The sequence below is a fragment of the Novosphingobium sp. GW835-FHT14H07 genome (genome assembly GCF_058793515.1).
This window is the reverse complement of record NZ_JBXAFX010000007.1, coordinates 1-56153: the sequence shown is the minus strand read 5'-3', so window position 1 is coordinate 56153 and position 56153 is coordinate 1. Positions and strand designations below refer to the sequence as shown.

51 protein-coding genes are annotated in these 56153 nt (G+C 64.5%); 29 read left to right on the top strand and 22 right to left on the bottom strand.

All coding sequences use genetic code 11. The features are described 5' to 3' along the window. Positions 1 to 158: 158 nt before the first annotated feature. Positions 159 to 377 (bottom strand): DUF1192 family protein, encoded by a 219-nt coding sequence (locus AC1Q5P_RS08465; RefSeq protein ID WP_039333298.1) that lies wholly within the window; start codon positions 375 to 377, stop codon positions 159 to 161. Positions 378 to 469: 92 nt separating this feature from the next. On the opposite strand from AC1Q5P_RS08465, the gene AC1Q5P_RS08460 reads away from it, so the two are divergent. Next, complete coding sequence (locus AC1Q5P_RS08460) at positions 470 to 1468, top strand: NAD(P)H-quinone oxidoreductase (protein WP_492477104.1); 999 nt, start codon at positions 470 to 472, stop codon at positions 1466 to 1468. A gap of 189 nt (positions 1469 to 1657) precedes the next feature. Here the strand turns inward: AC1Q5P_RS08460 and AC1Q5P_RS08455 are convergent, their stop codons facing one another. From AC1Q5P_RS08455 to AC1Q5P_RS08445, 3 genes are all read right to left on the bottom strand, one after another. Then, positions 1658 to 2362, bottom strand: a complete 705-nt coding sequence (locus AC1Q5P_RS08455; protein WP_039337814.1) for a DUF1013 domain-containing protein — start codon at positions 2360 to 2362, stop codon at positions 1658 to 1660. 129 nt (positions 2363 to 2491) lie between these two features. Continuing rightward, positions 2492 to 2842: a bactofilin family protein gene (locus tag AC1Q5P_RS08450; protein WP_193827356.1), complete on the bottom strand. Its 351-nt coding sequence runs from the start codon at positions 2840 to 2842 to the stop codon at positions 2492 to 2494. 7 nt (positions 2843 to 2849) lie between these two features. After that, the gene (locus AC1Q5P_RS08445; protein WP_492477102.1) at positions 2850 to 3995 is read right to left on the bottom strand and encodes a M23 family metallopeptidase; all 1146 of its coding nucleotides are present in this window, start codon (positions 3993 to 3995) and stop codon (positions 2850 to 2852) included. 292 nt (positions 3996 to 4287) lie between these two features. Between AC1Q5P_RS08445 and AC1Q5P_RS08440 the strand changes: the two genes are divergently transcribed. The 9 genes from AC1Q5P_RS08440 to AC1Q5P_RS08400 all read left to right on the top strand — a co-directional run bounded on the left by AC1Q5P_RS08440 (position 4288) and on the right by AC1Q5P_RS08400 (position 11701). Next, entirely contained in the window at positions 4288 to 5565 is a 1278-nt protein-coding gene (locus AC1Q5P_RS08440; RefSeq protein ID WP_492477101.1) for a glutamate-5-semialdehyde dehydrogenase, read from the top strand. Continuing rightward, positions 5529 to 6233, top strand: a complete 705-nt coding sequence (locus AC1Q5P_RS08435) for a nicotinate-nucleotide adenylyltransferase (RefSeq protein WP_082013508.1) — start codon at positions 5529 to 5531, stop codon at positions 6231 to 6233. The genes AC1Q5P_RS08440 and AC1Q5P_RS08435 overlap by 37 nt, the downstream gene beginning before the upstream one ends. A gap of 109 nt (positions 6234 to 6342) precedes the next feature. Next, positions 6343 to 6735, top strand: coding sequence for a ribosome silencing factor (gene rsfS, locus AC1Q5P_RS08430; protein ID WP_039337819.1), 393 nt, complete (start codon positions 6343 to 6345; stop codon positions 6733 to 6735). A gap of 174 nt (positions 6736 to 6909) precedes the next feature. Beyond that, positions 6910 to 7335 (top strand): 23S rRNA (pseudouridine(1915)-N(3))-methyltransferase RlmH, encoded by a 426-nt coding sequence (locus AC1Q5P_RS08425; protein WP_492518701.1) that lies wholly within the window; start codon positions 6910 to 6912, stop codon positions 7333 to 7335. Positions 7336 to 7342: 7 nt separating this feature from the next. Further along, positions 7343 to 8557 (top strand): murein hydrolase activator EnvC family protein, encoded by a 1215-nt coding sequence (locus tag AC1Q5P_RS08420; protein WP_492518700.1) that lies wholly within the window; start codon positions 7343 to 7345, stop codon positions 8555 to 8557. 136 nt (positions 8558 to 8693) lie between these two features. Continuing rightward, positions 8694 to 10037, top strand: a complete 1344-nt coding sequence (locus AC1Q5P_RS08415; protein ID WP_427463572.1) for a S41 family peptidase — start codon at positions 8694 to 8696, stop codon at positions 10035 to 10037. A 13-nt stretch (positions 10038 to 10050) separates the two neighbouring features. Continuing rightward, positions 10051 to 10533: a disulfide bond formation protein B gene (locus AC1Q5P_RS08410; RefSeq protein ID WP_492518699.1), complete on the top strand. Its 483-nt coding sequence runs from the start codon at positions 10051 to 10053 to the stop codon at positions 10531 to 10533. Between the two features lies 1 nt (position 10534). Then, positions 10535 to 11044: a demethoxyubiquinone hydroxylase family protein gene (locus tag AC1Q5P_RS08405; RefSeq protein WP_039337828.1), complete on the top strand. Its 510-nt coding sequence runs from the start codon at positions 10535 to 10537 to the stop codon at positions 11042 to 11044. An 84-nt stretch (positions 11045 to 11128) separates the two neighbouring features. Continuing rightward, positions 11129 to 11701 (top strand): hypothetical protein, encoded by a 573-nt coding sequence (locus tag AC1Q5P_RS08400; protein WP_492518698.1) that lies wholly within the window; start codon positions 11129 to 11131, stop codon positions 11699 to 11701. Positions 11702 to 11848: 147 nt separating this feature from the next. Here the strand turns inward: AC1Q5P_RS08400 and fabI are convergent, their stop codons facing one another. Genes fabI through AC1Q5P_RS08385 form a run of 3 tightly spaced genes read right to left on the bottom strand, consistent with a single transcriptional unit; the run spans position 11849 to position 14655 of the window. Then, positions 11849 to 12652 (bottom strand): enoyl-ACP reductase FabI, encoded by an 804-nt coding sequence (gene fabI, locus AC1Q5P_RS08395; RefSeq protein WP_039337829.1) that lies wholly within the window; start codon positions 12650 to 12652, stop codon positions 11849 to 11851. After that, entirely contained in the window at positions 12649 to 13647 is a 999-nt protein-coding gene (locus AC1Q5P_RS08390; protein WP_492518758.1) for a YihY/virulence factor BrkB family protein, read from the bottom strand. Before AC1Q5P_RS08390 ends, fabI begins: the two co-directional genes overlap by 4 nt. A gap of 48 nt (positions 13648 to 13695) precedes the next feature. Continuing rightward, positions 13696 to 14655: a DnaJ C-terminal domain-containing protein gene (locus AC1Q5P_RS08385; protein ID WP_492518697.1), complete on the bottom strand. Its 960-nt coding sequence runs from the start codon at positions 14653 to 14655 to the stop codon at positions 13696 to 13698. Positions 14656 to 14877: 222 nt separating this feature from the next. Between AC1Q5P_RS08385 and pdxH the strand changes: the two genes are divergently transcribed. Genes pdxH through AC1Q5P_RS08370 form a run of 3 tightly spaced genes read left to right on the top strand, consistent with a single transcriptional unit; the run spans position 14878 to position 17303 of the window. Further along, positions 14878 to 15489, top strand: a complete 612-nt coding sequence (pdxH, locus tag AC1Q5P_RS08380; RefSeq protein ID WP_062343477.1) for a pyridoxamine 5'-phosphate oxidase — start codon at positions 14878 to 14880, stop codon at positions 15487 to 15489. A 10-nt stretch (positions 15490 to 15499) separates the two neighbouring features. Next, positions 15500 to 16477: a cation diffusion facilitator family transporter gene (locus AC1Q5P_RS08375; RefSeq protein ID WP_492518696.1), complete on the top strand. Its 978-nt coding sequence runs from the start codon at positions 15500 to 15502 to the stop codon at positions 16475 to 16477. 10 nt (positions 16478 to 16487) lie between these two features. Then, entirely contained in the window at positions 16488 to 17303 is an 816-nt protein-coding gene (locus tag AC1Q5P_RS08370) for a PhzF family phenazine biosynthesis protein (RefSeq protein WP_039337859.1), read from the top strand. A gap of 4 nt (positions 17304 to 17307) precedes the next feature. Here AC1Q5P_RS08370 and AC1Q5P_RS08365 read toward each other — a convergent pair whose 3' ends face one another. Further along, positions 17308 to 18432: a serine hydrolase domain-containing protein gene (locus AC1Q5P_RS08365; RefSeq protein ID WP_492518695.1), complete on the bottom strand. Its 1125-nt coding sequence runs from the start codon at positions 18430 to 18432 to the stop codon at positions 17308 to 17310. A 71-nt stretch (positions 18433 to 18503) separates the two neighbouring features. Between AC1Q5P_RS08365 and AC1Q5P_RS08360 the strand changes: the two genes are divergently transcribed. Beyond that, entirely contained in the window at positions 18504 to 18836 is a 333-nt protein-coding gene (locus tag AC1Q5P_RS08360; protein ID WP_322788206.1) for a hypothetical protein, read from the top strand. Between the two features lie 18 nt (positions 18837 to 18854). On the opposite strand, the gene mnmA is transcribed toward AC1Q5P_RS08360, so the two are convergent. Further along, the gene (gene mnmA, locus AC1Q5P_RS08355; RefSeq protein WP_039337862.1) at positions 18855 to 19994 is read right to left on the bottom strand and encodes a tRNA 2-thiouridine(34) synthase MnmA; all 1140 of its coding nucleotides are present in this window, start codon (positions 19992 to 19994) and stop codon (positions 18855 to 18857) included. 148 nt (positions 19995 to 20142) lie between these two features. On the opposite strand from mnmA, the gene AC1Q5P_RS08350 reads away from it, so the two are divergent. The 6 genes from AC1Q5P_RS08350 (at position 20143) to AC1Q5P_RS08325 (ending at position 27333) form a co-directional block, all read left to right on the top strand. Then, complete coding sequence (locus tag AC1Q5P_RS08350) at positions 20143 to 20475, top strand: hypothetical protein (protein WP_492518694.1); 333 nt, start codon at positions 20143 to 20145, stop codon at positions 20473 to 20475. A gap of 1 nt (position 20476) precedes the next feature. After that, complete coding sequence (gene sciP / locus AC1Q5P_RS08345) at positions 20477 to 20776, top strand: CtrA inhibitor SciP (protein ID WP_039337836.1); 300 nt, start codon at positions 20477 to 20479, stop codon at positions 20774 to 20776. Between the two features lie 331 nt (positions 20777 to 21107). After that, the gene (locus AC1Q5P_RS08340; protein WP_039337837.1) at positions 21108 to 22280 is read left to right on the top strand and encodes an efflux RND transporter periplasmic adaptor subunit; all 1173 of its coding nucleotides are present in this window, start codon (positions 21108 to 21110) and stop codon (positions 22278 to 22280) included. Positions 22281 to 22289: 9 nt separating this feature from the next. Beyond that, a complete protein-coding gene (locus AC1Q5P_RS08335; protein WP_039337838.1) occupies positions 22290 to 25487 on the top strand; it encodes an efflux RND transporter permease subunit in 3198 nt (1065 codons plus the stop codon). 107 nt (positions 25488 to 25594) lie between these two features. Continuing rightward, on the top strand, positions 25595 to 26800 hold the full coding sequence (locus tag AC1Q5P_RS08330) for a DUF445 domain-containing protein (protein WP_062343481.1): 1206 nt from the start codon (positions 25595 to 25597) through the stop codon (positions 26798 to 26800). Beyond that, positions 26797 to 27333 (top strand): GNAT family N-acetyltransferase, encoded by a 537-nt coding sequence (locus AC1Q5P_RS08325; RefSeq protein WP_492518693.1) that lies wholly within the window; start codon positions 26797 to 26799, stop codon positions 27331 to 27333. The genes AC1Q5P_RS08330 and AC1Q5P_RS08325 overlap by 4 nt, the downstream gene beginning before the upstream one ends. Here AC1Q5P_RS08325 and AC1Q5P_RS08320 read toward each other — a convergent pair. From AC1Q5P_RS08320 to AC1Q5P_RS08305, 4 genes are all read right to left on the bottom strand, one after another. Next, a complete protein-coding gene (locus tag AC1Q5P_RS08320; protein WP_492518692.1) occupies positions 27320 to 29011 on the bottom strand; it encodes an ATP-binding protein in 1692 nt (563 codons plus the stop codon). The genes AC1Q5P_RS08325 and AC1Q5P_RS08320 overlap by 14 nt on opposite strands. 165 nt (positions 29012 to 29176) lie before the next feature. After that, a complete protein-coding gene (groL, locus tag AC1Q5P_RS08315) occupies positions 29177 to 30820 on the bottom strand; it encodes a chaperonin GroEL (protein ID WP_492477088.1) in 1644 nt (547 codons plus the stop codon). Positions 30821 to 30872: 52 nt separating this feature from the next. Continuing rightward, complete coding sequence (gene groES / locus AC1Q5P_RS08310; protein WP_039337841.1) at positions 30873 to 31160, bottom strand: co-chaperone GroES; 288 nt, start codon at positions 31158 to 31160, stop codon at positions 30873 to 30875. 151 nt (positions 31161 to 31311) lie between these two features. Continuing rightward, positions 31312 to 32688, bottom strand: a complete 1377-nt coding sequence (locus AC1Q5P_RS08305) for an MATE family efflux transporter (RefSeq protein WP_039337843.1) — start codon at positions 32686 to 32688, stop codon at positions 31312 to 31314. Positions 32689 to 32882: 194 nt separating this feature from the next. On the opposite strand from AC1Q5P_RS08305, the gene AC1Q5P_RS08300 reads away from it, so the two are divergent. Beyond that, entirely contained in the window at positions 32883 to 34331 is a 1449-nt protein-coding gene (locus AC1Q5P_RS08300; protein WP_236727216.1) for an ATP-binding protein, read from the top strand. 70 nt (positions 34332 to 34401) lie between these two features. Here AC1Q5P_RS08300 and rplL read toward each other — a convergent pair whose 3' ends face one another. From rplL to AC1Q5P_RS08270, 6 genes are all read right to left on the bottom strand, one after another. After that, positions 34402 to 34776, bottom strand: a complete 375-nt coding sequence (gene rplL / locus AC1Q5P_RS08295) for a 50S ribosomal protein L7/L12 (RefSeq protein WP_039337844.1) — start codon at positions 34774 to 34776, stop codon at positions 34402 to 34404. Between the two features lie 72 nt (positions 34777 to 34848). After that, positions 34849 to 35361 carry a 50S ribosomal protein L10 gene (rplJ, locus tag AC1Q5P_RS08290; RefSeq protein ID WP_039337847.1) on the bottom strand — a complete coding sequence of 171 codons (513 nt, stop codon included), beginning with the start codon at positions 35359 to 35361 and terminating at the stop codon, positions 34849 to 34851. Positions 35362 to 35649: 288 nt separating this feature from the next. Next, positions 35650 to 35877, bottom strand: a complete 228-nt coding sequence (locus tag AC1Q5P_RS08285; RefSeq protein ID WP_039337848.1) for a helix-turn-helix domain-containing protein — start codon at positions 35875 to 35877, stop codon at positions 35650 to 35652. Further along, the gene (locus AC1Q5P_RS08280) at positions 35877 to 36407 is read right to left on the bottom strand and encodes a DUF2975 domain-containing protein (RefSeq protein ID WP_039337849.1); all 531 of its coding nucleotides are present in this window, start codon (positions 36405 to 36407) and stop codon (positions 35877 to 35879) included. The genes AC1Q5P_RS08285 and AC1Q5P_RS08280 overlap by 1 nt, the downstream gene beginning before the upstream one ends. A gap of 26 nt (positions 36408 to 36433) precedes the next feature. Further along, positions 36434 to 36586 (bottom strand): hypothetical protein, encoded by a 153-nt coding sequence (locus AC1Q5P_RS08275; RefSeq protein ID WP_492518691.1) that lies wholly within the window; start codon positions 36584 to 36586, stop codon positions 36434 to 36436. Between the two features lie 180 nt (positions 36587 to 36766). Continuing rightward, positions 36767 to 37642 (bottom strand): hypothetical protein, encoded by an 876-nt coding sequence (locus tag AC1Q5P_RS08270; RefSeq protein ID WP_492518690.1) that lies wholly within the window; start codon positions 37640 to 37642, stop codon positions 36767 to 36769. 440 nt (positions 37643 to 38082) lie between these two features. Here AC1Q5P_RS08270 and rpoB point away from each other — a divergent pair, with 440 nt between their 5' ends. The 3 genes from rpoB (at position 38083) to AC1Q5P_RS08255 (ending at position 48599) form a co-directional block, all read left to right on the top strand. Further along, complete coding sequence (gene rpoB / locus AC1Q5P_RS08265; protein ID WP_492477083.1) at positions 38083 to 42243, top strand: DNA-directed RNA polymerase subunit beta; 4161 nt, start codon at positions 38083 to 38085, stop codon at positions 42241 to 42243. Between the two features lie 90 nt (positions 42244 to 42333). After that, positions 42334 to 46617, top strand: coding sequence for a DNA-directed RNA polymerase subunit beta' (gene rpoC / locus AC1Q5P_RS08260; RefSeq protein ID WP_492518689.1), 4284 nt, complete (start codon positions 42334 to 42336; stop codon positions 46615 to 46617). Positions 46618 to 46769: 152 nt separating this feature from the next. After that, entirely contained in the window at positions 46770 to 48599 is a 1830-nt protein-coding gene (locus AC1Q5P_RS08255) for a methyl-accepting chemotaxis protein (RefSeq protein ID WP_492518688.1), read from the top strand. Between the two features lie 60 nt (positions 48600 to 48659). On the opposite strand, the gene glpX is transcribed toward AC1Q5P_RS08255, so the two are convergent. Further along, a complete protein-coding gene (gene glpX, locus AC1Q5P_RS08250; protein ID WP_156135909.1) occupies positions 48660 to 49643 on the bottom strand; it encodes a class II fructose-bisphosphatase in 984 nt (327 codons plus the stop codon). Between the two features lie 408 nt (positions 49644 to 50051). On the opposite strand from glpX, the gene AC1Q5P_RS08245 reads away from it, so the two are divergent. After that, entirely contained in the window at positions 50052 to 50330 is a 279-nt protein-coding gene (locus AC1Q5P_RS08245) for a hypothetical protein (RefSeq protein ID WP_156135907.1), read from the top strand. Positions 50331 to 50342: 12 nt separating this feature from the next. On the opposite strand, the gene AC1Q5P_RS08240 is transcribed toward AC1Q5P_RS08245, so the two are convergent. Beyond that, the gene (locus tag AC1Q5P_RS08240) at positions 50343 to 51650 is read right to left on the bottom strand and encodes a homoserine dehydrogenase (protein ID WP_062343491.1); all 1308 of its coding nucleotides are present in this window, start codon (positions 51648 to 51650) and stop codon (positions 50343 to 50345) included. A 110-nt stretch (positions 51651 to 51760) separates the two neighbouring features. Then, positions 51761 to 52606 carry a hypothetical protein gene (locus AC1Q5P_RS08235; RefSeq protein WP_492518687.1) on the bottom strand — a complete coding sequence of 282 codons (846 nt, stop codon included), beginning with the start codon at positions 52604 to 52606 and terminating at the stop codon, positions 51761 to 51763. 381 nt (positions 52607 to 52987) lie between these two features. Here AC1Q5P_RS08235 and AC1Q5P_RS08230 point away from each other — a divergent pair, with 381 nt between their 5' ends. From AC1Q5P_RS08230 to AC1Q5P_RS08215, 4 genes are all read left to right on the top strand, one after another. Further along, positions 52988 to 53650 (top strand): energy transducer TonB, encoded by a 663-nt coding sequence (locus AC1Q5P_RS08230; protein WP_039333390.1) that lies wholly within the window; start codon positions 52988 to 52990, stop codon positions 53648 to 53650. Between the two features lie 81 nt (positions 53651 to 53731). Beyond that, the gene (locus tag AC1Q5P_RS08225; protein WP_039333391.1) at positions 53732 to 54487 is read left to right on the top strand and encodes a MotA/TolQ/ExbB proton channel family protein; all 756 of its coding nucleotides are present in this window, start codon (positions 53732 to 53734) and stop codon (positions 54485 to 54487) included. A gap of 120 nt (positions 54488 to 54607) precedes the next feature. Further along, positions 54608 to 55135: an ExbD/TolR family protein gene (locus AC1Q5P_RS08220; RefSeq protein WP_082013322.1), complete on the top strand. Its 528-nt coding sequence runs from the start codon at positions 54608 to 54610 to the stop codon at positions 55133 to 55135. A 45-nt stretch (positions 55136 to 55180) separates the two neighbouring features. Then, a complete protein-coding gene (locus tag AC1Q5P_RS08215) occupies positions 55181 to 55621 on the top strand; it encodes an ExbD/TolR family protein (RefSeq protein WP_039333396.1) in 441 nt (146 codons plus the stop codon). Positions 55622 to 56153: the final 532 nt, after the last annotated feature.

Below are 56153 nucleotides of genomic sequence, written 5' to 3'. Positions count from 1 at the left end.
CTTTCTGGCTTGCGCCGGTGGGTTCTCCGACATGGAGAGTGCACACGCGTTATTAACCCGGGCTAAACCACGTGTGAGGGTGAGAACAGATGTCTGAAAGACACCCGTATATCGCGAGATATGGTAACGCCCTTCGGCAAAGGGAAGGGCGCGCGAATTCATCCTGCTTCGCCTGAGCCGGGCGGCGTTCGAAACAGCGCTTCTGCCGCAGCGCGATGGGCGCTCGCCTTGTCGCGATGGGCGACGGTGCGCATGATCTCGAGTTCGAGCAGGCGAATGCGCTCGTTCAGTTCATCGTGCGAATAGGGGTCGAGCACTTCGGTTGCCAGCTGGCTGGCCAGGTCCCCTTTCGGGCGAGGGCGCTCATCATGGTCCATTCCGGGCAGTTTGGGCATTGCAATGCCTTGCTGTCAACGCCTTGCATGGCTAGCCAGAGGCAAATTGGTATTCACAGGGGCAACAGCGGCGGATGAGCGGCATTCCTGCAACAATGACGGCAATTGGCTGGGACGCGCCCGGCGGGCCTGAAGTCCTGCGACCGGAAAGCGTCCCGGTTCCGGTGCCGGGACCGGGGCAGGTGCTGGTCAAGGTGGCCTTTGCGGGCGTGAATCGCCCCGATGTCATCCAGCGTCAGGGCTTCTATCCCCCGCCCCCCGACGCCTCGCCCCTGCCGGGCCTCGAAGTGTCGGGGCAGGTCGTTGCGATGGGCGAAGGGGTGACCTGGCCTTTCACCGGCACGATGGTCTGCGCCCTCGTGGCAGGCGGCGGCTACGCAGAGTACTGCATCGCCGAGGCTGCGCAGTGCCTCCAGGTGCCGACCGGCCTTTCCATGGCAGAGGCTGCCGCGATCCCGGAAACCCTGTTCACCGTCTGGCACAACGTGTTCGAACGCGGCATGGCGGCACCGGGCGAGACAATCCTCGTTCACGGCGGCACCAGTGGCATCGGTTCGATGGCGGTCCTGCTCGGCAAGCTGTTCGACGTAACGGTAATCGTCACTGCGGGCGGCCCAGAGAAGTGCCACCAGGCGCTCGAGATCGGCGCGGCCCATGCGATCGACTACAAGGCCAGCGACTTCGTGGAAGAGGTCAAGCGCATCACGGAAGGCCGCGGGGTCGACATGGTGCTCGATATGGTTGCGGGTGATTACGTGGCGCGCAATCTCAAGTGCCTGGCCGATGATGGCCGCCATGTGACAATAGCGGTGCAGGGCGGGGTGAAGGCGGAACTCAACATGGCCGAAGTCATGCGCCGCCGGCTCACGCTTACGGGCTCGACGCTGCGCCCGCGTTCAAAGGCCTTCAAGGCGGCGCTTGCGTCCGAAATCCGCGAGACGGTCTGGCCGCTCGTCGCCACCGGCGAACTGCGCCCGATCATGGACCGGACCTTTCCCCTGGCCGAGGCTTCGGCCGCCCACGCCCGCATGGAACAGGGCAGCCACATCGGCAAGATCGTGCTGGCGGTCTGAGCGCGCGGGAAATCGCACTGCGTGCGATGCCCACCCCCAACCCCTCCCGCCGGCGGGAGGGGGGATAAAGCACAGCCCTGACTCCCCTCCCGCCGGCGGGAGGGGCTGGGGGTGGGCATTGGCGACAGCCAACAAAAAGGCCGCCCCTTCGCAAGGGCGGCCCCTTTTCGTGTCGGCTCCAGCCGGACCTCAGCTGTCGGAAATGCCCTCGGCGCGGCGCGCGGCAAGCCATGCTGCCGCTTCGGCTTCCTGCGCGGCTTCCGATGCGGCCTTGGCCGAGGCCTGACGCTCGGCGCGCAGTTCCTCGATCAGCGCTTCACGGTCGGTGCCAAGGCGCAGCGCGGCTTCGCCGTTGTCCTCGATGCCAGCCTTCTTCGCGGCCTTGGCGACCAGCGAATCGAGTTCGCGCTGCGAACACAGGCCCAGCGTGACCGGGTCCTTCGGGTTGATGTTGCCGATGTTCCAGTGGCTGCGATCGCGGATCGCGGCGATTGTCGTGCGCGTCGTGCCGATCAGCTTGCCGATCTGCGCGTCGGAAACTTCGGGATGGTTGCGCAGGATCCAGGCGATGCCATCGGGCTTGTCCTGACGCTTCGAAACCGGGGTATAGCGCGGGCCCTTGGTGCGGCTGACGGCCAGCGGGGCACGCTGCATCTTCAGCTTGTATTCGGGATTGGCCTGGCCCTTGTCGATCTCGGCCTGGTTCAATTCGCCCGAATGGATCGGATCGCGCCCGGTGTACTTCTGCCCGGCCAGGTCGTCGGCCATGGCCTGCACTTCAAGGATGTGAAGGCCGCAGAACTCGGCGATCTGCTCGAAGGTCAGCGCGGTGTTGTCGACGAGCCAGGACGCAGTGGCGTGCGGCATCAGCGGATACGTGGGCTGGTTGCTCACGGACAATCTCCCGAAAAAAAGCGGTCCCGCAAAACGCGGATACAATAAGGGCCGCCCCTCGCGGAGCGGCCTTGAACCTCGCCGATGTAAGCCGGGAATGGCGAATCGGCAAGTTTTTGTTTGGGAACCTTAGCTGACGAGCGTCAGAGACGGCTCCTCCCCAGCGTGAACCCGATGGGCGAACCTGCCGTCGACCTGCGCGCCCTGTTCGATCGTCAGCGCATCATAGCTGACATCGCCGTGGATGCGGGCGGTCTTGAGGATCACCAGTTCTCCCGCTTCGATCGAGCCATGGACCGTGCCCGAAAGCCGCGCCGACCGCGCCTTGATCGCGCCGGTGACAGTGCTCTTCTCGCCCTGCACGAGCGCGGCGCAAGTGATGTCACCTTCTACGCTGCCGTCGATGTGCAGGTCAGCAGTCGCCGAAAGATCACCCTTCACAGCGAGATCGGCACCAAGCACGGAGAATGTAGCGGCCATGGTCGTGTTACTCCCCGATGTTGTGCGCGGCGCTTCCGGCGCGGATTTCCTGAACATGCCTGTTTGCCTCAAGGAAGGGGCGCGGGTTGACCGGACGGTCGTTGATCCGCACTTCGAAGTGGAGATGGGGGCCGGTCGAGCGCCCGGTGTTGCCGATCTTGCCGATTTCCGCACCAGCGTCGACCTTCTGGCCAATGCGCGCGACCGTGCGCGACATGTGGGCGTAGCGGGTCATCAGCCCGTTGCCGTGGCTGACCTCGACGACGTTGCCATAGCCCTGCTTCTGCCCGACGAAGCTGACCGTGCCCGCCGCCGCCGCATAGATCGGCGCGCCCACGGGCCCGCGGAAATCCAGCCCGGCATGAAACGCCGCGCCGCCGGTGAACGGGTCGGAGCGATAGCCGAACCCGCTCGAGATGAACTCGAGGCTGGCCGGCAGCGTGTTGGGGATGCGCCGTAGCCCCTTTTCCAGTGCGGCCATGCGTTCGAGGCTGGCGCCAAGGCGGGCAAAGCGCGGGTCGACCGACTGGTCGTTTTCGGTGAAAAGACGGATCAGCGGGCCGCCCTGCCCTTCGCGCGAGGCAGCGCGCAGCATCGCCGGGTTCAGCCCGACACGGCGGATCGCGGTTTCAGCCTGCGCCGAACGCGCATCGGCATAACGCGTCAGTCGCTCGATGAAGGCCAGCTGGCGCGCTTCGATTTCGGCGAGGCGCTTTGCCTCGGGCAATTCCATCGAGATCTTGCGCACGGTCTTCTGCGCTTCGCCGCTGCTGTCGGACACCGTGCCTTGCGGCAGGTCCCTGGGCAGTTCGCCGATCGTGCCTTCGATTGCCTTCTCGATGAAGTCCTGACGGCGATCGAGGTCGTCCGCCACACCTTCCAGCCCGCCGCGATACTTCGCCACCCGGCTTTCTGCCGATGCCACCGCCGCTTCGCGTTCCAGCAGCGCGGCATGATCGCGCGCGGCGGTGAACTGCGAGAACAACGTCACCGCCATGACCACCAGCCACAGCAATACGGCCGCAGCGATGCCACCGGCTATTGTCATCTGCAGGCGCGAGGAGATGCGGATGAAGCGGACCTGACCCTGCGAGCGCATGAAGAACTCGCGCTCGGGAAACCAGCTGCGAACGCGTGCAACCGCATTGGCCACAGCTGGCGCAGCCGCAAAGCGGGCAGGCTTTATCGATGGCACAGGCAGGCGACCCCCGTCGTTTTTCTGCTTGGTTTGGTTAATTCAGATCCCGTCGCGGCGCGGACTAGCCATCGGGTTCCCGGCTGGCGAATCCGAATCGGGCCAGACGCGCCGAGTCGTGTGAGTCCCCCGATGAATCGTTTGCAGTGGTGTAAGCAGGCGCACAATTCGCGCCTTGAAAGGCTTCGACTCGCCCTTCTCGCTTCCATCCGGATGACACGCGGCAATCCCGGTGCTAGTGCGCTGCCCCATGTCCAGCCAGCCCGCACAGCAGCCCGAATCCGTGACCGATCTGGTCGAAGGCCTCGCCCGCACCGCCCGCACGGCGCAGCGCCTGTTGGCACGCATGGATTCGCCAGCCAAGGAGCGTGCGCTCAAGCTTGCCGCCTCTGCCTTGCGCGCCGCCGAGACTGAAATCCTCGCCGCCAACGAGCAGGACATGGCCAACGGCGCAGCGAATGGCCTCACCAGCGCGATGCTCGATCGCCTGAAGCTCACGCCCGAACGTCTTGCTGGCATCGCCGATGCGGTGGAACAGGTAGCAAGCCTCGCCGATCCTGTCGGCGAAGTCATTTCAGAAGCCGCGCGCCCCAACGGCATGGTGCTGCAACGTGTGCGCATTCCCGTCGGCGTGATCGGCATTATCTATGAAAGCCGCCCGAACGTGACCGCCGACGCCGCCGCGCTCTGCGTCCGCTCCGGCAACGCCACGATCCTGCGTGGCGGATCGGAAGCGGTCCACTCCAACCGCGCGATCCACAAGGCGCTGGTCGCCGGGCTGGTCGAAGGCGGCGTGCCCGCCGATGCTGTCCAGCTCATGCCCACGCAGGACCGTGCCGCCGTCGGTGCGATGCTTGCCGCCGCTGGCCTGATCGACATGATCGTGCCGCGCGGTGGCAAGAGCCTCGTTGCCCGTGTGCAGGCCGATGCCCGCGTGCCGGTCCTTGCCCACCTTGATGGCATCAACCACACGTTTGTTCATGCCGCTGCCGATCCGGCGATGGCCAAGGCTATCGTGCTCAACGCCAAGATGCGCCGCACCGGCATCTGCGGGGCGATGGAAACCCTGCTGATCGATGCGACCTATCCCGATCCGCACGGCCTTGTCGAACCGCTGCTCGACGCCGGATGCGAGCTGCGCGGCGATGCCCGCGCCCGCGCCATTGATCCGCGCATCGTGCCCGTCGCCGCCAACGACTGGGATACCGAATATCTCGATGCGATCCTGTCGGTGGCCGTGGTCGACGGCCTCGACGAAGCGCTGGCACATGTCGCTGCCCACGCCTCGGGCCATACCGATGCCATCGTCACCGAGGATCAGGCCGTGGCCGACCGCTTCCTGACCGAAGTCGACAGCGCCATCGTGATGCACAATGCCTCCAGCCAGTTTGCCGATGGTGGCGAATTCGGCCTCGGCGCAGAAATCGGCATCGCCACCGGCCGCCTCCATGCACGCGGCCCGGTCGCGCTCGAAGGCCTCACCACCTACAAGTGGCTGGTCCGTGGCTCGGGACAAGTGAGACCCTGAGGAATCCCGCTGCGCCCCTGACCGGCCTGTTCGGCGGCAGCTTCAACCCCGCCCACGGCGGCCACCGCCGCGTCACGCTCTTTGCGGTTCAGGCGCTGGGGCTTGACGAGGTGTGGTGGCTGGTCTCTCCCGGCAATGTGCTCAAGCCGGCCCACGGCATGGCTCCGCTCGAAGCGCGGCTGGCCTCGGCCCGCCGGCAGAGCCGGAATGCCCCGATCCGCGCCACCGCGATCGAGCGGGAACTCGGCACCCGTTTCACCGTCGACACCCTGCGTGCCATCAAGCGCCGCTATCCCAGACGCCGTTTCGTGTGGCTGATGGGAGCGGACAATCTCGCGCAGTTTCATAAGTGGAAGCACTGGCGGCAGATCGCGCGCGAGATGCCGATTGCGGTGATTGCGCGTCCGGGTTATGATTCGGCTGCCTTGGCAAGTCCTGCCATGGCCTGGCTGCGCCGCTGGCGCCAGCGGCCCGGACAGTTCGTCTCCGGCGCAATGCGGAGCGCTCCGGCGCTGACCATTCTTCGCTTCGATCCTGACCATCGGTCTGCCAGCGCGATTCGCGCCCACGATCCGGATTGGTCCCGCCGCTACGCACCAGCGGCCATGCGCGATGCCGTAACGCATCGCCCGGTCTCTCCGGGCCTTATCAAGCGAGGAAAATCCTGACCGCGCAACACCTTGATCCATGTTCCGCCATGGTGCGGGACATAGAAACTCTTGCGCGTTCCAACCGTTATCCCTTGACTCTTGAGCCACGGAGGCCATTTCGCGCATCATGACCAGCGTACAACCGCTGTCGGCCAATGCCGGCACCGCTCCGAAGACACCCTACACCCCCGCCGCGCTGCACGATCTCGTGCTGCAGTCGCTTGACGACGATCAGGCGCAGGAGGTGGTTTCCATCCCGCTCGAGGGCAAGAGCTCCGTTGCCGATTATATGGTGATCGCTTCGGGCCGCTCGACCCGTCAGGTCGCGGCGATGGCGCAGAAGCTGGCCGAGCGGATCAAGCACGGAGGTTTCGGCCACGTGCGGATCGAGGGTCTTCCGGCGGCGGACTGGGTGCTGATCGATGCGGGCGACGTGGTCGTCCACCTCTTCCGCCCGGAGGTGCGCACGTTCTACAACCTCGAACGCATGTGGGCCTTCGGAGACGCCGGCGCGGCGTGATTCGTGACGTGCGCCCTTGGCATCCGCCAAGGGCTTGCGGCACCAGCCCACTCCCCCGGCCCGACCACTCAGAGCCTACCTGGTAAGATGATCGGGCCGGGGAAGCGGTCTGGTGCCGCTCTTGTTTTGGTTCTGGGGATTCTCACGCAGCCCATTCCCGGCTAGACCGGTCCCATGCTGCTCCACGTCATCGCCCGCGGAAAGATCGGTCGTTCGCCCGAGGCTGAGCTCGTCGAGCGTTATGCCAAGCGGATCTCGTGGGGCTGGAAGGTCACCGAACTGCCCGACCGGGGCGGCACTGTCCCTTCGCCATCGCAGACGCCATCACGCACGGTCGCGCTCGATGAACGGGGCAGGCAGCTGACCTCGAGCGAGTTCGCCGCGATCCTTGGCCGCTGGCGTGATGACGGCGTGCGCGAAACGCGGTTCCTGATCGGCGCGGCTGACGGTCACGACGACCCCTTGCGCGATTCCGCCGACCTGCTGATCGCGTTCGGCAAGGCCACCTGGCCGCACATGATGGCCCGCGCCATGCTGGCAGAACAGCTCTGGCGCGCCACCAGCATTCTCGCTGGCCATCCTTACCACCGCGAAGGATAGTGGCGCCATGACGTCACGCCTTGCCTTTGTTTTTGCTTGCTTACTCCTCATTGGGGCCCTCGGCTGGCAGGTAACGGCACAGCAGGCCACGCCCTATGCCGATGCCGGTGAGGCGGGAGATGTGCTGCGTCGCGCCGGGCAGGCACTGGCGCAATCGCGCAGCCGCGCCGAACAGCTCGAACAGGCCGCACAAAAGGCGACCGCCGAGGCAGACCGCACTGCGCGCGAAGCCGCCGCTGTCGCTGCGCGCATCCAGCAGTCCGAGGCAGAGATCCAGCTGGCGCAGGCGAAGATCGTGCTGATTGACCGTCAGCGCGAAACCTTGCGCAGTCGCATGGCCGAGCGGCAGGAACCGGTCGTGCGGCTGACAGCGGCACTGCAGATGATGGCCCGCCGCCCGCTTGCCTTCAGTCTCGTCCGCGCCGATTCGGTGCGTGACACCATCCACCTGCGCGCGGTGATGGAGACCATGCTCCCCGAAGTGCAGAGACGCACCGCTTCGCTGCGTGCCGAAATCGTGCGCGGTCGCAAGCTGCAGGACGAAGCGCGCCTTGCTGCGCAGCAGTTGCGCGAAGGCGAAAAGTCCCTCGGCGCCCGCCGCACCGAACTTGCCGCCCTCGAAAGTCGCCAGCGGCTCGCATCGCGCGCGGCGCAGGGCGTTGCCGCGCAGGAATCCGATCGCGCGCTGGCCTTGGCCGAACAGACACGCGACCTGTCCGGCCTGATGGGCAGGCTCGAGGCCGACGGTGCCTTGCGCCAGCAGCTTGCCGCTCTGCCCGGCCCGGTGCTGCCGCCAGCGCGTCCGGGCGAGGTGCTCAAGGTTCTGGACGCGCCCCCGCCGCTGCTGGCCACCTCCACGCCGAAGCTCGCCTGGATCATGCCGGTCTCGGGCCGTCTGGTCTCGGGCTTCGGCGCGCAATCGCCCACGGGCCTGACCACCGGGGTCGCGCTCGCGCCTGCTGGCGGTGCGCAAGTCATTTCCCCTGCCGATGGCCGCGTTGCCTTTGCCGGGCCCTATCGCGGCTATGGCACCATCGTCATCGTCGAACATTCCGGCGGCTGGACCACGCTCGTCACCAATCTCGGCCGCGTGGCCGCGCGCGTCGGCGACAAGGTCGTGCAAGGCTCGCCTCTGGGAGTCGCCGGGCCGGGGCGTCCGGTCCTCACGGTGGAACTCCGCCGCGATGGCACGCCGGTCAATCCGCTCGATCTGCGCAGCTGACGACGCTGGTCGGATTGAATCCGCCGTTTGTCGACGAACCGGGCTCGCCCTGTCCCAAAACCTCATCTGGTGTTAATTCAGCGGGGGTTATAGAACCTCCACAATGTCTGCCTCTTCGCGAAAGGCCTTTGGGCACATGAAGTTCGCCCCCCTGCTGCGCGCCACTGCGCTCGTAACCGCCGTGGCGCTGATCCCGGTGGCGACCACCGGCCTTGCCGCTGTCGACGCCAAGTCCGGGCCCGAATTCGGCAAGCTGATGGCCGTCTACGAACGGATCAAGTCGAGCTATGTCGAGCCGGTCGATGACGACAAGCTGCTCAAGGGCGCGATCGACGGCATGCTTGCCACGCTCGATCCGCACAGCGCCTACCTCGATGCCCGCGACTTCGAGAACCTGCGCACGCAGACCGAAGGCTCCTACGGTGGGCTCGGCCTGTCGGTGACGATGGATGATGGCGCGGTCAAGGTCATCGCGCCGACCAAGGGCAGCCCGGCAGACCTTGCCGGCATCAAGGCGGGCGATTTCATCACCCATCTCGATGGCAAGCTGATCTACGGCGGCTCGCTCGACGAAGCGGTCGATCAGATGCGCGGGGTGCCGGGCACGCAGATCAAGCTCAGCGTCTTCCGCCCCGGTCGCGACGAACCATTTGACGTCACGATCACGCGCAAGATCATCGAACTCAAGCCAGTCGAACTCGCGATGAAGGGCAGTGTCGCCGTCATTTCGGTGTCCAGCTTCAGCGCCGATGTCGGCGCCTCGGTGCAGCGCGCCTGGAACGAAGCCAAGGTGAAGACCGGCGGCAAGGTCACCGGCCTGGTGCTCGACTTGCGCGGCAATCCCGGCGGCTTGCTGGATGAGGCCGTCGCCCTGTCGGACCTGTTCCTCGACAAGGGCACGATTGTCTCGCAGCGTGGCCGCTACGCCCGCGATACCGAGGTCTATCCGGCGGAGATCGACACCAAGGGCGATATCGCCAAGGGCGTTCCGATGATCGTGCTGATCGACGAAGGCTCGGCTTCGGCATCGGAAATCGTTGCAGGGGCCCTGCAGGACCAGCACCGCGCCGTGGTGATGGGCCAGCGCAGCTTCGGCAAGGGCAGCGTGCAGACGCTGATCCCGCTCACGCGCGATACTGCGGTCAAGCTCACCACTGCGCGCTATTACACGCCTTCGGGCCGCAGCGTGCAGGAAGGCGGCATCGATCCGGACATTACCGTGCCGCAGATCTCCGACCCCGACCTGCGCAAGCGCCAGCTGCGCTCCTACCGCGAGAGCGACCTGCGCGGCCACCTGATCAACGAGATCAAGCTTGAGGACAAGGACCTCGAGAAGGACAAGATCGAGGACCCGCGCTTCAAGATGACGCCCGAGGAACTGAAGGCAAAGGACATCAAGGATTTCCAGCTGTACTACGCCGTGCAGACCCTCAATCGGACCCAGCCGAGCGCGGCGCTTGCAGCAAAGATGAAGCGCTAATAGAGCGCGCGGCATGACCTCGCAGCCGTCCCGCAACGCCGCCTACGCGCTTGCCCTGATCGTGCCCGCCGCGCTGATGGGCGGGGCGCTGATCTCGCAATACGTGTTCGGGCTCTACCCGTGCCAGATGTGCTGGTGGCAGCGCTACCCGCACATCGCCGCCATCGTGCTGGCGCTCCTGGCGCTGACGATGAAGGGGAAGGGCTCCGGCGATCTTGCGGTGACGCTCGCCGCCACGGCCATCGGCATTTCCGGCCTGATCGGCGGATTCCATGCCGGTGTCGAATACGGCTGGTGGGAAGGCGTCACCGCCTGTTCCACCGTCGCGGGCGGCGGCAATCCTCTGGATGCGATCATGAATGCCCCGGTCGTGCGCTGTGACGTGGCACCTTGGTCCATGTTCGGAATCAGCCTCGCCGGGTTCAACTTCCTGATCTCGGCCGCAGGCGCGATCCTTGTCTTCGCGCTGCTCGGCAAAAGCCGCAAGGGAGCGTGAGATGACCAAATTCGCCGAAATGCTGCGCGTCGATCAGGCCGGCGAATTCGGCGCAACGCGGATCTACGCAGGCCAGCTTGCCGTCATGGGCAACCGCGCCCCGCATTCGGCGGAAATCGCCGCTATGGCCGAGCAGGAAGCCGGGCACCGCGCGAAGTTCGATGCCCTGATCGCCCAGCGCGGCGTGCGACCGACTGCGCTCCAGCCGGTATGGTCGGCAGCAGGCTTTGCTCTCGGCGCCGCAACCGCCCTGATCGGCCCCGAAGCCGCCATGGCCTGCACCGCCGCGATCGAGACCGAGATTGACCGGCACTACACCGAACAGCTCGAGGAACTGGGCGACGAGGACCCGGAACTCGCCGCGATGATCCGCGAATTCCGCGATGACGAGCGCGAGCATCGCGATGCAGCGCTGGCGGCTGGCGCAGAAAAGGCGCCTGCCTATCCCGTGCTGTTCCACGCCATCCGCCTCGGCTGCCGCGCCGCCATCGCGCTTTCCAAGCGGATTTGATCCAGCGCAGGGAACTGCGCGCCTTCATCTACCATTCACAGGCAGCGCGCCCTATATCGGGGCAAGCCTGACCGGAGACCCATGATGAAGCGCCTGATTCCTGCCGCCCTGCTGCTGTCCAGCGCCTTTGCCGCTCCGGCGCTTGCCCAGGCGGACCAGCCGCTGGTCGATCCCTCGGGCGAGAAGGTGAACCAGCTGATCGTCTATGGCGACGATCCGTGCCCCAATTCCGAAGGCAGCACGATCACCGTCTGCGCGCGCAAGGAAGAGGAAGAACGCTTCCGCATTCCCAAGGCGCTGCGCGACAACCCCAATGCCACGGTCAACCAGGCGTGGAGCCAGAAGGTCCGCGCCTATGAGACTGTCGGCAACTTCGGCACCAACTCGTGTTCGGCCGTGGGCGCTGGCGGCGCCACCGGCTGCCTTGCCCGCCTGATCGACCGCGCCTATGCCGAGAAGAAGAACAGCTCCGACGTCCAGTTCGGCAAGCTGATCGAGGAAGAGCGTGCCAAGCGGCTCGAGACCATCGACGCCGATGCCGCCGCCGAACAGGCCCGCGTCGAGCAGATCGAAAAGGAATACGAAGCAAGGCTGAAGCGCGAACGGGAGCAAGCCGGCGAGCAGGCTCCGGCCACTTCCGCACCCGCGCAGCCGTAACAGCCCACCCAGCTGCAACTAACGCCAGCTGCGCTGACGTAAGTCTCGCGGCCCTCCCGCTTGCGGGAGGGCGTGTTATCGTGCTGCGTTGTTCTCACCTCCCGCAGGCGGGGGGGTAGGGGGTGGGCACCGGCGACAGCCGGTACATCAACCCAAAGCAATATCCGGCGCGTCTTCCTGCTTCATGCCGACGGTGTGATAACCGGCATCAACGTGATGCGTCTCGCCAGTCACGCCCGATGACAGGTCGGACAGCAGGTAGAGACCCGCACCGCCCACGTCCTCGATGGTCACGTTGCGGCGCAGCGGGCTGTTCAGCTCGTTCCACTTGAGGATGTAGCGGAAATCGCCGATGCCGCTGGCGGCCAGCGTCTTGATCGGGCCTGCCGAAATCGCATTCACGCGCACGCCCGAAGGCCCGCAGTCGTTGGCGAGGTACTTCACGCTGGTTTCCAGCGCCGCCTTGGCCACGCCCATCACGTTGTAGTGCGGCACGACCTTTTCCGCGCCGTAATAGGTCAGCGTCAGGATCGACCCGCCGTTCGGCATCATCTCCATGGCCCGCTTGGTCACCGCCACGAGGCTGTAGGCCGAGATGTTCATGGTCATCAGGAAGTTGTCGAGCGTGGTGTCGTAAAACTTTCCACGCAGCTGGTTCTTGTCGGAATAGCCGATGGCGTGGACGATGAAGTCGATCGTCGGCCACTTCGCCTTCAGTGTTTCGAACGTCTGGTCGAGCGCGGCCATGTCGGACACGTCGCATTCGATCAGGAAATCGCTGCCAAGGCTCGCGGCCAGCGGGCGCACGCGCTTCTCCAGCGCTTCGCCCTGGTAGGAAAAGGCCAGTTCCGCGCCGTGTTCGTGAAGCTGCTTGGCAATGCCCCAGGCGAGCGACTTGTCATTGGCGAGGCCCATGATCAGGCCGCGCTTGCCTTGCATAAGTCCAGTCATGCGTCAGTGTTCTCGCTTCTTGTCTCGTTCCCGGCGCTCGTGCGCGATGCGCGTGCGCGATTGTCAGCCTGGCCCAGCATGTCGCGCTCTTCCGGTGTTTCGGCAAGTGCGGCGTTGAGTTCGGCCCCCACCACCATCCCTAAGCCCACCAGCCAGAAAAAGAAAAGGGCGATCATCACCCCGGCGAGACTTCCGTAGGTGAGATCGTACGAAAAGAACGTCCGCAAGGCGGTGGGCAGCAGCGTCGTCACTACAATCCACCAGATCGTCACGAACAGCGCCCCCGGCCATTTCGGATAGCCGCGCCCGCGATAGGCGCCGGGGGTCAGCGAAATGAACAGCAGCCACAGCGCGCCATAAAGAACCACGGCGGGAATGAAGCGCGAAAGGGCCAGGCTGCCGAGGATATCCGCGAATTGCGGCAACCATGCCTCGATGACTTCCTGCGCAGCGCCGATCACGACCTGTGCGAAAATGGCGAAGAGAATGAGGACGACCGACGCCAGCGTGATTCCGGTCGATGCCAGCCGGTATCGCCAGAAGGCATGTTCCCAGCGCGTGCCATAGGCGCGGCGCAGGATGTCCCGGATCGTCTCGACCAGACTGCCCACTGTCCACAGGCCGAAGAGTCCGCCGATCCACAGGAGCCAGCCGGTACGCGCTTCGATCACGCTGCGGGCAACCGGTTCGATGGTCGTCGCAACGACCGGAGGCAGGGCGATGAGCACCGTATCGATTGCGGCCGCGCGCTGGCTCGCCTCGCCGATAAACGAGAACAGCGCGGCCCCGGTAATGAAGAACGGGAACAGCGCGATGACGATCATGTAGGCAAGATTGCCGGCATGGATCGACCCGTCATTGAAGACGCCGGTCCACACGCGCTTGATCACTTCCCAGGCCCTGCTCCCTGGGCCTAGCCTTTCGCGCGCCTCGGCAAGTCCGGAGCGCCAGCGCAGCGCTTCGCGCCGCCGTGCTTCGGGCGAAAGATCCGGCATGTCGACAAGCGGGCGGGGCCCCGGCGGGGTCTGGCCGGGAGCGTTCACTCAGACACCAAGCTTGTCACGAAGGTTGCGCATGTCCGCCCAACCCTCGAGACGTGCTTTCAGGTCCCCGTCATCGGCAGGAATGTCGATCTGCAGCGTCACCAGCTGGTCGCCGCGGGTGCCATCCTTGCGGGTGAAGCCCTTGCCCTTGAGGCGCAGCGTCTTGCCGCTCGAACTGCCCGGAGCCACGGTCAGCATGACGGCGCCATCGACTGTCGGCACCTTGACCTTTGCTCCGTTCAGCGCCTCGGCAAGGCTGATCGGCAGGTCGAGCCGGATGTTGTCGCCGTCGCGCTCGTAGAAGGGGTGGCTGCCGATCTCGATAGTGACGATGGCGTCGCCGTTGCCGCCGGGGCCGGGTTCGCCCTTGCCACCCAGCCGCATCTGCTGGCCGCTCTCGAGCCCTGCAGGCAGCTTCAGGTCGATGGTCTTGCCGTCCGACAGGGTGATGCGCTGGCTGGCGCGCGTCGCTGCATCGACGAACGAGACCTGCAGGCGGTAGTTCACATTGGCGCCCTTGGGCGGAGGACCGCGGCGCGCCCCACCACCCATTCCACCCATTCCACCCATGCCGCCCATTCCGCCGCGACCGCCGAACAGTCCTTCGAAGATGTCCCCGATATCGACTCCCTCGGCGCCGCCGAAGCCGCCTTCGAAGCCGCCGTCATGGCGGAAACCGCCCTGGTGCCCGCGAAAGCCGCCGCCTCCGCCGAAGCCACCGCCGAACGGGCCGGTCGGATTGCCTTCTGCGTCGATCTCGCCACGATCGAACTTGGCCCGCTTGTCCTTGTCGGACAGCAGGTCATAGGCGCGGGTCACTTCGGAAAAGCGCTCCGCTGCCTTGGGGTTGTCCTTGTTGGTATCCGGGTGCAGTTCCTTGGCCAGCTTGCGATAGGCGGACTTGATGTCCTTCTCGCTTGCGTTGCGCGGAACCCCCAGGGTGGAATACGGATCGGCCATGGCACTCTAGCTAGGATTTGCAAGCGTTGCCCGCAAGGTTGCCTTTCCTACATCGCAGCAGAAGAGTAGGCCGGTCTCCATGCAATTGATCCCGGTCATGGAAAACCGCTCCCGCCATGCCAGACACCTCATGAAGGCAGGGAGCCCGGCCGTTCAGAAAACCCCGCCGGAAAGCTTTCTCTGGACTGTGTAAACCCCGTAAACCCCTTTCAGGAAATTCCAGTGCAACCTGAACAGACTTCCGACGCGATCCCCCATGCCGATCCGCTCGCGATCTTCGAATCGTGGTATGCTCAGGCGCAGGCCAGCGAGCCCAACGATCCCAACGCCATGGCGCTGGCGACATCTACGCCCGACGGCCATCCCTCGGTGCGCATGGTGCTGCTCAAGGGCCACGGCCCGGACGGCTTCGTGTTCTACACCAACTTCCACAGTCGCAAGGGCGGCGAACTGGCGGCAAATCCCCACGTCGCGCTGCTGTTCCACTGGAAGTCGCTGCGCCGCCAGATCCGCATCGAGGGTTCGATTGCCGAAGTCACGGCTGCCGAGGCCGATGCCTATTTCGCCAGCCGCCATCCCGAATCGCGCCTTGGCTCGGCCGCATCGGACCAGTCGCGCCCGCTGCCGGACCGTCAGGTCTACCTCGACCGGGTCGATGCGTTGCGGCAGCGCTATCCCGATGGCAACGTGCCGCGCCCGGCGCACTGGTCGGGCTACCGCGTAACCCCTGTCGCAATCGAGTTCTGGCAAGACCGCGATTACCGCCTGCACGAACGTCGCCGCTTCGTGGCCGACGGAGCAGGCGGCTGGACCAGCACCCTGCTTTACCCCTAAGGCACCCGCCATGGACATGACCCGCGCCGACACTCACGCCGACCTCAACCGCAAGGCTGCGCTTGCCAGCATTTCGGTGGCGGTGCTTCTCGTCGGCATGAAGGCGTGGGCAGTGCTCTCGACCGGGTCGACTGCCATGCTCGGCAGCCTTGCCGATACCGCGCTCGATCTGGTGGCGAGCCTTGCCACCTTGCTCGGCGTGTGGGTCGCCTCGCAGCCTGACGACCACAACCACCGCTTCGGGCATGGCAAGGCCGAAGCGCTGGCGGCGATGTTCCAGGTCGTCCTGATCTCGATCTCGGCCATCGGCCTTGCCTTCCGTGCGGTCGGGCAGTTCCTCGGGCAGGCGCAAGTGGCCGAGGCGGAGTCGGGCGTCGTTGTCTCGACCATCGCGCTCGGTGCGACCCTGGCACTGCTGGCCTACCAGCGCCACGTCATCCGGCAGACCGGCAGCCTGGCGATCAGCACCGACAATGTGCACTACAAGTCCGACCTGTTCCTCAACCTCGCGGTCATCGCCGCGCTGGTGCTCGACACTTATGTAGGCATCAAGGGTGCCGACGCGGTGTTCGCATTCGGCATCGCGCTATGGCTGGCGTGGGGCGCGTGGGGCGCATCGCAGGAAGCCGTCGATCAGCTGATGGACCACGAATGGCCGCTCGAGAAGCGCGAGCGTTTTCTCGAAGTCGTCGCCCAGCACCCTGAGCTCAAGGGCCTGCACGACTTGCGCACCCGCACCAGCGGCAACCGCGATTTCGTCCAGTTCCACGTCTGGGTCGACGGACGCATGACCGTGACCGAGGCGCACCGTGTTATGGACGAGATCGAGGACAAGCTGATGGCGGAGTTCCCCGGCGTCGAGATCCTCATCCACCCAGACCCCGAAGGGCTGGTCGACGAGGACATGATGGGCGCCGAGAACCTGCTCAGCCCCGGTCCCGATGGCACCAGCCCGGCCATCCTCGCACAGGGTGCGCCGAACGCTTGAGGACAGCCGCGTGACCGATTCCCGAGTTCCCTACTTCCACGTCGATGCTTTCACCGCCCGCGCCCTGGGTGGCAATCAGGCGGCGGTGATGATGCTCGATGCCTGGCCTGACGATGCAACGCTTCAGGCGATCGGCGCGGAGAACATGTTCGCCGAAACCGCCTTCCTCGTGCCCGATCAAACCGGCATGGCCGATTTCGAGCTCCGCTGGTTCACCCCTGCTGTCGAAGTGGCGATGTGTGGCCACGCCACGCTGGCATCTGGGCACGTCGTGCTGGCGCAGGACCCGATGCGGGGCCGTGTCACGTTCTCGACGCGCAAGGCCGGCGTGCTCGAGGTTGCGCGCGATGGCGATCGCTACGTGCTTTCGCTTCCGGCCGTGCCCACGGCTCCCGGTGCTTTCGACGATGCGGTGCCTCTGCTCGGGCCGGGCAAGCCGATCGACGTCTGGCAGGGCGATGGCTACAACATCTTTCATTACGCCACGGCTGACGAAGTCCTCGCACTCGCGCCGGATTTCAAGGCCCTGCTACGGTTCGGCGACACGCAGTTCATCGCCACCGCCGCGGGCAGCGGACATGCCTCGGGCGCAGACATCGTCAGCCGCGTGTTCGTGCCGGGTGGCGGGATTGACGAGGATGCCGCCACCGGATCGGCCCACGCTGCGCTCACGCCGTACTGGGCAAGCAAGCTCGGGCGCGCGACATTCTCGGCGCATCAGGCCTCGGCACGCGGCGCGGACTTCGTCTGCCGCCTCGAAGGTGATCGCGTGTTGCTGGGCGGCGATTGCGTGACCGTGGTCGAGGGGCTGTTCCGCCTGCCGTGAAGCCTCAGCGGTAGAGCGCCACAACGTCCGCCAGGCCGTCCACCAGCGGGGCCAGCTGTTCGTCCGGCGTCTTGCCGAGGCGCACCACAGTTAGCCCGCGGCTCGGGCTGACGATCACGTACTGGCCGAGATGGCCGATGCAGGCGAACAGGTCCTTCGGGCCGCGATCGGGAAACAGCGAAGACTCGCCGTTCGTCGGAGTACGGTTGAGCCAGATCTGCGCGCCGTACTGCGCCTCTCGTGGCGAGGGCGTGACCATGAACTCGATCCACTGCCGCGGGATGATCTGCGCGCCCTTGACCGAGCCCTTGTTGCGCAGGAACTCGCCGAACTTCGCCCAGTCGCGCGCGGTGCCGTGGATCAGCGAACCGCCGATCAGCGTGCCCGCGGCGTCGAATTCGGGCAGCATCGATTTCATGCCAGCCGGTTCGAACAGGCGGGTGCGCAGGTAATCGGCCACGGCCTGACGGCGATTCTCCGGGTTCGGCGCGGGCGAGAGCACGCGCGCTGCGAGATCGGCGAGGATCACGCTGGTCGCCGAAGAGTATTCGAACTTGCGGCCGGGCTCCGCTTCGAGTGGCTGGTCCTCGGCATAGCGCGCCATGTCGTCGCGACCGTCGAGGAACAGCATGCGCACTTCGTCGGATTCGTAGACCGGATCGATCGCTTCGGAATGGCGCAGGCCCGACCGCATCTGCAGCAACTGGCGAAGCGTGATCTCGCCGCGCGGATCGCCGGGGCGCTGCCACGCCGGGACCGGCGCGGTCTCGTCCAGCCGCAGGCGCCCATCGGACACGAGCATCCCGATCATCACGCCGGTGACCGACTTGGCCATCGACCAGCTGACGAAGCGGGTATTCTCGTGATAGCCCTCGGCATAACGCTCGGCGACGATGCGACCGTTCTTCATCACGATGACAGCGCGCGTCTCGCCCATCCCGGGCGCGAACAGGGCGTCGACCGCGCGGGCCAGCTTTTCGCGACCGGTGCCGGGGTCCTTGACCACCGCCTTCATGGCTTCTTCCGAGACGGGCGGCGGCCCTTCGGCCTCATTCGTCCCCCGCGAACAGCCAGCCACGGCTGGCAGCAGCGCAAGGGTCAGGATAAGGGAGAGCGAGCGACGGGCCATCGGGCCAGTCCTTTCGACCAGAATCGGCAGTCATGGCAACCGGCAACCAAAGTTCCCCCACAGCTCCGTCATTGACGATCGCGCCCAGACGCAGCTGGCGCTGGCGCGCGCTGCTGATCGCACTGGCCTTGCTGCTTGCGGTGCTGGCGACGTTCTGGACCGCAATTCGCGGCTATGCGACGACCGGGGCAAGCTATGGCGCGCGCGTGGCGTGTTCGTGCCGCTTCGTTGGCGGGCGCGAACTGTCGGATTGCCGCAAGGATTTCGAGCCGGGAATGGAACTGGTGTCCCTGAGCGAGGATGCCGAGGCCAAGAGCGTGACAGCACGCTTCGCCCTGCTGTTCAGCCAGACCGCAACCTATCGCAAGGGGCCGGGCTGCGTGCTTGAGCCGTGGAAGAAATAGGGCGCAAGAATTGAAGCTTCAGGCGTCCCAACGCTCGGTCGAATCGATCCAGCCGCCGCCGACCACCCGCTCGCCCGCATAGAGCACTGCGGCCTGCCCCGGAGCGACGCCGTATTCGGGCTGCATGAAGCGGATCGTTGCGCTGGCGCCTTCGCCGAACGGACCTTCCAGTTCGACCGGTACGGGCTTTGCCAGCGAGCGCACCTTTGCCGTCAGCGGTCCCGCCGGGAGCGGGCCGATGCGGTTGGTTTCCGTAATCTTCGCGCGGCTGACTGCCAGCATCGGACGCGGCCCCACCAGCACGCGGCGCTGCGGCGCATCGAGACCGATCACGTAGAGCGGTTCGGGCTGTCCGCCGATCTCGAGGCCCCGCCGCTGGCCCACGGTATAGTGGATGATGCCGCGATGGTGCCCGAGCACTTCGCCACTGGCAGCATGGACGATCTCGCCGGGCGCGTCGCCTTCGGGCCGGACCGACCGCACGATCTTCGCATAGTCGCCATCCGGCACGAAGCAGATGTCCTGGCTGTCGGGCTTGGCGGCGACGACGAGGCCCATGTCCTCGGCGATGCGGCGCGTTTCGGTCTTCGGCAGGCCGCCCAGCGGGAAACGCAGGAAATCGAGCTGCGCCTCGGTCGTGCCATAGAGAAAGTAGGACTGGTCGCGCGCCGGATCGAACGCACGGTGGAGTTCGGGGCCATTGGCACCGACCACGCGGCGCACGTAGTGACCGGTCGCCAGGCAATCGGCACCCAATTCGCGGGCCATCGCCAGAAGATCGGTAAACTTCGGTCCCATGTTGCAGCGAACGCAGGGAATCGGAGTCCGACCGTTGAGATAATCATCGGCAAAGCGCTCGACGACTTCCTCGCGGAAGCTGGATTCGTGGTCGAAGACGTAATGGGCGATGCCCAGGCGGTCGGCCACGGCACGTGCATCGCGAATGTCGTCACCGGCGCAGCATGCGCCCTTGCGCCCGGTCGCCGCGCCATAATCGTAAAGTTGCAGGGTAACGCCGATCACTTCAGCCCCGCTTGCCGCAGCGATTCCCGCAACGACCGAACTGTCGACGCCACCGGACATGGCAACGACGATGCGCCGCGCCTTGACCGGTTGGGGCAGGTCGAAGAGGTCTGGAAGTGTTGCCGTTTCGAGCATGGTGCGCGCCATAGTCGGTTTGGCGCCCCAGCGCAAAGCGTGCGGCAGGAACACGGATTCGGACCGTCACAAGATAAACAACAATTAAACGGCCCCTTTACCGGACCTTAGCCATCTCGCGCCTAGAAGCACGGCGATGGATATGAGTTTGAACGATCATGCGGCGTTTTTCGGCGGCGATACGGTTTCGACAGCCGGGTCCGGGTTGCGTCCGCTGTCGTGGCACGGGCTGTGCGCCCGCATCGCCGCAACGCAGGATCTGCGCCGATCGATGTGTGCGGAAGGCGAAGATGGGCTCGCCGAGGAAGGTGGCAGTTTCCACAGACTCACCGCCGCCTTCATTGCGTCGAACGTATGGGGCAATCCACCGCATGAACGGGTCGTTAACCCTAAGTCTTCAGCGAATGGCAAAGCAGGACTGAGCACATTCGCCGCCGATATGACCGTGACGCGGCAAGGCCGCGCCGAAGCACGAGACTGACATGATCGAGAACCAGAAAATCCGTCCGGCACAAGTCATCGGCCCGCTCGGCGAACCCCTAACGCTCGACAGTCTGCCGCCTGCCAACACCACGCGCTGGGTGGTCCGGCGCAAGGCGGAAGTCGTAGCGGCAGTGAACGGCGGGCTCCTGACCATCGACGAGGTCTGCGAGCGCTACAACCTCACGCTCGAGGAGTTCGCCTCGTGGCAGCGCGCGGTCGACCGCTCGGGCATGCAGGGCCTGCGCGTGACCCGTATCCAGCATTATCGCGATCTGTACGAGCGACAGCTCAAGTATTGATCGCAACAACCAGCTCCATCCGCGGCGGCCGCTTCCTTCGGGAGGCGGCCGTTGTTCTTTGGGGCATCTGTTCCGTTGTTCGCTTGCACTGCAAAGGTATCCGGCGGGTTACAAAAAGTTACAGGTGCAAGAAAGACACGGTGTCCATTTCGGCATAAGTCCTTCGTCGAGACGGAATTGCGCCTCGTCGGAAGGGTAGCTATTGCAATGCAATGACCTGCCATACGGCGGTGCCGCATGCTTGCGGCAAGTGCGTTATGAATGTAACACACCTACTCGAATTTCAAGGGGCCTGCCCTCGCCCCGCCGCGGGACGAAGGCATTGACGAACATGAACTACGAAACGACGATCAACGCCGACAATACCGTCTCGCCCGCTTTTGACGGAGAGGGCGATGGTCGGCTGTCGTCCCGACGCATCTGGATCATCGGTGCAGCGGTTCTGGCGGTTCTGGCAGCAGCGTGGTTTCTCATGCACCGGGGCGATGGCAATGCCGCTGCCGATGCGCAGGAATCGCAGGCGCAGGTCGTGACCGTCGTGGTGCCCGGTACCACCACCATCGCTGGAACCATCACGGCCAGCGGCACGATTGCCGCGAGGCGCGAGATGCCGGTCGGGGTTGCCGGGGAAGGCGGGCAGATCGTGCAGGTGCTGGTGGATGCGGGCGACTGGGTCCGTGCAGGCCAGGTTCTCGCTGTGATCGACCGGTCGGTCCAGGGCCAGCAGATCGCGAGCCAGGCCGCCAATGTCGAAGTGGCCGCCGCCGATGCGCGGCTGGCGCAGGCCAACCTCGATCGTGCGCTCAAGCTGGTGGAGCGCGGCTTTATCTCCAAGGCAGACATCGACCGGCTCACCGCCACCCGCGACGCTGCCAATGCACGGGTGCGCGTGGCAAGGGCCAGCCTTGGCGAACTCGGTGCCCGCGCTGCGCGTCTGAACATCGTCGCGCCGGCGGCGGGTCTTGTGCTGACACGCGCGGCCGAACCGGGCCAGATCGTTACCCCGGGTTCTGGCGTTCTCTTTTCCATGGCGCGTGACGGGCAGATGGAAATGCAGGCCCGCCTTTCGGAATCCGACCTTGCGCGTCTTGCGGTGGGCGCGAGCGCGGAAGTCACGCCTGTCGGCACCGACCGCAAGTTCTCGGGTCAGGTCTGGCAACTCTCGCCGACGATCGACCAGACCAGTCGCGAAGGGATCGCGCGCATTGCCCTTGCCTACGACAAAGTCCTGCGCCCCGGCGGCTTTGCCACCGCAACGCTGGTTTCCGGGACAACGAACGCGCCGCTTCTGCCGGAATCGGCCATCCTCAGCGACGATAAGGGGTCCTACGTCTTCGTCATCGACCAGGATGACAAGGCGGTTCGCCGCCCGGTGAAGACCGGTCAGGTCAGTGCGAAGGGCATCGCCGTCGTCGAGGGACTTTCGGGCCGCGAGCGGGTGGTGCTGCGGGCCGGCGGCTTCCTCAATCCGGGGGACAAGGTCCGGCCGGTCGTTCAGAAATAAGGGCTGGCGATGAACTTCCAGAACATCTCGGCCTGGTGCATCCGCAACCCGGTCGTACCCATCGTCCTGTTCCTCGGGCTCACGCTCGCTGGCCTCGTCTCGTTCATGCAGATGAAGGTCCAGGACAACCCGGACATCGAATTTCCGGTCGTCATCGTGCAGATCAGCCAGCCCGGCGCTGCGCCGACGGAGATCGAGAACCAGATCACGCAGCGTGTCGAATCGGCCGTGCGATCGATCGCCGGTGTCGACACGCTGACGTCGACTGCCTCCGAAGGCAGCAGCCAGACGCAGGTCCAGTTCAAGATCGGCCAGGACATCAACGCCGCGGTCAACGAGGTCAAGAACAAGGTCGACCAGATCCGTTCCGACCTGCCCGAGGGCATCCTCGAGCCGCAGGTGTTCAAGGTCGAGACCTCATCCAACCCGATTGCCTACTTCGCGGTCGCGGCGGACGACATGACCATCGAGCAGCTCTCGTGGTTCATTGACGATACGATCGCCAAGCGCCTGCTGACCGTGCCCGGCATGGCCGAGGTCAGCCGTTCGGGCGGGGTCAATCGCGAGATTGCCGTCACGCTCGATCCGATGAAGATGACAAGCCTCGGCGTCACTGCAAGCCAGGTCAATGCAGCGCTGCGCCAAGTCAACATCAACGCGGCAGGCGGCAAGACCGAAGTGGCCGGCTCGCGCCAGTCGGTTCGTGTCCTCGGCAATGCGAAGACCGCGTACGAACTGTCGCAGACCGAGATCAGCCTCAGCGGCAATCGCACGGTGCGTTTGGCCGACGTTGCCGATGTCAGCGATTCCTACAGCGAACTGACCTCGATCGCGAAGTTCAACGGCAAGCCTGTCGTGACCTTCTCGTTTTCGCGTGCGCGCGCGGAGTCCGACGTGTCCGTCTATGACGGTGCGCTCAAGGAAATGGAGAAGATCAAGCAGGAGCAGGGCGGCAAGATCCACTTCGAGCTCCTGTTTACCTCGGTCATCCAGACCAAGGATCAGTACCGTTCGTCGATGAACGCGATGGTCGAAGGCGCTGTCCTGGCGGTGGTCGTGGTGTTCCTGTTCCTGAGGGACTGGCGCGCGACGATCGTGTCGGCGCTGGCCATTCCCCTGTCTTCGATCCCCACGTTCTGGGTCCTTGACCTGATGGGCTTCACGCTCAACCAGATGTCGCTTCTGGCGCTGGGGCTTGTCGCGGGCGTACTGGTCGATGACGCGATCGTCGAGATCGAGAATATCGTCAGACACATGCGAATGGGCAAGACCGCCTATCAGGCGGCGATCGACGCCGCCGACGAAATCGGTCTCGCGGTTGTGGCGACGACGTTCTCCATCGTAGCCGTGTTCTTTCCCGTGGCGCTCATGCCCGGCGTATCCGGCCAGTTCTTCAAGAACTTCGGCCTGACCGTGGTCATCTCGGTCCTGTTCTCGCTGCTGGTCGCGCGCATGATCACCCCGATGATCGCGGCCTATTTCCTGCAGGCGCACGGCGAGGCGGAGCATGGCAGCGGGCCGTGGATGGACAAGTACATGAAGGTGCTGGGCTGGTCGCTCGATACCTCGAAGGCGAGGGCCTACCGCGCCGAGCATCCGCGCCGCCGCTTCCGCGCGCGCTTGCGCGACCACCGGTTGTGGATGATGGGCATCGGGGCCGGTGCCTTCGTGCTGACCATCGTCATGTTCATGTCGATCCCGGCACAGTTCTTCCCCGACGCCGACAGCGATTCGAGCACGGTCACCATCGAAATGGTGCCGGGCACGACCTTGCAGCAGACCGAGCGAAAGGTGGGCGAGGTCGTCGACCTGCTCGCCAAGCAGCCCGAGGTGGAATCGCAGCTGGCCTCGGTGCGGGAGGGGCGCGGCAACATCTATGTCAACCTCCGGCCCGACCGCGAACGGACCAGTCTGGTCTTCGAACGCGAACTGACCCCGCAATTGCAGTCCATCTCGGACATCCGGGCGAACTTCCAGGCCCAGGGGCCGAGCGGTCCCGGTGGCGGTTCGGGCCGACCGATCAGCATCATGCTGGCCGGGTCCGATCCAGAATTGCTGCAGAAGACCGCACAGACGCTGGTCGATCAGATGAGCACGCTGCCGCTCGTCGTGGCCCCGCGCATCAGTGCCGACTTGCGCCGGCCTGAAGTGATCATCAAGCCAAGGCTTGATCTTGCGGCGAGCCTCGGCGTGACAACGCAGACGCTGAGCCAGGTGATCCGCATCGCGACTCAGGGCGAAATCGACCAGAACAGCGCCAAGTTCTCGCTGTCCGATCGTCAGGTTCCGATCCGTGTGAAGTTGCCGGAAGCCTCGCGCCGGGACCTTTCGACGCTGGAGAACCTGCCGGTTCCGACCGCTTCGGGTGGATCGGTTCCGCTGTCGCGCGTGGCCGAGATCGAATTCGGTTCGGGCCCGACGCAGATCCAGCGCTACAACCAGAGCCGCCGCGTCTTTGTCGGTGCGGACTTGCCTCCGGGCGTGGTCAAGGGCGATGCAATGAACGCCATCGCGAAGCTGCCCGTAATGCGAAATCTGCCGCAGGGCGTTTCCAACACTGCGGCAGGCGAAGACAAGTTCCAGGCCGAGCTGATGTACAATTTCGTCATCGCCGTCGCTTCGGGCATCTTGCTGGTGTTCTCGGTACTGGTGCTGCTCTACCACCGCTTCATCTCGCCGCTGGTGAACATGGGGTCGCTGTTCCTCGCCCCGCTCGGCGGCTTGCTGGCGATCGGCCTGATGGGGCAGGCGCTGTCTCTGCCCGTGTTCATCGGCATTCTCATGCTGTTCGGCATCGTGGCGAAGAACTCGATCCTGCTGATCGACTTCGCAATCGAGGAGATGGCCACCGGGAAGGCCAAGCTCGAGGCCATTACCGAAGCCGGGCACAAGCGTGCGCAGCCGATCATCATGACCACCGTGGCCATGGTTGCCGGCATGATCCCGACCGCGGTTTCGGTCGGTGGCGATGGTGGATGGCGTGCTCCGATGGGCGTCGTGGTGATCGGCGGGCTCACGCTGTCCACGGCCTTGACCCTGCTGATCGTGCCGGCGGGCTTCAGCCTTGCCGACGGTCTCGAGAAGCGCGTCGGGCCATGGCTCGCCCGCAAGGTTCTCGGGCATGAGCCGGCACCAAGGCCCGTTGCCAAGCCGATTGTACCAGCCACGCGGAACGAACCGCAGCACGAGGCATTTCCGGCGGAGTGACCGCCAGATCGCAACAGCCCGTCGAAGCAGCGCCTTCGAACCCCAGCGGACCCGTCCGCATAGGTAGAGGGCGCGCAATGCCAATGGTGGTTGATCGTGCCCGGCGGATGCGTATCGTCGCCACCTGCCTGCTGGTGGCGATGGCGCTGATCTATGTTGCCACCCGACGGTATGAGGGACTGCATCCGGCAATCGGCTTTATCCGAGCCTTTGCCGAAGCGGCGATGGTTGGTGGCCTGGCGGACTGGTTTGCGGTAACCGCGCTGTTCCGGCATCCGCTTGGTCTGCCAATCCCGCACACGGCGATCATACCCGAAAACAAGGACCGCATTGCCGATACGATGGCATCGTTCCTGCAGGCCAATTTCCTGACGCCGCAGGTTGTCGCGCGCCGCATGGGGGCGGTCAACGCCGCCGCCGCCGCCGGTGCGTTTCTGTCCGATCCGCGGACGGGGGAAAGCCGCTTGCGCGATGGCGCGGCAGGGTTGCTGGCCGATGTGCTGGAATCGCTCGATCCCGATGAACTTGGCGGTCTTGCCAAAGGCGCATTGCGGACGCAGCTGGAGAAGCTGGAACTGGCGCCATTGCTGGGCCAGCTGCTGGGCGCGGCAATCGCCGATGGGCGGCACATGCCGGTCATCGAAAGCCTGATCCGCAAGGCTGCAGAGACGATCGAGGCAAACGAGCCTCTCATCCAGTCAACCATTCACGAGCGCGCCAACACGATCCTGCGCTGGACAGGCCTTGATGAAAAGCTGGCGAATGCCATCCTCGATGGCCTTTACAAGCTTCTGGCCGAAACGCTGGTCGTCCCCGACCACCCGTTGCGCCGCAAGATCGAGGAAGGTCTGGCAACGCTTGCCGACGATCTGGTGAACGACGCCGATATGCGCGCGAAGGTCGAACGGATGAAGCACGAGGTGCTGGCCAATCCGGCATTCGGCCGGTGGCTGGACGGATTGTGGGAACGTGGCAGGATGCGCCTCCTGCAGGTCGTCCGCAACCCGCGCGGCGCGCTGGGCGGCCAGTTGGGGGCAAGCCTTGCCGAGCTTGGCAATGCGCTGCAGCGCGATGTTCGACTGCAGAAGGTGGTCAATCGCTTTGCCCGGCGGACGCTGGTCGGCGTGTCGACGCGCTACGGCGCGCAGATCGTGCGGCTCGTGTCCGAAACCGTGAAGCGGTGGGACGCCCGCACCGTGACTGATCGCATTGAAGGGGCGGTCGGCCGGGACCTGCAGTTCATCCGCATCAACGGCACCCTGGTCGGCGGACTCGTTGGCCTCGTGTTGCATGCGATGGACGTAATGTTGTGAACGCGCTGCCGCAGTTGGAGACGGATCGGCTGATCCTCAGAGTGCCGGGTCGCGACGATTATCTTCTTCTGCGCGATCTTGTCGCCGATCCCGAAGTACATCGCTTCCTCGGGCCTCGGCCGGAAGACCCTACCACAGACATGTTTTCGCGTGCCCTGCGCGGCGCTGGCTCATGGCAACTGTACGGTTACGGCATGTTTCTCGTGCACGAGAAGGGCAGCAATGCCTTCGTCGGGCAAATGGGCCTGTTCCATTCACTGCGCGGCTTCGGCAAGGGGCTTGATGACGTGGTCGAGGCAGGGTGGATCGTGGCGCGGCCCTTCTGGGGCCGTGGCTATGCAAGAGAAGGCATGGAGGCGGCGCTGGACTGGTTCGACCGCACTCACAAGCCGCGCCGCATCGCTTGCATGATCGAGCCTGAGAACCATTCGTCCGTGCGACTGGCCGAGCGTCTTGGCTTCGTTCGTTATGACGAACATATCTTCGAGGACGAAGCGGCTGTCGACCTTTACGAGCGGGTCATAGAGAGCTGACTGCGGGAAACGGCACCGCAGAGGGATCGGCTAGATTGCCGGCGAGCAGGCGCGCGGCCTGTCGCTGGAGTTCCTCGATCGGGAAGGGCTTGGTCAGGACCGCGGTTCGATCCTCCAGACGGGCATCGTTCTGCAGCACTACGCTGTCGGCGTAACCTGTCACGAACAGCACGCCGAGATCCGGCAAGCGGCGGCGCGCCTCGTCGGCAACCTGTCGGCCGTTGAGTCCGCCTGGCAGGCCCACGTCGGTGACAAGCAGATCGATATCGGGGTAGCGATCAAGCACGGCGAGCGCCGCTGCGCCATCGGCAGCTTCGATGCAGCGCATGCCGATCATGGCCAGCGCGTCGAGCATCATCATGCGCACGGTAGGTTCGTCGTCCACGACCAGCACGGTGGCATCGGGCGGCGTATCGAGGCCACGGATGTCTGCGTGCTCCACGACATCTTCGAGCGCAGCATCGTGCCTCGGCAGGTAGATCCGCACTTGCGTGCCCACGCCCTGCGTCGAACGGATCCGGACAATGCCGTTGCTCTGGCGTGCAAAGCCGTAGACCATTGACAGGCCCAGGCCTGTTCCCTTGCCCGTGGGCTTGGTCGTGAAGAAGGGTTCGAACACGCGGTCGAGATCTTCGTCGGCAATGCCCACGCCGGAGTCGGACACGGTGATCGTCATGTAGTCACCGGATGGAAGACCGCGGCTTCGCGCATCGTCCTCGTCCAGCGCGAGATTGAGCGTCGAAATGGCAAGCGTGCCGCCGTCCGGCATCGCGTCGCGGGCATTGATGCACAGATTGAGCAGTGCGTTCTCGAGCTGGTTGGCGTCTACCAGCGCGAGCCAGAGTGCAGGATCGAGATCAGTCTGCACGGCGATCTGCGGCCCCATGGTGCGCCGGACGAGTTCGATGAAGTCTTCGATGAGGCGATTGGCATGCGTTGCCCGCGGCGACAGGGTCTGGCGACGGGAAAACGCAAGCAACCTGTGGGTCAGTGCTGCAGCGCGTTGTGCGGCGCCAAGCCCTGCTTCGACATAGCGTGGCACCTCGTCACTGCGGCCTTGGTTCACGCGCCGGCCTACCAGCTCGAACGCGCCGGTTATACCTGCCAGGAGGTTGTTGAAATCGTGCGCGAGGCCACCGGTCAACTGGCCCACCGCTTCCATTTTCTGCGCCTGGCGAAGGGCGTTCTCGGCCTGCTCACGCTGCGCGAGCGCATCGGCAATCCGCTGTTCGAGCGTTTCATTGAGCTGGTGCAAGGCGCCTTCGGCCCGGACCCTCTCGGTCACGTCCTTGAACAGGACCGCGACCAGCCGATCCTCGAACGTGCCGATGCGGAACGACGAAACCTCGAGGTGGCGGTTGGTTGCGACCAATTCGTTGCGGAACCGGATTGGCTCGCCCGTGTGCAGCACCTTGCCGTAGAAGGCGATCCAGTCATCGGCCTCGTCAGGCACCATGTCGCGCAAGTGCTGTCCGACCACGTTCGGAATTCCGGTGTGCCGCTCGTAAGCAGGGTTGGCGAGGACGTGGACATAGTCACTGAGGGGGCCGTGGGGCCCGTCGAGGAACTTGATGACGCAAAAGCCATCGTCCATGTTCTCGAACAGGATGCGATAGATCTCATGGCCGACATCGGGCGCGCGGAAAGACGGATCCGCTACGGCGACGCCGTCTTTCACGGATGGGTCGATTCAGGCGAGCAGGATTGGGCGCAGTCCATCGCATGCCAAACGCAGTTCATCGCAGCTTGTTCCCGCGTCCTGCCAAAAGGAGTGGGAATACGAAAAAGGCCGGAAGGATTGCTCCTTCCGGCCCAATTCGTGTCAGCTTGAACAGGCGTGGACTTAGAAGTCCATGCCGCCCATGCCGCCCATGCCACCGCCCATCGGCGGCATCGCGGGCTTGTCGTCCGGCTTCTCGCTGATCGCCGCTTCGGTGGTGATCAGCAGGCCCGAGACCGAGGCAGCGTCCTGCAGGGCAGTGCGCACGACCTTGGTCGGGTCGATCACGCCGGCAGCCTTGAGGTTCTCATAGGTGTCGGTCGCGGCGTTGAAGCCCTGGTTCTCGTCGTTCTCGCGCAGCAGGTTGCCGGCGACGACAGCACCGTCGTGACCCGCGTTTGCAGCGATCTGACGGATCGGGGCCTGGATCGCGCGGCGCACGATGTCGATGCCCTTGGTCTGGTCGTCGTTGGCGCCCTTGAGGCCGTCGAGAGCCTTGGTCGCATAGAGCAGGGCCGTGCCGCCGCCCGAAACGATGCCTTCCTCAACCGCAGCGCGGGTGGCGTGGAGAGCGTCGTCGACGCGGTCCTTGCGCTCCTTCACTTCGACTTCGGTCGCACCGCCGACCTTGATGACGGCAACGCCGCCAGCAAGCTTGGCCAGACGCTCCTGCAGCTTCTCACGGTCGTAGTCCGAAGTGGTGACTTCGATCTGCGCACGGATCTGCTCGACGCGGGCCTTGATCTCGTCGGCCGAACCGGCACCGTCGACGATCGTGGTGTTGTCCTTGTCGATGGTGACCTTCTTGGCCTGGCCGAGCATGGCGAGCGTGACGCTCTCCAGCTTGATGCCGAGGTCTTCGGAGATCATTTCGCCGGCGGTCAGCGTGGCGATGTCGCCCAGCATGGCCTTGCGACGGTCACCGAAGCCCGGAGCCTTGACGGCGGCGATCTTGAGGCCACCGCGCAGCTTGTTGACGACGAGGGTCGCCAGCGCTTCGCCTTCGATGTCTTCGGCGATGATCAGCAGCGGGCGGCCCGACTGCACAACCGCTTCGAGGATCGGCAGCATCGCCTGGAGCGACGAGAGCTTCTTCTCGTGGATCAGGATGTACGGGTTCTCGAGCTCGACCGTCATCTTTTCCGGGTTGGTGATGAAGTAGGGCGAGAGGTAGCCGCGGTCGAACTGCATGCCTTCGACGACATCGAGTTCGAATTCGAGGCCCTTGGCCTCTTCCACGGTGATCACGCCTTCCTTGCCGACCTTTTCCATGGCCTCGGCGATCTTCTGGCCGACTTCGGTGTCACCGTTGGCCGAGATGATGCCGACCTGGGCGATTTCGGCCGAGCCTGCGACCGGGGTCGAACGCGCCTTGAGGTTCTCGACGACCTTGCCGACGGCGATGTCGATGCCGCGCTTGAGGTCCATCGGGTTCATGCCCGCAGCAACCGCGGTCATGCCTTCGCGAACGATCGCCTGGGCGAGAACGGTCGCGGTGGTGGTGCCGTCACCGGCTGCGTCATTGGCCTTCGAGGCCACTTCGCGCAGCATCTGGGCGCCCATGTTCTCGAACTTGTCCTTGAGTTCGATTTCCTTGGCCACCGAAACACCGTCCTTGGTGATGCGGGGCGCGCCGAAGCTCTTGTCGATCACGACGTTGCGGCCCTTGGGGCCCAGCGTGACCTTCACCGCGTCGGCGAGGATGTCGACGCCGCGCAGAATGCGTTCACGAGCGTCGCGCGAAAAGCGTACGTCCTTGGCAGCCATTTCTCGTTCCTTTGAATGTCTTTGAGTTGATTCAGGAAATCCGGGGTTCGGCTCAGCCGATCACGCCCAGGATGTCCGATTCCTTCATGATCAGCAGGTCTTCGCCCGAAACCTTGACTTCGGTGCCGGACCACTTGCCGAACAGGACGCGGTCGCCGACCTTGACGTCGAGCGGGGTGATCGTGCCGTTTTCGGCGCGAGCGCCGGTGCCGGTGGCGACGATCTCGCCCTCAGCGGGCTTTTCCTTGGCGCTGTCGGGGATGATGATCCCGCCGGCAGTCTTTTCCTCGGCTTCGACGCGGCGTACGAGCACGCGATCGTGCAGCGGACGGAAAGTCATGGGTTGCTCCCTCTTCCAAGTTAAAAAATGAGCCTTGGCACTCTCAAGGCGAGAGTGCCAGCGGGCGGCATATGGGTGCCGGTGGAAGGGGCGTCAATGGGTGTGGCGCAGATTCTTTTCACGCAGATGAACAAATCGGCGAAGCGCACCTTCAGGCCGGCAGGAGCCCCAGCTTCGCGCGGTTTGCCCAGCGCCAGTGCATCAGTCCGGCAACGAAGATCAGCCCGACAAGCAGGCCGAACCACACGCCCAAGCCACCAAAGCCGGTAAACAGACCCAAGCCCAGCGCCGTGCCCACGCCTGGCACCCAGTAGCCGAAGATTGCGATGAGCATTGGCACGCGGGTGTCCTGCAATCCCCGCAGCTGGCTGGCGCCGACTGCCTGTGCGCCATCGAACAGCTGGAATGCAGCTGCAACCATCATGTACTGCAGTGCCAGCGCCACGACCGTCGCGTTCTGTGGGGCAGCAGGGTCAATGTAGAGCTGCAGGAGCTGAAGCGGGAACAGCAGCATGACGGCGGCCGACAGGGCCATGAAGCCAATGCCGAGTTGAGTCGCCACCCGGCCAGCTAGGGCGATGGCCGGGTTGTCGCCCGCGCCATAAGCGAGGCCGACGCGGATCGTCGCCGCCTGGCCGACGCCAAACGGTACCTGAAAGGCGATTGCCGCGAATTGCAGGGCCAGCGTATGTGCGGCCAGCTCGACTTCGCCGATTCTGCCCATCAGGAAGGCCGCGCCGTTGAACATGCCGGCCTCGGCGATGATCGTGCCGCAGATCGGCAGGCCGATCTTCAGAACATCCGCGAACCGCGTCCATTCGGGCTTCCACCACCGGCCAAGCAGGCGATAGCGGTGGAGCCTTCGATCGAAGCGTATCACGACGACGAACGCCAGCAGCATTGCCACGCTGGTCAACACGCTGGAGATCGCGGAACCAAGCAGGCCCAGTTCGGGCGCCCCCATGTGGCCGAAGACGAAGAGCCAGTTTCCCAGAGCATTGATCGCCACCGCCATGCCGGTGATCGCGGTGCCGATGCCGGGCCTGCCGAGCGTTGCCACGACGGTGCGGAGAAGCGCTGCAAGGACTGCGGGAATCGCGGCCCACATCAGCACCTGCAGGAAGGGAACGGCGCGCGCGATCACGCCAGGGTCCTGCCCGGTGATGCGCATCAGGGGCCCGCCGAGCATGCACACACCGATCGCGACGAGGGAGGCAAGCAGGCCAGCCCAAGCAGCCATGCGCACCGTGCGGCGCACTTCGCGAACTGCGTGCCGCCTTCGCCCGAGTTCCGCCGCGATCAATGGCGATGCGGCACCGACGAGGCCCGTCAGGCTCCATACCAGCAGACCGAACAGCGAAACCGACAGCGACGAGGCTGCCAGCGCTTCCGGCCCGAGCCGCGCCACGAACACGACATCGACCGCGAAGACTGCCATCTGCAGGAGGTTGGCACCGACAAGCGGCGCGGCGAGCCGCAGCATCGCCCGCAGTTCGTCGATCCATCTGTGAGGCGGCCGTTCAAACATGGGACGCGCGGTGTAGGGCCGGGGGGCCCGGAAGGAAAGCGCTGTGTGACCGAGTCGCGGCAGGCCATGGCGCCACGCGGTCCAAGGGCCGTGGGCAGGAACTCCGCCATGAGCCAAGCGCCGTCACAAATCCATGATATATGTGGATTTCATGCGGCTTGATGTCACAAATCATGTCCGCGTGGCGGCAATGGTTGACCCACTCCCCGGTCAGTGACAGCGTTCTGCCGATGGAAGGGTTCGGCCAATGGGCAGACCGGCTGCGCATGGCACGCAAACCGGCGGCGCGGGCGCAAGGCGGCATCGGTCGCCTTCGCGCGCTTGTCGATGCGCATCCGCCGCATGGACCGAATCTGTCGCGACTGGCGGTGCGCGCAGCGACGCTTCTGCTGGTCATGGCCGCCGTCCAGGCCGTGGCGAGCCTCGCCTTCTACGATGTCATCGACAAGGAGACGCTGCGCGAGGATCACGCTCGGCGCGTTGCCGAACTGCTCGTGGTCAGCAACCGCGTGCACGAACTGCATCCGGACGCACTCGGCACGATCATGAGCACGAGCCACCTGGAAGTCGCGCTGTCCAACTCACCACAGGCGCTGGTCGGTCGCGAGGACGAAGCTGTCAGCGAGATCCGGGGGCACATTCTGCGCTGGGAGCCCACCCTGGCCGGGCAGCAGATCATGCTCGGACTTGAGCCGTCGCGCTTGGGCTACGGCAATCTCGTCGGAGCGATGCGGCTTCGAGACGGGCATTGGCTCAACTTCCGTTCGCGCGACGTGACCTCGGGCTGGCCGATTGCCCTGCGCGCCACGGTATTGACGCTGATCACGGCCGTAGTCGGCTTTGCCCTGTCGCTGTGGTCGCTGCGCATCATCACCCGGCCCTTGCGCGAACTGACCGACGCCGCCGACGCGATCGGCAAGGGGCAGGTCGTGCCGGTGCGCGAAAGCGGCCCCGACGACCTGCGCAGTCTCGCCCGGTCGATGAATGCCATGCAGGAGCGCATCGCGGCGATGCTCGAGGATCAGGCGCGATCGTTCGAGGCCATCAGCCATGATCTGCGCACGCCCCTCTCGCGCGTGACCATAGCCGCCGACCTGATCGACGACGCCGAGATCGCAGGCCTTGTCCGTGATGCCACGAGCGAAATGGAAGCCATGCTGATGTCTCTCCAGCGCTACCTCAGGGCTCAGCACCTTGCGCCTGAAGCGGTCATGATGGACCTCGGCCTCGCAGTGACGGACCTTGTCATGGGCAGCTTTGAAGGGAAGGCCGAGGTCGAGGTTACGCCAGGGGCCATGATCTGCACCTGGCGCGAGCCCTTGCTGATGGCCCTGCACCCGCTGATCGAAAATGCCGTGCATTATGGCGGCAAGGCAAAGGTCTGCGTCGAACCGGATGCGCAAGGCCGCTGGCATGTATTGATCGCCGATGATGGGCCGGGAATTTCCGAAGACCAGTTCGAACGGATTCTTGCGCCGTTCTACCGCATCGACGACGCGCGGGCGCGCGACACGGCAGGTTTCGGGCTTGGCATTCCCACTGCACATCGTCTGCTTGAGCGCTTTGGTGGCGCTATCAAGTTCGCACGCGCGGAAAGTGGTGGGCTGTTGGTCTGCGTGCGGGTCCCCGTCGCAACGGACTGACCACAAACGAAAAAGGCGGAGCTGAATGCCCCGCCTTTCCCTGTAACTTGTCCGGAAAACCGGAAGAAGATTACTTGACTTCGACGGTGCCGCCGGCTTCCTCGATCTTCTTCTTGATGTCTTCGGCTTCAGCCTTCGACACGCCTTCCTTGATCGCCTTCGGAGCGCCTTCGACCAGCGCCTTGGCTTCGGTCAGGCCCAGGTTGGTGATCGCGCGGACTTCCTTGATGACCTGGATCTTCTTGCCACCGTCGCCGGTGAGGATGACGTCGAATTCGGTCTTCTCTTCAGCGGCTTCAGCAGCAGCGCCAGCCGGAGCAGCAGCAACGGCAACAGCAGCAGCGGCGGAAACGCCCCATGCTTCTTCGAGAGCCTTGGCGAGGTCAGCGGCTTCGAGGACGGTCAGCTTCGAAAGTTCTTCAACGAGCTTGGCGATATCGGCCATGGTATTTCACTCCTGATCTTGTGGTGCCCACGCGCCCGAGTGGCGCGGCGAGCGTAAATCGAACGAACGGTCTTATGCGGCTTCCTTGGCGTAGGCGCCGAAGACGCGGGCCAGCTTGGCTGCCGGAGCAGTCGTGAGCTGGGCGATCTTCGTGGCCGGAGCCTGGATGAGGCCGATAAGCGTGCCGCGCAGCTCGTCGAGGCTGGGCATGGAGGCGAGCGCCTTGACCCCGGCTTCGTTGAGAACCTGCGAACCCATTGCACCACCGACGATTTCGATCTTGTCGGTGGTCTTGGCGAACTCGACCACTGCCTTGGCGGCAGCAACCGGATCGACAGAGGCGGCGATTGCGGTCGGACCGGTGAAGAAATCACCCAGACCTTCGTAATCGGTGCCTGCGACGGCAAGCTTGGCAAGACTGTTCTTCGCAACCTTGTAGGTCGCGCCCGCTTCGCGGATCTTCGTGCGCAGGGCGGTGGACTGGGCCACCGTCATGCCGAGGTTGCGGGTGATGACCACCGCGCCGGCCTCGCTGAAGACGCCGTTAAGGAAGGCGACCGAATCGGCTTTCTGCGAACGATCCATGCCATACTCCTTCACATGTGACTGAGCCGGGAGACCCGGACAGTCGGCTACGTTTGTCGATGGCCCGAAGACCACCGGCGAGTCCGTGACAAGGGAAGGAGGTGCGCCGTAAAGCGCGAGGGGCGCCACGATCCTTGCAGGAGCGAGGGGCCTTGAAACTCTTTTCCCCGTCTAGGCTGGAGATTAAGTGCAGGCAGATCCTGCACACCAACTGTCTCGGACGGATGATCGGCAAGGCCAAAGAGGCCCACCGGTCGGGCGGGCCTCTGGCGGATTCGCGCTGTGAAGTCAAGCTTCGGGGCTATCGCCGCCTTCCGGTTCATAGCCCAGAACGTCGCCGGGCTGGCAGTCAAGTTCCCGGCAGATCGCTTCCAGCGTCGAGAAGCGGATGGCCTTGGCCTTGCCGGTCTTGAGGATCGAGACGTTGGCGAGTGTCAGGTCGATGCGTTCGGCCAGTTCGGTCAGCGTCATGCGGCGGGCGTGGAGCAGGTCGTCAAGTTTGACATTGATCGGCATCACACGGTCCCTTCCAGGTCTTCGCGCATCTGCGCGCCGGTGCGGAACACCCGGGCGAGGATGAACAGGACAAGCGCGAGCAGCAGGCCGTTGATCGAGAAATCGGCATCGACATTGACCGACGCTGCATCCGCGCTGGCCTGCTCAAGCATCACGCCGACGATCCCGACGGGTATGGAAAGCAGCTGGATGATGACCGACAGCCACGCCATCGCGCGCAGACGCTCTGCGTTGCCGGGGGTGAACGGATCGCCGTCCTCGACCGTTGTGACGATGGCACGGAGCTTTTCGACGAAACGATGCATCGAAGCCAGCATTGCGGCGAGCAGCGGGAACATCAGCAGGATGAGCCAATAAGTCGATTCTGCAGCACCGGCCTTGGCGAGCTTTTCGGCAACCATCCCGTGCAGGCCGACCGTGGCTGCAAAACCTATACCGAGACCCACCATGCCAATCACGATTACGATCAGCATGAACGTGAGCAAAGCCTTGGCCAATCCCAGAAGCGGGTCGGTGCGGAGTGTGGACATTGGATTCCCTCCTGTTGAGTGGGCGGTCAGGCGGCGAGCGGGAGCTGGTAGGTCGCCATGACCGGACCATCGGCGACCGCGAACGGGGCAGAGCCGGCATCCACCGTCGGCAGCCACAGCGTGGCAGCCAGCAGCAGCGAGAGGATCGCGGCGGCGGTCTGGGGAAGCAGGCGGGACATGATCGTTCTCCGATAAGGTCAATATCGATATTCAATAATATCGGTTCGCCTTATCGTCAATCAATAATATTGAAAAACGATATATCGCTTATCGTTTTGCGACGTTACCGCGCGTTTGCCATGCAAAAAGCCCCGTCCAGCGGACGAGGCTCATTTGTCCTTGAAGGGTTTTGGAAGGGTTCAGGCCTGCGCGTAATCCGTGCGAACCTCGGGCACCACCTGCTCGGCACGTGTTGAGGTGGGCACCTCGCTGCGCGCGGCCATCGATTGCACCATGATCCGTGCGCGGCGGCGGCGCCCCTTGCGCGACTGGAACGGGTTGGCATCGTCTGGCGGAGACGCAACGATGCGTTCGATCAGGGCTTCGCGCTCGCTCGCGGTGCGGGTGCTTGCAGCCGACATGGCGTATGTCGGGGTCGAGGGTCGCTCGGGCGGCATTGGCGGCGCGACGCGGCGTTCGGGCTGCGGCCTCAGACTGGGCCGGGTTGCAACCGGGGGCACGAAATCCACGTCTTCCGCATAGACGCGACGGCGGCGGCTGACGGCAAGGCCCACGCCACCCAGCACGAGCAGGGTTGCTGCAGCGCCGACCGGCAGTGCCCAGTCCGGTGCTGCACTGTCCGTGGCGACGTCTGCCGCAACGGGGGCTGCTGTCGTTGGCTCTGAAACTGAAGACGATGCAACAGCGGGGATGGGGGCCGGGACGGGGGCTGCGACCGGCGTTGGCGTCGATTCCGTTGCAGCTGCTGGCGCAGGTGCAGGCGCCGACTCACGCGCCACTGAACGCGGCGCGGGACGCGCAGCCGGTCGGGGCTGCGCGATCGGCGCGGCCACTGGCGTCGATGCGGTCGCGGGCTCAGGAACAGGCTCCGGCGTTGCAGTCGGGATCACGATGGTCGGAGCTGCCAGCGCGGGAGTCACGACAGGGGCCGCTGCCACAGGTGCATCAGTTACAGGAATAGTAACGTCCTGCGCATGGGCAGTTCCGGCAGTAAGCAGCAGCATGGCTGAAATCGCCATGGTGTTGCGGGGCGATATGGCGTTGATCTTGGTCATGAAGTGAAAACGCGACGAACCGCGCAATAGGTTCCGTATTGGCGACGAAACGAGCGGTTATTGCCCGTGAGGTGTCGCCACTTTGGTTCTCCGCAACAATGTTTCACAGTTTCTGAACTGACGTTCATCGTTTAACGGAATTACTTGGCGGTGCCTCCCGTGGCCCCCGAAATGCCTTTGCGCCCTTTGACTTAACGATCGGCATTGCCTATATGCCGCCCCTGTCCAGCGCTTCGAGCAAGGCCGTCCCATGCGCAGGGGGTGGCTCGGGAAGGAGGCGCAGGGCAATCCATCTGACGCAAGAGGCTGCGGGCCATGGCTTCCGTTGAACGGAGCGCCGTGCGCTGTGCGGCCTTTCGCCGTTTGGTGGCCCATCGCCCGCGCGTGGCAGAATTTCCGCCGGTTTTCCGGCCATTTGTTGAAAGAGGCTCGCAACCTTTATGGTTTCAAAGACAGCCAGTCGTCCCGGTGTGAAGAAGCGCATCCGCAAGATCTTCGGGGACATCCACGAAGTCGTGCAGATGCCGAACCTCATCGAGGTCCAGCGCGAATCGTACGAGCAGTTCCTCCGCTCCGATCCGTCGATCGGCTATGTCTCGGGCCTCGAGAAGACGCTGCGTTCGGTCTTCCCGATCCAGGATTTCGCCGGCACCGCCAGCCTCGATATCAAGGAGCGTGACGGTTACGTCCTCGAAGCGCCGAAGTACGACGTGAACGAATGCCGCCAGCGCGGCATCACCTATGCTGCGCCGATGAAGGTCACGCTCAAGCTTGCCACCTTCGAGGTCGATGCCGAGACCGAGACCAAGTCGCTCATCGATATCAAGGAGCAGGACGTCTACATGGGCGACATCCCGCTCATGACCGAGAACGGGACGTTCTTCATCAACGGCACCGAGCGCGTGATCGTGTCGCAGATGCACCGTTCGCCCGGCGTGCTGTTCGACCATGACCGCGGCAAGACCCACTCCTCGGGCAAGTACCTCTTCGCGGCCCGCGTGATCCCCTACCGTGGTTCGTGGCTCGACTTCGAATTCGACGCCAAGGACATCGTCAACGTCCGTATCGACCGCAAGCGCAAGCTGCCGGTCACCGCGCTGCTTCATGCGCTGGGCCTGGACGACGAGCAGATCCTCCACCACTTCTACGACACCGTGAACTGGGCACGTGCCGAGGGCGGCTGGAAGGTGCCCTTCGTGCTCGAACAGTGGCGCGGATCGAAGCCGATGTTCGACATCGTCGATGCCAAGTCCGGCGAAGTGATCTTCCCGGCGGGCCAGAAGATCTCCCCCCGCGCTGCCAACAAGGCGGCCAAGGACGGTCTTGAAGAGCTGCTGATCCCGACCGAGGAAATCTTCGGCCGCTATGCCGCGCGTGACCTGATCGACGAAGCCACGGGCCGCATCTGGATCGAAGCCGGTGACGAAGTCTCGCCGGAAAACCTCGATCTGCTCGACAAGGCCGGGATCGACACGCTCGAACTGCTCGACATCGATCACGTCTCGACCGGTCCCTGGATCCGCAATACCCTTAAGGCCGACAAGGCTCCGGATCGCGACCACGCGCTGGCAGATATCTACCGCGTCATGCGCCCGGGCGAGCCGCCGACGCGCGAAACCGCCGAAGCGCTGTTCGATGGCCTGTTCTTCGATGCCGACCGCTACGACCTCTCGGCCGTGGGTCGCGTCAAGCTGAACATGCGCCTCGGCCTCGAGTGCGATGACAGCGTCACCACCCTGCGCACGGACGACATCCTCGCCGTGGTCAAGGAACTGGTGAACCTCAAGGACGGCAAGGGCGAAGTCGACGACATCGACAACCTCGGCAACCGTCGCGTGCGTTCGGTGGGCGAGCTGCTGGAGAACCAGTACCGCGTCGGCCTGCTGCGCATGGAGCGCGCCGTGAAGGAGCGCATGTCCTCGGTCGACGTGTCGACCGTCATGCCGAACGACCTGATCAACGCCAAGCCCGCCGTGGCCGCCGTGCGCGAGTTCTTCGGTTCCTCGCAGCTCTCGCAGTTCATGGACCAGACCAACCCGCTTTCGGAAGTCACCCACAAGCGCCGCGTTTCGGCACTTGGGCCGGGCGGTCTTACCCGCGAGCGCGCCGGCTTCGAAGTCCGCGACGTTCACCCGACCCACTATGGCCGCATCTGCCCGATCGAAACGCCGGAAGGCCCGAACATCGGTCTGATCAACTCGCTGAGCACGTTCGCGCGCGTCAACAAGTACGGCTTCATCGAAACGCCGTACCGCAAGGTCGTCGACGGCAAGGTGACCAAGGACGTCATCTATCTCTCGGCGATGGAAGAGCAGAAGCACACCGTGGCGCAGGCCTCGGCCGAGCTGAATGCTGACGGATCGTTCGTCGAGGAACTCGTCTCGGCCCGCCAGAACGGCGAATTCGTGATGAGCCCGCGTGACCAGATCACGCTGATGGACGTCAGCCCCAAGCAGCTCGTCTCGGTTGCCGCCTCGCTCATTCCGTTCCTGGAAAACGACGACGCCAACCGCGCGCTCATGGGCTCGAACATGCAGCGCCAGGCCGTGCCGCTGATCAAGGCCGATGCGCCGTTTGTCGGCACCGGCATGGAAGAGACCGTGGCGCGCGATTCGGGCGCTGCGATCTCGGCCCTGCGTTCGGGCGTGGTCGACCAGGTCGACGCAACCCGTATCGTGATCCGCGCCTCGGGCGATATCGAACCCGGCCAGTCGGGCGTCGACATCTATCGCCTGCAGAAGTTCGAGCGCTCGAACCAGTCGACCTGCATCAACCAGCGTCCGCTGGTGAAGGTGGGCGACCTGATCGAGAAGGGCGACATCATCGCCGACGGTCCGTCGACAGAGTTCGGTGAACTGGCGCTGGGCCGCAACGTGCTCGTCGCGTTCATGCCCTGGAACGGCTACAACTACGAAGACTCGATCCTGATCAGCGAACGCATCGTCAAGGAAGACGTCTTCACCTCGATCCATATCGAGGAGTTCGAAGTCATGGCCCGCGACACCAAGCTCGGGCCTGAGGACATCACCCGCGACATCCCGAACGTCGGCGAGGAAGCCCTGCGCAACCTCGACGAGGCGGGCATCGTCTACATCGGTGCGGAAGTTCACCCCGGTGACATCCTCGTCGGCAAGATCACCCCGAAGGGTGAATCGCCGATGACGCCGGAAGAGAAGCTGCTCCGCGCGATCTTCGGTGAAAAGGCCAGCGACGTGCGCGACACCTCGCTTCGCCTCCCGCCCGGCGTTGCCGGAACGATCGTCGACGTTCGCGTCTTCAACCGTCACGGCATCGAGATCGACGACCGTACCCGCGCCATCCAGAACGAGGAAATCGAACGCCTCGCCAAGGACCGCGAGGACGAGCGCGCGATCCTCAACCGCGCCACCTTCAACCGCCTGCGCGACATGCTGCTCGGCCAGGTCTCGGCTGCAGCGCCCAAGGGCATCAAGAAGGGCGAAGTCATCGACGAGCAGGTTCTCGCCGATGTCGAGCGTCACGAATGGTGGAAGTTCGCCGTTGCCGACGATGCACGCCAGCAGCAGCTGGAGGCGGTCAAGGCGCAGTACGACACTGCGGTGAAGGCGATCCAGGAGAAGTTCGAGGACCGCAAGGAAAAGCTCGAGCGTGGCGATGAACTCGCCCCCGGCGTGCTCAAGATGGTCAAGGTCTTCGTTGCCGTGAAGCGCAAGCTGCAGCCGGGCGACAAGATGGCCGGCCGTCACGGCAACAAGGGCATCATCAGCCGCATCCTGCCGCAGGAAGACATGCCCTTCCTCGAGGACGGTACGCCTGTCGACTTCGTGCTCAACCCGCTGGGCGTGCCTTCGCGCATGAACGTCGGGCAGATCTTCGAAACGCACCTTGGCTGGGCCGCCCGCGGCCTTGGCAAGCGCATTGGCGCGGCTCTTGACGCATGGCGCGAGGCCAACCCGAACCCCGAGGCCGGCCAGCCGCCGGAAGCGGTGCGCGAGCTGCTCAAGGAGATCTACGGCGACAACTATGCCGACGAGATCGACGCCCGCAACGACGCGCAGATCATCGACTTTGCCCAAGCTGTCCGCAACGGCGTGCCGATGGGCTCGCCGGTGTTCGACGGCGCGGTGGAAAAGGACGTGACCGACATGCTGCGTCTGGCCGGGCTCGATGAATCGGGTCAGGTCACGCTGTTCGACGGTCGCACCGGCGATGCCTTCGACCGCAAGGTGACGGTGGGCATGAAGTACGTGCTCAAGCTTCACCACCTGGTCGACGACAAGATCCACGCACGTTCGATCGGGCCGTACTCGCTCGTTACCCAGCAGCCGCTGGGTGGCAAGGCGCAGTTCGGTGGTCAGCGCTTCGGCGAAATGGAGGTCTGGGCGCTTCAGGCTTACGGCGCGGCCTACACGCTGCAGGAAATGCTCACGGTGAAGTCGGACGACGTGGTCGGCCGCACCAAGGTCTACGAAGCGATCGTCAAGGGCGACGACACCTTCGAGGCCGGCATTCCCGAAAGCTTCAACGTGCTCGTCAAGGAAATGCGCTCGCTGGGCCTCAACGTCGAACTGTCGTCGCTCGATGACACGGATGACGACGGCCTCGCCGAGGCGGCGGAGTAAGGAACACGGGCGGCGGTTCTGCCGCCGCCCACCCCTTCGCACCAGAATTCACGTCCAACGCCCTTTCACAGGGCAAGGGAACGGCACCAAATGAACGACCTGACCAAATTCACCAACCAGCTCGCCAAGCCCGAGACCTTCGACCAGATCCAGATCGGTCTGGCGTCGCCTGAGCGCATTCGCAGCTGGTCCTTCGGCGAGATCAAGAAGCCGGAAACCATCAACTACCGCACGTTCAAGCCCGAGCGTGACGGCCTGTTCTGCGCGCGCATCTTCGGCCCCGTGAAGGACTACGAGTGCCTCTGCGGCAAGTACAAGCGCATGAAGTACAAGGGCGTCGTCTGCGAAAAGTGCGGCGTCGAAGTCACCGTCACCAAGGTGCGCCGCGAGCGCATGGGCCATATCGAACTGGCCGCGCCGGTCGCGCACATCTGGTTCCTCAAGTCGCTGCCCTCGCGCATCGGCCTGCTGCTCGACATGCAGCTCAAGCAGCTTGAGCGAATCCTCTACTTCGAAAGCTACGTCGTCATCGAGTCGGGCCTGACCCCGCTCGAGAAGTACCAGCTGCTGACCGAGGACGAACTGCTCGACGCGCAGGACGAGTATGGCGAAGACGCCTTCTCGGCCGGCATCGGTGCCGAGGCCGTCAAGCACATGCTGATGAACCTCGATCTCGAGCAGGAGCGCGACGATCTGATGGAAGAGCTGCGGACGACCAAGTCCGAGCTCAAGCCCAAGAAGATCATCAAGCGCCTCAAGGTCGTGGAATCCTTCATCGATTCAGGGAATCGCCCCGAATGGATGATCCTCGATGTCGTGCCGGTCATTCCGCCCGAACTGCGCCCGCTGGTGCCATTGGACGGTGGCCGCTTCGCGACCTCGGACCTCAACGACCTCTATCGCCGCGTCATCAACCGCAACAACCGCCTCAAGCGCCTGATCGAGCTGCGCGCGCCGGACATCATCGTCCGCAACGAAAAGCGCATGCTGCAGGAAGCCGTTGACGCGCTGTTCGACAATGGTCGCCGTGGCCGCGTGATCACCGGCGCCAACAAGCGTCCGCTGAAGTCGCTGTCCGACATGCTCAAGGGCAAGCAGGGCCGCTTCCGCCAGAACCTGCTCGGCAAGCGCGTCGACTATTCGGGCCGTTCGGTCATCGTGACCGGCCCGGAACTCAAGCTGCACCAGTGCGGCCTTCCGAAGAAGATGGCGCTCGAACTGTTCAAGCCGTTCATCTACGCGCGTCTTGATGCGAAGGGTCTGTCGATGACCCTGAAGCAGGCCAAGAAGTGGGTCGAGAAGGAGCGCAAGGAAGTCTGGGACATCCTTGACGAGGTGATCCGCGAACACCCGGTCATGCTGAACCGTGCGCCGACGCTGCACCGTCTCGGCATCCAGGCGTTCGAGCCGGTCCTGATCGAAGGCAAGGCAATCCAGCTGCACCCGCTCGTCTGCTCGGCCTTCAACGCCGACTTCGACGGTGACCAGATGGCCGTCCACGTACCGCTTTCGCTGGAAGCCCAGCTCGAAGCGCGCGTGCTGATGATGTCGACCAACAACATCCTCTCGCCCGCCAACGGCAAGCCGATCATCGTGCCTTCGCAGGACATGGTGCTGGGCATCTACTATCTGTCGATGGACCGCGCCGGCGAGCCGGGCGAAGGCATGATGCTGGCCGACATGGCCGAAGTGCACCAGGCGCTGGAGGCCAAGGCCGTCACGCTGCACTCGAAGATCATCGCCCGCGTTCCGCAGACCGACGAGAACGGCAAGCAGTACCTCAAGCGTTTCGAAACGACGCCGGGCCGCATGCTGATCGGCGAATGCCTGCCCAAGAGCCACAAGGTTCCGTTCGAGATCGTCAACCGCCTTCTGACCAAGAAGGAAATCGGCGACGTGATCGACCAGGTCTATCGCCACACCGGCCAGAAGGACACGGTGCTGTTCGCCGACGCCATCATGGCGCTGGGCTTCCGCAACGCGTTCAAGGCGGGCATCTCGTTCGGCAAGGATGACATGATCATCCCCGACAGCAAGGATGCGCTGGTTGCCGAGACCAAGGAACTGGTTGCCGACTACGAGCAGCAGTACCAGGACGGCCTGATCACCCAGCAGGAAAAGTACAACAAGGTGATCGACGCCTGGAGCCGTTGCGGCGACCAGGTTGCGAATGCCATGATGGAAGAGCTCAAGAGCTCGCCTGTCGACGAGGCGACCGGCCGTCAGAAGCCGATCAACGCGATCTACATGATGTCGCACTCGGGCGCTCGTGGCTCCCCGGCGCAGATGAAGCAGCTTGCGGGCATGCGCGGCCTGATGGCCAAGCCCTCGGGCGAGATCATCGAAACCCCGATCATTTCGAACTTCAAGGAAGGTCTGACCGTTCTTGAATACTTCAACTCGACCCACGGTGCTCGTAAGGGCCTCGCGGACACCGCGCTGAAGACCGCGAACTCGGGTTACCTGACCCGTCGTCTGGTCGACGTGTCGCAGGACTGCGTCGTGATCGAGGAAGACTGCGGCACCGAGCGTGCGCTGGAAATGCGCGCGATCGTCCAGGGCGGTTCGACGATTGCCTCGCTGGGCGAGCGCATCCTTGGCCGTACCCTTGCCGAAGACCTGATCGAGGCGAAGTCGGGCGAGGTCATCGCGCAGAAGGGCGAACTGCTCGACGAAGCCGCGATCGCGAAGATCGAAGCTGCCGGCGTGCAGTCGGCCAAGATCCGCTCGCCGCTGGTCTGCGAAGCCCAGCAGGGCGTGTGCGGCACGTGCTATGGCCGTGACCTTGCGCGCGGGACGCCGGTCAACATTGGTGAAGCTGTCGGCGTCATCGCCGCGCAGTCGATCGGTGAGCCGGGCACCCAGCTGACCATGCGTACCTTCCACATCGGTGGCGCGGCGCAGGTCAACGAGCAGTCGCACCTCGAGGCGATCTCGGATGGTACCGTGGTCTACCGCGACATTCCGACGATCACCGACAAGCGCGGCCGTCGTCTGTCGCTGGCTCGCAACGGCGAAATCGTGGTCATGGACACCGAGGGCCGTGAGCGCGCGATCCACCGCGTGCCTTACGGTACCCACCTGCTGCACGAGAACGGCGCCATCATCTCGCAGGGCGATCGCCTGGCCGAGTGGGACCCGTTCACCCTGCCGGTGATCACCGAAAAGCCGGGTATCGTGCGCTATCAGGACCTTGTCGACGGCAAGACCCTGACCGAGCAGACCGACGAAGCCACCGGCATGTCGAGCCGCGTCGTCACCGAGAACCGTGCCGCCGGCCGGGGCAAGAAGGAGGACCTGCGTCCTCGCCTGACCCTGCTCGACGACGATTCGGGCGAAGCTGCACGCTACCTGATGGCTCCGGGCACCACGCTCTCGGTCGAAGACGGCCAGCGCGTCGAAGCGGGCGACATCCTCGCCCGTGCATCGCGCGAAGCCGCCAAGACCCGCGACATCACCGGCGGTCTGCCGCGCGTTGCCGAACTGTTCGAGGCCCGCAAGCCGAAGGACAATTCGATCATTGCCAAGATCGCAGGGCGCATCGAGTTCGTGCGTGACTACAAGGCCAAGCGCAAGATCGCGATCATCCCGGAAGAGGGTGAACCGGTCGAGTACCTCGTGCCGAAGAGCCGCGTGATCGACGTGCAGGAAGGCGACTACGTCAAGAAGGGCGACAACCTGATCTCGGGCTCGCCCGATCCGCACGACATTCTGGAAGTGATGGGTGTCGAGGCTCTGGCCGAATACCTCGTCGCGGAAATCCAGGAAGTCTATCGCTTGCAGGGCGTGAAGATCAACGACAAGCACATCGAGGTGATCGTTCGCCAGATGCTGCAGAAGGTCGAGATCACCAACGGTGGCGACACCACCCTGCTGCCGGGCGAACAGGTCGACCTCGAGGAGATGCTCGAAACCAACGCCAAGCTGGAAGAGGGCATGCAGCCCGCCGAAGGCAAGCCGGTGCTGCTGGGCATCACCAAGGCCTCGCTGCAGACGCGCTCGTTCATCTCGGCCGCGTCGTTCCAGGAAACCACCCGCGTGCTCACGCAGGCGGCCGTGGAAGGCAAGAAGGACTCGCTGATCGGTCTCAAGGAGAACGTGATCGTCGGTCGTCTCATCCCCGCCGGTACCGGTGCGGGCATGAACCGCCTGCGCGTCGCCGCCTCCTCGCGCGATGCCGCGCTGCGTGCCTCCTACCGCAAGCTCCAGGAATCGCTGATCGCTCCGGCGACGGCAGCCGAAGAGCATGCAGCCGAGCTGGCGCAGGGGCCGGAAGCCGCAATCGGTGACGATCCGCTGGCGGCGGTCGAGGGCGAGACCCACGGCACCGACGCCGATGCCGGCGATTACCTGATCGAGGGCGACGAGGCGTAAGGCTTCGTCGATCCGTCAGGGACAGTTTGAAGGCCTCGCCGGAGCGATCCGGCGGGGCCTTTTTACGTCTGCTTGACAGGGGCGCCGGGCTTCTACGGCAGTAGAACTTCCTACGCTCCTGAAACGCCAATCTAACTTCGTTGCCTCATGCCATGTATACCAATCTCAAGGGACACGGCATGCTCAGTGAGCAGACTTCACGTGGCGCCAAACTGGTCGTCGCATTGATACTCGCGGCGATCCTGATCGTGGGCGTGGCGGTCAGCTATATTCGGTTCGGCGGACCGCTCCACAAGCAGAACCTGTTGCAGGACGAACTCCTGGCAGACATCCTGCCGCCGCCGGCGTTCGTCGTCGAACCCTATCTTCACGCCACATGGTCGCTGACCGACCCCGCGCACGCCGTTCACGCAAAGGCGGAACTCGCCGAAGAGCGCGCGCTGTTCGAACAGCGCAAGGCCTATTGGGCCACGGCGCCTGTGCCTGATGAACTGCGCAACGAAGTGCAGGCCACCATCGGCACTGCCGATGCATTCTGGCAGGCCATCGACCAGCGATTTCTTCCGGCTCTCGAATCCGGGGATACCGCGACGATGCTGCGAGTCCAGCAGGAGGAACTTGCCCCTGCCTACCTGAAACAGCACGACGCGGTCGAGCATCTCGTTGAGCGGTCCACCGCCTATCGCGCCGCGCTGATGGAAAATGCCAATCGCCTCGTGTTCATCCTGATCGCAGCGTTCGCGGCGATTGCCTGCGCTGTTCTCGCTATCGTGCTGTTTGCCGCCAGGATGATCCGGCAGCGCGTCGTTGCGCCGTTGGTCGAGACTGCCGGGACGATGCAGCGCATGGCCGAAGGCGATTATCGCACCGAAGCTTCGGGGGCGGAGCGGAATGACGAGATCGGCGTGATGGCACGCGCCATTGGTGTTTTCCGGGAGAACGGCATGGCCCGGGCCAAGGCGCAGGAGGAGCAGCAGGCAGTCGTTGCGGCGCTATCGGCAGGCCTTGACTGCATGGCGCGCCAGAATCTCGAACATCGCATCGACCAGCGCTTCCCCGAAGCCTACGAGGAGCTGCGGACGAACTACAACATCGCCGTCGATGCCCTTGCATCGGCAATGCGCACCGTACGTGTGGGCGCAGCGAGTGTGCTCAATTCGATCGCCGAGATCCGCGATGCCAGCGACGATCTGGCGCGGCGCAACGAGCAGCAGGCATCGAGCCTCGCCCAGACCGCATCGGCCATGCAAAGCGTGACCGGCAGCGTGCGGGAAACCGCATCGGGGGCAAAGGATGTCAATGTTGCGATCAGCTCGGCCCATGGCGAGGCCAGCAGTGGCGGCGAAGTGGTGCAGCAGGCCATTGCCGCGATGGCCGCGATCGAAGCATCGGCGCAGGAGATCAGCAATATCATCTCGGTCATCGATGGAATCGCGTTCCAGACCAACCTGCTGGCCCTCAATGCTGGTGTCGAGGCCGCACGCGCGGGCGAATCCGGCAAGGGCTTTGCCGTTGTCGCAACCGAAGTCCGTGCCCTTGCCCAGCGCTCTGCCGAAGCCGCGCAGAACATCAAGACTCTGATCGAGAACAGCACGAGCCAGGTGGAGGAGGGTGTCCGACTGGTTGGCGAAACCGGCTCACGCCTGACCGGCATCGTCGATCAGATCGCAGCAGTCGATGCTTTGGTCACGCAGATCGCGCAGGCCGCGGCGCGACAGGCGGAAAGCCTTGAGCAGGTCAACGTGGAAGTGGCCGCCATGGACCGGATGACGCAGGCGAACGCGGCAATGGTGGAGGAATCCTCGGCGGCAACCCGCAGCCTGTCCTCCGAGGCGGAGCGGCTGACCGATCTGGTCTCGACCTTCCGCACGCGCGATATCGAAAACCGGCCGACAGAGGTGCCCAACCCGCAGGTCTTGCGGCGCTCTTCAGCACTTGAAGAGGATGTGGCGTCACCCAGGATCCTGCGCTTCGGTACCTGAAAAGGCAGCAAGGCCGGACGCCCATGGCATCCGGCCTTGCAGTCAACCCGTGACCAGCGGTCAGCGGCCCTTGCGGTGCTCGCCCTTGACCCAGCGCACGGTGCCGGATGAGGCGCGCATCACCACGCTTTCGGTGGTCATCACGCCGCTCTTGTGCACCTTGACGCCTGCAAGCAGCGAACCATCGGTCACGCCGGTGGCGGCAAAGATGCAGTCACCCTTGGCCAGCTCGATCAGGTCATACTGCTTGTTCAGGTCCTCGATGCCCCACTTGCGGGCGCGGGCCTTCTCGTCCTCGTTGCGGAACAGCAGGCGGCCCTTGAACTGCCCACCGACGCAGCGCAGCGCCGCTGCGGCAAGCACGCCTTCCGGAGCGCCGCCAGTGCCCATGTACATGTCGACTCCGGTTTCCTCGTTGGTCACCGCGATCACGCCCGCCACGTCACCATCGGGGATCAGCTTGATGCCGCAACCCAGCGAGCGCAGCTCAGCAATCAGGGCAGAATGGCGCGGACGATCCAGCACGCAGACGTTGATGTCGCCGGGAGCGACGCCCTTGGCCGCTGCCACGGCCTTCACGTTCTCGGTGGGCGACTTGTCGAGGTCGATGATCCCGTCGGGATAGCCGGGGCCACAGGCCAGCTTGTCCATGTAGACGTCCGGTGCGTTGAGCAGGCCGCCTTCTTCAGCCACGGCCAGCACGGCAAGTGCGTTGGGGCCATCCTTGGCGGTGATGGTCGTGCCTTCGAGCGGATCGAGAGCGATGTCGATCTTCGGGCCCTTGCCTGGCGCCGCGCCGACCTTTTCGCCGATATAGAGCATTGGCGCCTCGTCGCGCTCGCCTTCGCCGATCACCACGGTGCCGTCCATGTAGAGTTCGTTGAAGGCAGCCCGCATGGCTTCCACTGCCGCAGCATCGGCGGCCTTCTCGTCTCCACGGCCGATCAGGCGGGAGGCGCCGATCGCCGCGGCCTCGGTCACCCGGACCATTTCGAGCACGAGGACGCGGTCAAGAACCTGCGAAGCGGCGGGATTTTTGGTCATTTCGGTCACGATGGCTCCAGCTTGGTCGGGTGGTGACGAATCTAGCACGAGTATTGTCATGGTTCAGCCGATGTGCAGCATTTCCCCGGCAGACCCGGCTCGACGCGGCGCACAAGCTGTGCAAACGTATGCGCAAACATCACTATGTCTCGCAAAAGGCAATGCGTGGCACAGATGACGCTGGTGTGACCTGGCACTAGACGTGAGGTAAGGGTCTTGTCGAGACAGAGAGTGGCAGTTCTGGCAGGCCTTGCGCTTCTTTTTGGCGCTTGTCCCGCGTCTGCGCAGGATCAGGCGCCCGCGGCAACTCCGGCGAAGCAGGGGCCGGTCGTACCTGGTGCGGCGACCAACGACGCGGAAGTTGCGCGAAACCTGCTGACCACTTCCCAGACCCAGCGGTGCAGGCCGATGCAGAGGTCTGACGGAACCATCGTGGTCTGCGGCGGCAAGGAAGCGAGCGACCGCGAGCGCGTGCCGCTTCGTGACGAAACCGACGGCGCGAAGTCGACCGACGACGGCCTGCCCCGCGCGCCGAACGTCTCCGGCCTGCGCGATTGCAGCCGGGGCTGCATCGGCCTCGGTGGCAAGCCCCACGAGATCTACATGTTCGACATCAAGGCGCTGCCGCCGCCACCGCCGGGCTCGGACGCGGACCGGATTGCCAAGGGCGAAATCCCCGCGCCCTGACGCCGGCGGTCGTTATTCGCCGAGGATATGCATGACCAGCGGCGGCTCTGCCAGAACCGGTGAGCCATCAAGCAGGCGCAGCGCTTCGGTGATCGCGCTTTCCGGCCCTTCGTGCGTGACCAGCGAGACCATGACCGGCGCGTTGTCGGCCCCGCCCTTCTGGATCAGGCTTTCGATGGATACGCCCGCATCGCGCATCGCCGCAGTGATCTCGGCCAGAACACCGGGGCGGTCCGCGACGTTGAAGCGGATATAGGCCTTGCCGGTACGGTGGCCCACGTCTGCGGGAGCCGCATGATCGAGTTCGGCCACGGGAATCGAGAACGGCGCACCGATATCGCCGCGGGCAATGTCGATAAGGTCGGCCACGACCGCACTGGCCGTAGGGCCATCACCGGCACCCGCGCCCTGAAACAGCAGGCGGCCGACGAAGTTGCCCTCCGCGACGACGGCATTCGTGGCACCATCGACATGGGCAAGCGGGTGGTCGCGGTGGACGAGATGCGGGTGCACGCGCTGGAACAGGCGGCGGTTGCCGGCGGCGTCGACCTCCGTCTCGGCCATGCCGATCAGGCGGATATAGTAGCCGAGCGCATCGGCCTGCGCGATATCGGCCGCCAGCACGCGGCGAATGCCGGTCGCTGCAACCGGCGCGAAGTCTACCGCGGTGCCGAACGCGATCGAGGAGAGGATCGAGAGCTTGTGGGCAGCGTCGATGCCGTCGATGTCGAAGGTCGGATCGGCCTCCGCATAGCCCTTGGCCTGCGCCTCGGCGAGGACGTCGGCAAAGTCGCGGCCGGTGTCCTCCATGGTCGAGAGGATGTAATTGCAGGTGCCGTTGAGGATGCCGTAGACCCGCGCGATCTCGTTGGCGGCAACGCCTTCCTTCAGGCCCTTGATGACCGGGATGCCACCGGCGACTGCCGCCTCGAACTTGAGAGCGACTTTCGCCGCCTCGGCCTTCGTCGCCAGTTCCACGCCGTGGTGCGCGATCATGGCCTTGTTGGCGGTGACCAGCGCCTTGCCTGCTTCGAACGTGGTGCGAGCCAGCGCGAGCGCCGGACCATCGGCACCGCCGACCAGCTCGACCACCACGTCGACGTCGGGCCGCTCGCCCAGGATGACCATGTCGTCTTCCCAGGCATAGCGCGAGACGTCGAAGCCCCGGTCCTTTTGGCGATTGCGCGCGCTGACGGTGGTAATGACGATCGGACGACCCGCACGCCTTGCGATGAGGTCCGCATTGGCCTCGATCAACCGGATTACCCCGCCGCCGACCGTGCCCAGCCCGGCCAGCGCGATGCGCAAAGGTTCGCTCATGTCATTCCCGTCCGCTGAAACTGACAGATGCCATCAGCAAATTATGCCAATAACAGATTCTGCGCGGCGGGCCTTAGGAGACATGAGCGAGGCGGGCAACCTCGCTTTGATCAGCGCTCCACTGCGGGCCGGTTGCGGCTGCACTCGCCAAGCTGGGCAATAACGAAGGCGTAATCGTCGGCTGCGGCGCGGACGTGCGCAGCGCTGCCGGAGAGACTCGCGCCCGGCGGCATCTGCGCAGGCAGGCTGCAGGCAAGGCGATACCACGTAAGCGTGTCGCGGGCGGGCGGGCGGGCTGCCTGGTCGACGATCTCGGACAGGCTGACGCCCCAGGTCCGCTCCATGCCCGGGCGGCGGACGACAGAGAGTGACACGGGCGCATTGTTCTGGGTTTGCAGGAACACCTGCGTCTCGCCTTCGCCGACAAGATTGCCGGGAACATGGAGGACCTCGCGCACGCCCTTGATCCGCGGCGGCGCGTCGGGCGAAAGCATTTCGGTGAGAATCGCGCGCGTCCGCATCTCGGTTTCGCCCGACCAGGGCAACTGCGCGCCCGCATCGACAAGGCTGATCTCTCCGGCGCGACCGGGCACGGTCCGTGCAAACAGCAGCATGACCGCCTTCGAAAGCTTCGGGACTTTCCCCCGGGCATCGAGCGGAACATCGGCCAGATAGCGCACGGTCTCGCCCATGGCGGGGCCAGTCAGCACGGTCTGGGTGCGGGCTTCGATCAGCACGCGGGCCATTCCCGGGGCTACGCCGGGAGCCTGTTCGGGCTTGAGCCGCGATGCCTTGCGCACCTGCACGCGCAGCACGGTCTCGGCAGCGTCGGCCAGCGAGGCAAGGTCGGCGTAGGTAAGAGAAGGCGCCGCCTCGGCGGTGACAGCGCCGTCATCACGCCGAATCGCTGATTGCTGAGCGCTGGCCGAGGTGGCTGCGAATCCTGAAAAGAGCATTGCGAAGGCAGCGGCAGGGAGCGCAGCATTCGATACAAACCTAGGCATAACAGGGTCTCCGGCGGAATCCGCGCTTCGTTTCTGGCTGATTTCAGGCAGTGCAACCATGAATCACGAGTTAACGGATAAAGCATTTGCGCGCCTTTGGCTTCGCCGTTAAAGATGCGCCGGTTCGGGCAATCCAAAACAAGCAGCCCGACGCTTGCCGCCGCCAAACCCCCTGGTTTGATGTCGGCGGACCGGGTTGCCGGCAGGGTGGATTGAAATTTGCTGGATTGGCCTTCGGGCAGGACGGTGATCCTGCGCGCGGGCACCACCTTGGTCAGGGCCGTCATGCGCGTGCTCCGGGCCCGGGTGGGCGATCAGGAGTATTGGAGCTGAATGGCATACGCTGACCAACAGATGAGCGGTAACAAGATCACCGCGCTCATCGTCGTTGCGATTCTTCATGTCGCCGTTGGCTACGCGCTCGTTACGGGCCTGGCTCAAGAGGCGTTCAAGAAGGTCAAAGAGGTGACCTCGGCGGTCAACATCGAGGAAGAGAAGCCGCCGGAGGAGCCGCCGCCGCCGCCGCCTCCGAAGGAGAACACGCCGCCGCCGCCGATCGTCGCGCCTCCGCCGCCGATCAGCTTCAACGCGCCGGCGCCGCAGGTTCAGACGGTCAATGAAGCTCCTCCGATTCCGGCTCCGCCGGCGCCGGTTGCGCTTCCTGCACCGCCGGCCGCTCCGCCCCCGCCGCGCTTCCAGCCCAAGGGCGCTGCGCCAAAGGGCAATCCCGGCAACTGGGCGACGTCGAACGACTACCCCTCGCGTGCGCTTCGCGAAGAGCGTGAAGGCACCACGGGTTTCCGTGTCACGGTCGGTACCGACGGCAAGGTGACGGACTGCCAGATCACCAGATCTTCAGGCAGCCCGGATCTTGACGAGGCGACCTGCGCCAACGTCCGCCGCCGCGCGCGTTTCACGCCCGCGACCGACGGTGAAGGCCAGCCGACCACGGGCTCGTATTCGAACTCGATCCGCTGGGTCATCCCGAAGGATTGATCCGCACCGCGGAACTGACACGAGAGCCTGGTCCGACCGGCACTCACGCACTTTGATTTGAATTGAAGAGGAAGACTCGCAATGTTCATCTACGCTCTTGCTGCCGCCGCTGGCGCCGCAGCGCCGCAGAAGTCCTTCGGCATCAAGGAAGCCCTGTTCCCGAACGGTCAGCCGAACTGGATCGGCATCGCCACCCTCGTGATCCTCGCGATCATGTCGTTCGGTTCGTTCTACATCCTGTTCACCAAGCTCATGGAGCAGAACAAGATCATCGGCCAGTACAAGAACATCGGCACGTTCTGGCGCGCTCCCTCGCTGCGTGAAGGCGCTGCGAAGCTCGAAAAGAACTCGGCATGGCGCCAGATCGTCGACGACGGCATCGCCGCCGAAGACCAGCACGGCAAGATGACCGACGCCATGGAAGCCCATGACTGGCTGCACGGTTCGCTCGCCCGCTCGGAAGCGTTCGTGAACGCTCGCCTCGCCGGCGGCCTTCCGTTCCTCGCCACCGTCGGTGCTACCGCTCCGTTCATCGGTCTGTTCGGTACCGTGGTCGGCATCTACAACGCGCTGATCAACATCGGCCTCGCCGGTTCGGCCTCGATCGACAAGGTCGCAGGTCCGGTCGGTGAAGCTCTGATCATGACCGCGCTGGGTCTGCTCGTCGCCGTTCCGGCCGTGCTTGCCTACAACTGGCTGCAGGCTCGCAACAAGAAGATCGCAGAGCTGCTCTCGGGCTTCTCGACCGACATCCTGGCGAACATCAACTCGAAGGGCGCTGTGAAGCCTGCTCTTCCGGCTGCTCCGGCCACCCCGGCCGCTCCGGTCAAGAAGTAAGCAAAGAACCGGGTCGGCGGCATGTCGCCGGCCCCTTTCCGGAACGCGGGTCCCAGGCCGGAGTCTTTCTCCGGATCGCTCCGGCCCCTCTCGCGGCTCAAAACGGATAGGATGTAACCCATGGCAATGTCTGTAGGCGGCGCTGGCGGAGAAGAACGCCCGATGTCGGACATCAACACCACGCCGCTCGTGGACGTGATGCTGGTGCTGCTGATCATCTTCCTCATCGCGGTGCCCGTCGCGATCCAGTCGATCGAGAAGCTCAAAGTCCCCGTGCTTGTCAGCGAGGAATCGCAGGACAAGGTCGAGAACCTGATGCTGTCGGTCGTCTCGACGGACGCCGCAGGCCGTAGCCCGAAGGAACCCGGTTACGAGGGTTCTTCGCGCACCGGCCAGTGCCGCGTCTATTTCAACAACATCACCCCGGTGGACAACCAGGAGCTGTACCAGCAGGCTTTCAATCGCCTCGATGCGATCGTGAAGCGTGAAGGCGGCGCCGCCAACATGGACCCCGAGAAGATCCCCGAAGTGCATATCCGTGGCGACGTGAACGTGCCGTGGAAGTGCATCGCAGGGGCCATCTACAACGTCCAGTCCGCTGGCTATCCCAAAGTCGGCTTCATCTCGACGCCGGTCGATCCGGGCTAAGCCCGGACCCTCGACAGGTCCAGAGAGCGAACAGGAGTACCAACCATGGCAATGAGCGGCGGCAAGGATGATGGCTCGCCGATGATGGAAATGAACACGACGCCGTTGATCGACGTCATGCTCGTTCTCCTCATCATGTTCATCATCACCATCCCGGTGGCCACGCATGCGGTGAACATCGACCTCCCGCAGCCGACGAACATCCCCAACAACGTCACGATCGATCCGATCAAGAACAAGCTGGTGCTGACCGCGACCAACCAGATCCTCTGGAATGGTGCTTCGGTAAGCGAAGGCCAGCTGGTCTCGATCATCGCCTCGACGAAGGGGATCAACCCCGAGCCGGAACTGCAGTTCCAGCCCGAGGAATTCGCCAGCTACGAGATCGCGAACCGGCTGATGAAGATCATCACGGACGCCAAGGTCACGAAGTTCGGCTTCGTCGGCAACGAGAACTTCGCCACTTTCGAAAAGGGTCCGAACTAAGGACTTAGCCCGAGGGCTGAAGACAAGAGGGAGCGGTGCGAACCGCTCCCTTTTTTGTTGTGGCAAAGCTTCTGCACCCACGCCTGCTTGGGAAGGGTGTTTCGCGCGGAGGCGCGGAGAAGGTTACGCGCTTGTATCTCGCAAAGGCACAGAGGGAGCAGAGATCGCAGAGAAGAAAGAGGTATCTGACCCAACGACGCAAAGACGCGAAGATGGCGCGCCATGTGGCAAAGCCGCCTCACAATGCTGGCATTTCGTGCGATCGGCACTGAAGGCCTGCGGCGCGCGCAATCCCTTTGCGTCTTCCCGTCTTTATGCATGACAGCCCGGGCGCAAGCCGTACTCTTTTCCGCGATCTCTGCTCGCTCCGCGCCTCTGCGAGAAACCCTTCTTCTCTCCAACAAAGAGCATCATCCGCTGGCGAATGCGGACCGGTGACGCCGGTGGGAAGCTTGCAGATCGCGCGACCGGTGCGGTGCCGTTGTGGCACGCAAGGGATGGGGCGCGGGACCGGTTGCGAGTGGCCGGGGGG

Excerpts from the sequence above, each read along its gene's own strand:
- AC1Q5P_RS08420 (WP_492518700.1), top strand. The coding sequence starts at position 7,343 with ATGACGTCACGCCTTGCCTTTGTTTTTGCTTGCTTACTCCTCATTGGG.
- AC1Q5P_RS08390 (WP_492518758.1), bottom strand. The coding sequence starts at position 13,647 with ATGCCGGATCTTTCGCCCGAAGCACGGCGGCGCGAAGCGCTGCGCTGG.
- AC1Q5P_RS08270 (WP_492518690.1), bottom strand. The coding sequence starts at position 37,642 with ATGACCAAGATCAACGCCATATCGCCCCGCAACACCATGGCGATTTCA.
- mnmA (WP_039337862.1), bottom strand. The coding sequence starts at position 19,994 with ATGCTCGAAACGGCAACACTTCCAGACCTCTTCGACCTGCCCCAACCG.
- AC1Q5P_RS08280 (WP_039337849.1), bottom strand. The coding sequence starts at position 36,407 with ATGTCCACACTCCGCACCGACCCGCTTCTGGGATTGGCCAAGGCTTTG.
- AC1Q5P_RS08230 (WP_039333390.1), top strand. The coding sequence starts at position 52,988 with ATGGCATACGCTGACCAACAGATGAGCGGTAACAAGATCACCGCGCTC.
- AC1Q5P_RS08335 (WP_039337838.1), top strand. The coding sequence starts at position 22,290 with ATGAACTTCCAGAACATCTCGGCCTGGTGCATCCGCAACCCGGTCGTA.
- sciP (WP_039337836.1), top strand. The coding sequence starts at position 20,477 with ATGATCGAGAACCAGAAAATCCGTCCGGCACAAGTCATCGGCCCGCTC.
- rsfS (WP_039337819.1), top strand. The coding sequence starts at position 6,343 with ATGACCAGCGTACAACCGCTGTCGGCCAATGCCGGCACCGCTCCGAAG.
- rplJ (WP_039337847.1), bottom strand. The coding sequence starts at position 35,361 with ATGGATCGTTCGCAGAAAGCCGATTCGGTCGCCTTCCTTAACGGCGTC.
- AC1Q5P_RS08385 (WP_492518697.1), bottom strand. The coding sequence starts at position 14,655 with ATGGCCGATCCGTATTCCACCCTGGGGGTTCCGCGCAACGCAAGCGAG.
- AC1Q5P_RS08405 (WP_039337828.1), top strand. The coding sequence starts at position 10,535 with ATGACCAAATTCGCCGAAATGCTGCGCGTCGATCAGGCCGGCGAATTC.
- AC1Q5P_RS08465 (WP_039333298.1), bottom strand. The coding sequence starts at position 377 with ATGGACCATGATGAGCGCCCTCGCCCGAAAGGGGACCTGGCCAGCCAG.
- groL (WP_492477088.1), bottom strand. The coding sequence starts at position 30,820 with ATGGCTGCCAAGGACGTACGCTTTTCGCGCGACGCTCGTGAACGCATT.
- fabI (WP_039337829.1), bottom strand. The coding sequence starts at position 12,652 with ATGACTGGACTTATGCAAGGCAAGCGCGGCCTGATCATGGGCCTCGCC.
- rpoB (WP_492477083.1), top strand. The coding sequence starts at position 38,083 with ATGGTTTCAAAGACAGCCAGTCGTCCCGGTGTGAAGAAGCGCATCCGC.
- AC1Q5P_RS08450 (WP_193827356.1), bottom strand. The coding sequence starts at position 2,842 with ATGGCCGCTACATTCTCCGTGCTTGGTGCCGATCTCGCTGTGAAGGGT.
- AC1Q5P_RS08440 (WP_492477101.1), top strand. The coding sequence starts at position 4,288 with ATGTCCAGCCAGCCCGCACAGCAGCCCGAATCCGTGACCGATCTGGTC.
- AC1Q5P_RS08285 (WP_039337848.1), bottom strand. The coding sequence starts at position 35,877 with ATGCCGATCAATGTCAAACTTGACGACCTGCTCCACGCCCGCCGCATG.
- AC1Q5P_RS08460 (WP_492477104.1), top strand. The coding sequence starts at position 470 with ATGAGCGGCATTCCTGCAACAATGACGGCAATTGGCTGGGACGCGCCC.
- AC1Q5P_RS08365 (WP_492518695.1), bottom strand. The coding sequence starts at position 18,432 with ATGGCCCGTCGCTCGCTCTCCCTTATCCTGACCCTTGCGCTGCTGCCA.
- AC1Q5P_RS08375 (WP_492518696.1), top strand. The coding sequence starts at position 15,500 with ATGGACATGACCCGCGCCGACACTCACGCCGACCTCAACCGCAAGGCT.
- AC1Q5P_RS08305 (WP_039337843.1), bottom strand. The coding sequence starts at position 32,688 with ATGTTTGAACGGCCGCCTCACAGATGGATCGACGAACTGCGGGCGATG.
- AC1Q5P_RS08415 (WP_427463572.1), top strand. The coding sequence starts at position 8,694 with ATGAAGTTCGCCCCCCTGCTGCGCGCCACTGCGCTCGTAACCGCCGTG.
- AC1Q5P_RS08400 (WP_492518698.1), top strand. The coding sequence starts at position 11,129 with ATGAAGCGCCTGATTCCTGCCGCCCTGCTGCTGTCCAGCGCCTTTGCC.
- AC1Q5P_RS08240 (WP_062343491.1), bottom strand. The coding sequence starts at position 51,650 with ATGAGCGAACCTTTGCGCATCGCGCTGGCCGGGCTGGGCACGGTCGGC.
- AC1Q5P_RS08215 (WP_039333396.1), top strand. The coding sequence starts at position 55,181 with ATGGCAATGAGCGGCGGCAAGGATGATGGCTCGCCGATGATGGAAATG.
- AC1Q5P_RS08225 (WP_039333391.1), top strand. The coding sequence starts at position 53,732 with ATGTTCATCTACGCTCTTGCTGCCGCCGCTGGCGCCGCAGCGCCGCAG.
- glpX (WP_156135909.1), bottom strand. The coding sequence starts at position 49,643 with ATGACCAAAAATCCCGCCGCTTCGCAGGTTCTTGACCGCGTCCTCGTG.
- AC1Q5P_RS08330 (WP_062343481.1), top strand. The coding sequence starts at position 25,595 with ATGCGTATCGTCGCCACCTGCCTGCTGGTGGCGATGGCGCTGATCTAT.
- rplL (WP_039337844.1), bottom strand. The coding sequence starts at position 34,776 with ATGGCCGATATCGCCAAGCTCGTTGAAGAACTTTCGAAGCTGACCGTC.
- AC1Q5P_RS08220 (WP_082013322.1), top strand. The coding sequence starts at position 54,608 with ATGGCAATGTCTGTAGGCGGCGCTGGCGGAGAAGAACGCCCGATGTCG.
- groES (WP_039337841.1), bottom strand. The coding sequence starts at position 31,160 with ATGACTTTCCGTCCGCTGCACGATCGCGTGCTCGTACGCCGCGTCGAA.
- AC1Q5P_RS08245 (WP_156135907.1), top strand. The coding sequence starts at position 50,052 with ATGCAGAGGTCTGACGGAACCATCGTGGTCTGCGGCGGCAAGGAAGCG.
- AC1Q5P_RS08235 (WP_492518687.1), bottom strand. The coding sequence starts at position 52,606 with ATGCTCTTTTCAGGATTCGCAGCCACCTCGGCCAGCGCTCAGCAATCA.
- AC1Q5P_RS08425 (WP_492518701.1), top strand. The coding sequence starts at position 6,910 with ATGCTGCTCCACGTCATCGCCCGCGGAAAGATCGGTCGTTCGCCCGAG.
- AC1Q5P_RS08275 (WP_492518691.1), bottom strand. The coding sequence starts at position 36,586 with ATGTCCCGCCTGCTTCCCCAGACCGCCGCCGCGATCCTCTCGCTGCTG.
- AC1Q5P_RS08410 (WP_492518699.1), top strand. The coding sequence starts at position 10,051 with ATGACCTCGCAGCCGTCCCGCAACGCCGCCTACGCGCTTGCCCTGATC.
- AC1Q5P_RS08340 (WP_039337837.1), top strand. The coding sequence starts at position 21,108 with ATGAACTACGAAACGACGATCAACGCCGACAATACCGTCTCGCCCGCT.
- rpoC (WP_492518689.1), top strand. The coding sequence starts at position 42,334 with ATGAACGACCTGACCAAATTCACCAACCAGCTCGCCAAGCCCGAGACC.
- AC1Q5P_RS08255 (WP_492518688.1), top strand. The coding sequence starts at position 46,770 with ATGTATACCAATCTCAAGGGACACGGCATGCTCAGTGAGCAGACTTCA.